The organism is Candidatus Marinarcus aquaticus, from assembly GCF_004116335.1.
Classification (GTDB): domain Bacteria; phylum Campylobacterota; class Campylobacteria; order Campylobacterales; family Arcobacteraceae; genus Marinarcus; species Marinarcus aquaticus.
In genome coordinates, this window is sequence record NZ_PDKN01000001.1 from 230,685 (window position 1) to 287,404 (window position 56,720).

Consider the following 56,720-nt stretch of genomic DNA (forward strand, 5'->3'; position numbering starts at 1 on the left):
TTTATCCTGGAGTAGAAGTGCATGCAAATGTCATTGATAATATTCTTACAGGCGATTTTTTACATAAGCCAGCTTGGATTGATGGGGTTAATATCTTGCATATGGTTATTTTAGTGTGTTTTATTTTTGCAGTCATCTTAAGTGTCAATATCTATGTTATCCCTGTAGTATTTGTAAGCTTCTTAGTGCTTGACACTTATATGTTGTATTATGTGCTGTTTAATGAAGGCATTATTTTAAATATCTTTTTCCCAATTGTGACCATCATTGTAACAGCAGCCGTTGCTATTTTGATTAACTACTTGTTTGAAATACGGCAAAGTAATCTGGTCAAATTGAAATTTGCTTCTAAAGTATCCGCAAAAGTTATGGAAGATTTGATTAAAAATGAGGATCAAACACTCAAAGGAGAATCCAAAGAAGTCACGGTATTTTTCTCTGATATTCGAGGGTTTACCAATATCTCTGAGTCCATGAGTGATGCAAAAGCTTTGATTGAATACCTCAATGAGTACATGGAACCCATGACTGAAATTATCATGAAAAATGAAGGTACCATAGATAAATTTATAGGCGATGCCATCATGGCATATTGGAATGCACCAAGTGATGTTAAAAATCATGCAGATAAAGCAGTGAAAGCCTCTTTGGAACAACTCTCTTATTTGAAATTGCTTAATGAACGACTGCAAAAAGAGAACAAGCCTTTGGTGGATATTGGTATTGGTTTAAATACAGGAAACGCAGTTGTGGGAGAGATGGGAAGCAGTGGACGAAGTGATTATACGGTTATTGGTGATCCCATTAACTTAGGAAGCAGACTTGAATCACTGTGTAAGTTTTATGGTTCTCGTTTAAATATCTCTAACTACACCAAATCGCTTTTGCAAGAGCAATATGTATTTAGGTTTTTAGATTTGGTCAAAGTTAAAGGAAAACTCAAACCCGTTGAGATTTGGCAGGTGATTGATTTTGGGGAAGCAAATGGTGCACTTAAAGAGGAGTTGGCTCTGTATGAAGAGGCCATTTTATTGTATCAAAATGAAAAGTTCAGTGAAGCATTAATGCTGTTTGAAAAACTCAATGTCTTAGAGAAAAAACAAAATGAGAAGATTTACGCAATTTACATTCAAAGGTGTAAAAGTTATATACAAACACCACCAGAAAAATTTGATGGTGTTTATGAACATACCACAAAAGGGTAGTTATCGGCTGGCTTTAAATACTCCCGTATAAGTTGCATTTCCAGTAAAGTAAAAAGTTCCACCTACAGATTTAGCATTGGGACCAAAGAATTTACCTGAACCATTTCCTCCTACTCCTGCTGTAGTAGGAGTAAAAGAGAAGCCAGAGGATGACAATGTCCCTGAAACATTGGTATAAAATGATCCTAGATTGAATCTCCCAGTGAGTGATTTACCACCAAAATCAATATTAAAATTAACGGTGCTATTATAAGTAATATTGATAATGTTATTAGAACTTGATTGACCTAATACATAACCAGAGTAATTGTAATTTGCATTGCTATTAATTAAAGATTCAATCTCTGAACTTGGCGTTTGTGCTCCTGCAAGCCAATAACCTGATAGAGTCATTTCTTCACTATTGTAAAGAGTTGTTGCATTCCACTCTCCCCATTGTACATAATCGTTTGTATCATAAACAGGCGTAGTAAAAAGGTGACCTACAATACCAGAGTCTTCTTTTGAAGTGTACGTACCATTTTTAAATGTATGAATGTTTCCATTATATAAAAATTGTCCGGTTGATGAGAGAGTTCCACTGTATGAACCATCTTTATCAAAATTTGCAGAAAGGTTATTAAGTGTTAAATTATAAGAACTATAATTACCATCACTTAAATTTGAAGTATTGTCATCAATCTTTCCCTTTGTATAACTACTAGTGTTAGACTCGAGCATATCTCCAATAAATACATATGCATCTTCTACGTCGTCATCTATATCCTCTTTATGAACTTCTCTTTTTGGTTCAGTAAAAGGGTCTTGTACGGGTTCATTATTTTCTGGTTCTGGAACAAGTCTAACGTCAAACTCATTGAGAGCACTCTCTTTTTCTTCCTCATTTAAAAACTTTGTATCTCTGTCGGTTTCTTGAATGGTCTTGGCATCAAACTCTTGAGCGACCATTGCTTCACCTTTTTTAATTACAACGTATTGACCTGCATTAATGGTGATGGTTTCACCTGTAATATTAGAAACAACGGTGATGGTTCCTTCAGTACAGAAAATCGTATCGCCTGAAATTTCCATATTACTTAATATCTGTGTTCCACGAATACCAATGGACGAAGATTTTGATTTAAGTCTGAATTTATCAGGGGCAATTTTTCCAATTTTTCCTGTGATGGTTCTAAAGGTACCTTTTAAAAGACCGAACTCTGCTTTGTACTCTTTTTTTTGTTCATCAAAGATGTAATCATTGACTGAAAATGTTGAGTTTTTACCAATGGTAATAATGGTTTCATCTTTAAAAATGAGTTGCAGTTTAGTGCCTTCTTGGGTTTGAACAATGTCATTTTTTTCTAAAAGAGAATTGAGTTTTAGCGTGATATTAGAATCTCCTCGTTTAATATGTGCTTCACCTTTAAGTGCAACCACTTGAGCAACTTGGGCAAAAAGCAAAGTTGATAAGGTTAAAAAAAGTAGAGCTATTTTTTTCATAATTTGAACCTCCATGTGTAGTTCATAAACACAGCATTTTTGTTATAATCATACGCTTCTTGGTTGGTGCTGTTGTTTGTTTTTGTGTAGTTGAGAGTAATGAAATCTTTTTTATTGATGATTTTGGTTACTCCAATACTATAAACATTGGTATTATCTTTTCGGTTGTTATCAAAAAAAACATCTTTATCATTGTAGCGGGTTTGTGTGTGTTGGTATTTCAAGTTTAAAAAAAGCGATGGTTCTATGTTGTATTGATATAAAAAGGTGTTACTTACAATATTTTTATTTAAATCGGTTCGTTCTCCAAACTCTCTGTCATCTTTTTCAAACTCTAAAATATATTCAAAATCTTTATATTTAACTGAACCACCCAATACTTTTTTTCGGTAAGCTTTCATTTTATCCACTTGCTCTTCGTAATGAAATTCGTTGTATGTTAAATAGGCAGATACAATGGTGTTTTTGTTAAGAAGCAGTCGGTATTTGGGTTCAATAGAGTAGACGGTGAAATCAACTCTGTCACCCGGATAGATTTTCTCTATTCCTACTTGTAGTGAGTATTCACTTTTATTTTTCACATCATTGTAATACAATGTTGGGGTGTACGCATAGTAGCTGAAGTTATAAAAATCGTTTTTGGTTTGATTTTTATAAAGCATCATTCCTGAGTGTTTAATGCTCCACGGAGAGTTTTTAGTAAGTGTTTGAATGTGACTGATTTGAAAAAAGGTTAAAAAAGCTGTACTTGATTGTGGTTCATCCCCATTGAGTTCCAGATTAAAAAAGCCCGGCAGATTGTACGAGTCATACTCAATACCATTGTTGATATTATCGTCATACATGTAACCAAAACCTAAAGCAATAAAGGTTGAATCGTTTTGTGCCCCATCAATTTTGGCTAAGTACATCTCAATATTTTTTCTTACATTCTCAGGAATAGGGTATTGAGCCACTTTTAAAAACTCTTTTTTCGCCTCTTCTTTAAATCCTAAAATAAATTGAACACGTGCATACTCTAACCGTGCACGGTGATATTCAGGAGCTACAATCAAGACTCTCTCAAATGCAGCAGTGGCTTCATCGTAAAGTTTGAGTTGAGTTGCACTCATGGCTAAGTAATAATTGACTTGAACATGGTCGCTGTATTCTAAAAAGAGCTTTTTAAAAGCGCTGTAAGAGCGGGTATAGTCTCCTATTTTATAGTGAGTTTGAGCCAGAATAAACTCATTGGAGGTTTCAACAGGGGTTGCTTTTTTAAGCTTCTCTTGTGCGAACAGTGTCCCCGTTAAGAGCAGCATTACAAAAATGATATGTTTCATGATAGGATGATCCAAATGTGATTTTTCTTTATTTTCCCTAAATAATAATAAAAATAAGTTAAAGTAATGTAAGTAATAATGAAAGATAGAGAAAAATAACTTTTATCGTAACGAAAACGTTACGATAAGTCTTTGAGTGTAGCGATATTCGCTGCGAGTTTATTTTGTACTTCGAGATATTCTAATTCATTGATTGAATCTGCAACCACACCTGCACCTGCTTGAAAAATAACTTCATCTTGTTTGAGCATGGTGGTACGAATCGTGATAGCACTGTCCATGTTGCCATCAAAGCCAAAGTAAGCAATACTTCCTGAGTAGAAGTTACGTTTAATGCCTTCAAATTGAGCAATGAGTTGCATGGCTCTGATTTTTGGAGCCCCTGTCATGGTTCCAGCTGTAAAAGTTGCAGCAAATAAGTCAAACATATCATACTTTTCATCGATGATGGCTTCAACATCTGAAACAATGTGCATGACATGAGAGTATTTTTCTATGTGCATTAAATCAGTTACTTTAACGCTTCCTGCTTTTGCAACTCTTCCCACATCATTTCGCCCCAAGTCAATGAGCATGATATGTTCAGCTTTCTCTTTAGGGTCACTTAAAAGTTCCTCTTCCATCTCTAAATCTTTATCGATGGTTTTTCCTCTTTTTCTTGTACCTGCAATGGGTCGAAGTAAAATGTGTCCATCGACTAACCGTACCATGACTTCTGGTGAACTTCCTGCAATTGAGAAATTTTCAAACTCTAAAAAGAAGAGATAGGGACTTGGATTTTTACTTCTTAATGCTCTGTAAAAACTGAAGTGATCAACAACGGCTTTTTGAGTAAATCGGTTGGACATTAAAATTTGGAACACATCTCCACTTTTAATCATCTCTTTTGATTTCTCCACCATTGAGAAAAATTCTTCTTTGGTGTAGTTGAATTTTCCTTCATCTATGAGCGTTGCTTTTTTAAGTGGCAAATACTCATACGGTGTGTGAAGTGCTTTTTCAACATTTTCAAGTTCATCTTTAAAGCTTTCAACAGAAGTAACCATCACAAGCTTGGATGTTTTATGTGAAAACCCTAAAACCATTTTAGGTCGAATGAGGTCCAAATCAGGAATATTTAAATCATCTTGCAGTGTGTCCATATAAGGTTTAAGTGATGGTTCAAACTCTTTTCCTATATCATAGCCTACGTTTCCAATGAACCCATCAATGAGACCAATGCCCAATTCTTGTGATTTTTGTTTGAAAAAAGCTTGATCAAAATTTTTATAATACTTTTGTAAAAACTTTAAAGGGTTAGCATCGACTTCTTCGATTTCTTCGATTTCATTTTTAAAAAATGTTTTTTCACCTTCATGCCATACTCGTTCTCTGGCACCAATAATGATGTACGAATAGTTTCCATCACTTGAATTGATTGTACTTTCAAATAAAAAGGTGATTTCACTCTTATAGAGTTTTTTCACCTTTTCATAAATAGAGACAGGCGTAAATTGATCTAAAAAAAGCTCTTTTGAATACAGTGTCATCTCATACCTTACAGCTGTAAAATATAAGCATTGGGTGCATCAAAACTCTTTTTAATAGCATTAAGTTGTTTTGTTGCTTCATTTCGGCTGTTATATGGTCCAATCAGAAGTTTTAAAAGACTTTTTCCATTAACTGTAACAGGATGAAGCATGTAGCTGTATCCTTTACTTGTAATGTTATCAAGATATTTTTGAGTTGGTTTTTTAGAGAAAGCTCCAATTTGAACAAAAATACCTTTGGCAGCTGTTGTTTTTACAGGGGCTGATTTGGGGGTTGCTTTTGCAACTGGTTTAGGTGTTTCTTGTTTAACGACGGGTTTTGGCTCAACAGGTTTTGGTGTTGGTTTTTCAACAATGGGTTCCTCTACAACAGGCTCTTCTTGTACAGGTATATCAAGAGGATTCTCTTTAACTTCGGGATTCTGTGTTACAGCTTCAGAAGTTGGTTCTTCTTCTATTTGACTGTTTTCATTGACCTTTTTGAGTTTATCCGTTAAGATTTTTTGATACTCTTGCTGGATTTTTTGGTCATTAAGCAATTTTTCTTGTGCAATTTTGGTTTGGTCTTCAAATTGAGCTTCGTCATTGTTTGAAGAGAGCAACTTGATTAATACTAAAATGATCACAAAAAGAAGCACCAAAGCAATACCTAAAATAATATATTTCTTTTTATTGTCTTTGGGGCCATTGGGGTTAGAACCATTAAGTAAAATATCACCCAGCTCTTGGTCTTGAGGGGGTTCATTGTATTGAGAATAAGGGTTTGCACCAGATGCTTGTCTCATGCTTTCACTTTGATTGAGTTTCTCTCGTAAATTCTCTTCTTCTTGTTTTGCCTGAAGGTTTTTTAAAAATTCATCGCCTTTAATTTCCATGCCAAATCCCTTGTGTTTTGATAAACAACCTAAAGAGGTTGTTTAATTAATATGTTGATTGTGTATATACGACAAAGTTTCCTGCTAATGCTTCTAACTCTTTTTTAACTGATTCTTGAAGTTGAGTATTCTCAATATCATCCAATACATCACAAATTTTATTTGCAATGATTTCAAACTCCGCTTCTTTCATACCTCGTGCAGTCAATGCTGGTGAACCGATACGGATACCAGAAGTTACAAATGGACTTCTTGTTTCACCAGGTACTGTGTTTTTATTTACAGTAATACCCGCATTCCCAAGTGCTGCATCTGCATCCTTTCCTGAGAATGGTTTATTTAAAAATGACACAAGCACTAAGTGGTTATCTGTGCCATCTGATACTAAATCATACCCTCGTTTGACTAAAACTTCACCAAGAACTTTTGCGTTTGCTTTAACTTGTTTTGCATACTCTTTCCATGCGGGTTTTAAGATTTCACCAAATGCCACGGCTTTGGCTGCAATCACATGTACCAATGGTCCACCTTGTAATCCTGGAAAAATGGCAGAGTTGATTTTTTTTGCAATCTCTTCATCATTGCACATAATCATACCACCTCGTGGTCCTCTTAATGTTTTATGTGTTGTAGTTGTAACCACATCTGCGTATGGGAATGGACTCATGTGCTCACCAGCAGCTACTAAACCAGCAATGTGGGCAATGTCTGCAAACAAAATTGCTCCTACTTCATCTGCAATTTCTCTGAATTTTTTAAAGTCAATCTCTCTTGCGTAAGCCGAAGCTCCACATACGATGATTTTAGGTTGAGTGATTTTAGCAATGTCCATTACTCGTTCATAGTTGATTCGACCATCAAGTTCCACTCCATAATAGAATGCATGGTAGTTTTTCCCTGAAAAAGATGGTTTAGAACCGTGAGTTAAGTGTCCACCGTGAGAAAGATCCATACCTAAGATTTTATCACCTGCTTGAAGTAATGCAGCGTATACTGCACCGTTTGCTTGACTTCCTGAGTGTGGTTGAACGTTTGCATAGTTGCACCCAAAGATTTCACACGCTCTGTCAATTGCAAGTTGCTCAACTTGGTCTGCAAACTCACATCCACCATAATATCTTTTATATGGGTAACCTTCAGCATATTTGTTTGTAAAAACTGAACCCATTGCTTCCATAACTGCTGGGCTTGTGAAGTTTTCACTTGCAATCATCTCTAAGTGGTTTGTTTGTCTCTCTAACTCTTTTTCAATAATTGAGAAAACTTCGTTATCTGCTTCTTTTAAATTTGCATTTGATAAAAAACTCATTGTGTTTGTCCTTTTAAATATATTATTCTTCGTCGCTGTGTAAATCGATTTCACTTTGTACTGGTTTCATAGCAGGGAAAAGCAGTACATCTCGAATAGAGTGTTCATTGGTTAACATCATAACCAATCGGTCAATACCAATACCTTGTCCAGCTGTTGGTGCCATACCATAACTTAAGGCATTAACAAAATCTTCATCCATTTCGTGCGCTTCATCGTCACCCGCATCTTTTGCCGCAATTTGTGCTTCAAAACGTTCAAGTTGGTCAAGTGGGTCATTTAACTCACTGAATGCATTGGCAATCTCTTTTCCTGCAATGAATAACTCAAATCGATCCGTTAAGTGTGGTTTTTCATCACTTCGTCGAGCCAGTGGAGAGATGTCAACCGGGTACTCTGTGATAAACGTGGGATTAATCAGTTTGGCTTCAACAAACTCATCAAACAATTCGCCTTGAAGTTGTCCCAATGTCATGTTTTCATTGGCTTCAAGATTGTTCTGTTTTAAGAACTCTAAAATCTTTGTTTTATCTTCAGTAATTGCTTCAGGTACCCCTCCAATTTTTGATAAAGATTCAATCAATGGAATCTCTGTAAACTCTTCAAAGTTAATTCGGTGTTCGCCATAAGGTAAAACAGTTGGTAAGTTTAAGTGTTCAAACAAGTAATCAAAATACTCTTTTGTGATTTTGATTAAATCTTTATACGTTTTATACGCCCAATAAAACTCAATAGAGGTAAACTCAGGATTATGTGTGGCATCCATCCCTTCATTTCTGAAGTTTCTGTTGATTTCAAATACCGCTTCAAATCCACCTACAATAAGTCTTTTTAAATATAACTCCGGTGCAATTCTCAAAAATCGGTCAATGCCTAAAGCGTTGTGGTGCGTTACAAATGGTTTTGCATTTGCTCCACCTGCAATGGGGTGCATCATGGGTGTTTCAACTTCCAAGAACCCTTTGTCTTCAAAGAATCGACGTGTTAAAGAGATAACCCTACTTCGAATATGAAATGTTTTTCGTACGCCACTGTTCATGATAAGGTCTAAATATCGTTGTCGATATCGCAGCTCTTTGTCTTGAATACCGTGGTACTTTTCTGGCAGTGGAGAGATGGCTTTGGTTAAAATTTTGATGGAGTGTACGTGCAGTGAAAGCTCTCCTTTATTGGTAACAAAAGGGTACCCTTCTACTTCAACAATATCTCCTACTTCAAAATTCTTTTTAAAGATGTCGTTGTAAAAACCTTCAGGAAGATTGTCTCGTGCTACATAGATTTGTAACAGTCCACTCTCATCTTCGATTTTTAAAAAACTTGCTTTTCCCATGAGTCTGAAAAACTTAATTCGTCCTGCTACGATGTAGTTTCTTTTTTCGTCTCGTTTCTCTTCTAAATTTGCAACGTCCGCATTGACATTTAAAAATTTTGCAATGGTTGTATTACGACTGCTTCGGTTACAGTATGGGTTTACCCCTGATTCTCTTAATTTGTTTGCTTTTTCTATTCTTTGTTGTATGTATTTATTTTCAAACAATCTGCTTTTCCTTTACTCTTTGGTTTCTACTTTTGTTTTATTTTGTGTTTGAGGCGTCACTTCTGTTGATTTTTGAGTTTCAGTTTTTGTTTCAGTCATCATTTCTGAAGCTTTTTTTTGAACCTCTTCTTTGACCTCTTGTACTTTTTTCTCAATCTCTTCTTTTGTGATGTCGTTTACGGTCTCTTTGGTTTTATCCACTGCTGAATCAACCCCTTTTTTAATGTCTTGTGTAATGCCTTGTTCATCAAGCTTGATAATAAATGCACCACCTGCAACTAAGATAGGGTAGGTCATGGTATCTGAAAGAGAAGCATCGAGTTTCTCTTTGATGGCTTGAATTTGTGAAAGTGCATAGATGATGATTGAGAAAATTAAAAAGACTTTGAACGCCCCAAATAAAAATCCTAGGATTTTATCAAATATACCTAAACCACTGAGTGAGAAAATTTTTGTAATAATCATGCCCACAACATAAGCAACCAACCAAAAAATAAGCAATCCAACGATAAAGCCCATGAGTTCAATCGATGAAGCGCTCTCTAACGCAAGCACTGGAGCAATCATCTCTCCCACAGTTGTGGCAAGTCTTGATGCTACAAATATCCCCCCAACGATACCAATGAGGCCAAAAACCTCTTTAATAAATCCTCTGAAGAGTCCTTTGAGTCCTAATAAAAGGGTGATTACAATAACCACGATGTCAAATGTAGAGATATCTTGCATTTTTTTCCTTATGAGTTCACCAAGCTGATATGGCAATGATATTTTATGCGGATTATATCAAATTAATTTAAAATAAAAGTTTAAAAACCCAAGATAAAAAATTACAATGGAAAATCAATGATAAAAAGTGCTCCTCGATGTTCTTTATTTTCTAAAATAAAGTCGTGGTTAGTGACCGACAGTTCACATTTCATGTGTTTGGTTAAAATCTCTTGAGTCATAAAAAGACCAATACCTGTACCTTGGCTTTGATGTTTGGTTGTAAAGTAAGGATCAAAAATATTGTCAAGTATTGTTTCGTCAATACCTCCTGCATTGTCATAGATTTTGACTTGACGAGTATTGATTTCAATAAATAAATGGCGAGGCTGTTCGGATTTACTTAATGCATCAATGCTGTTTTGAATGATATTAAACAGTGCTTGTTTGAGTTCATTGAGATATGAATTGATTTGAAAATTATCATTTTGTGTAAAATGCAGTTCAATACTTTGCGCTTTTAATGTGTCTTTAATAAGAGAAACAGTGGTTTGTAATGCATCAACGATATAAAAACTTTGTGTGACTCTGTCTTGTTGGAAAAAGTCTTTAAACTCTTCAATGGTGTGAGAGAGGTACTCTGTGTATTTTAAAATATGCGTACAGTTGTCGGTCAAGCTTTTTTTATCTAAGAGTTCAAATTCATTTTGCAGTTGAATGCCGCTTGCAGCAGTTGAAATAGCACTTAAGGGTTGTCTCCATTGGTGTGCAATGTTTTTGAGCATCTCCCCCATGGCCGCCATTTTATTTTGTTGAAACAACATTCTGTCTTTTTGTTGGTTCTTTTGTATCTCATTTTGAATGCGCACTTCCAGTGTCTCATTTAACTCTTTAAGCTCTTTTGTTTTGTCGTTGACAAGTGTTTCAAGGTTTTCATTGAGCTCTTTGAGTTGTTGTTGACGAAAAATTTCTTGCGTAATATCTGTGAGTGTCACAATGATGTAGGGCTTTTCATCCATCTTAAACTGGTTAAGCTTGACATGAAGTGTAAAATGATGAATGTGATTGTTTTTTTTCATTGCAGCTTTAAATCTTTTATGAGGGTGATTTAAGATATGTTCAGCCCAATTTAAACCATCATAATCTTTGTCAATAATGTAATTCTCTTTGTTCATATTTAAAAAGAAATCACAAACACAATCATGCTCTTTTTTAAATGCCTCAAGGTCGTTATATTGAGAGAAAAACTCAAAAAGTTGTTGGTTTGCTTCTTGTAAATGAAGACCATCAGTGATGATAATGATATTATGCTGGGAGTCCAAGATTTGTTGATTTTTTTCTTTTTGCATCGAGACATTATCATAGAGCTGTTTAATTTCATTAAAATAGGCGTAATAACCAATAACCGTAAAGATAAAACCTAAAATAATCAACATAAACAGAACAAAAAAGGTGGCATTTTTCTTAAATGAAATAATTTCATTAATATCAATGCTGGAAGTATCCTTACATAAAATCAAATATCCAACATCAAGCCCCTGTTCATCTTTAATGGTCTGCGTTGTAATAAGTTTATTATTTAAAAGAAGATACTCGTCTAAAGCGAGAATGGACTCAACTCCTTTTTTTTGAATCATATTAATCAGGCTCTCTTTTGCTGTTAAATTTGCAATATAGTAGTGATCTAAAAATTTGTTTGTAAAAGGGTAAAGCAACTCTTTTTTATACTTTTTATGGGCTAACACAAGGGTGTCAATTTTTTGGGATTCTAACGTTTTTGCAATGGAGTTAAAGTGTGTGATGACTTCAAATACCCCTAAAAATGTATTTTCATGAAAAAGAGGCACCATGGTTTTAAAGGTCATGTCATATCGACCTACACTGATGGATGCTTGCGTTGTTTGATGTTTTAATATTTTTTGAACATCAAAACGGAAGGTGAGTTTATCGTCTCTTTTATCTGTCCAACTTCGATAAAAACTTCTGCCATCATCAGTGATGACTTGAAACCATACATTTTTAAATTTGGTTTGTTCTCTGAGTTCTTGTGAATAGGCTTGAAAATCAAGGAGAGAAACGTTATTTTGTAACAGAGCCTCTTTTATTTTTTCCTCTTTAGCTGCAGAAATCGCAAATGCCAATGTTGCATTTTTTTTATCTTCTATTAATGATTTTGTGTTTTTTTTCATATGGTGTGAAGTCGTTAAATATTTTTGTTCTAATAAATGTTTCTCTTCATTTTGAATATAAGAAAATGAGATTAATCCCAAAATTAACGCAACCAAAAAATAAACAGTAAGTAAAAGAATCTTATTGTGTAACATGTTTTTCCTAAGTTGTATTGATTAATTATAAAACAGTGTGATTGATAGTTTGATTAAATGTTCTTTTTTTGTGAAAGAGAGTTTACGCATTTTTAATCTTTTTTAGCTAAAATATCAACCATGATAGAAAGAGTAAAAACGAAACAAATTTTTGTTGGAAACGTTCCTATTGGTGGGGATGCTCCAATTTCAGTTCAATCAATGACCTACAGTAAAACCAGTGATGTCAAAGCAACCGTAGAACAAATACGTGCATTGCATTTTGCTGGAGCAGATATTGTGCGAGTAGCGGTCCCTGATATGGCAGCAGCTCAAGCACTTAAAAGCATTAAAGAACAAAGCTCCCTTCCTTTAGTTGCAGACATACATTTTAATTATAAATTAGCACTTATTGCAGCGCAAAGTGTGGATTGTATTCGAATCAATCCGGGAAATATTGGAGAAAAAAACCGAGTTAAAGAGATTGTTAAAGCGTGCCAAGAGCGTAATTTACCCATACGAATTGGGGTGAATTGTGGAAGCTTAGAAAAAGAGTTTGAGAACAGATATGGTCAAACACCAAAAGGTATGGTGGCCAGTGCGGAGTATAACATCAAATTTCTAGAAGATTTGGGATTTGATGATATTAAAGTATCACTCAAAGCCAGTGATGTACAACGTACAGTGGAAGCGTATCGAATGTTAAGACCTAAAAATCACTATCCCTTTCATTTAGGTGTCACTGAAGCTGGGACTCTGTTTCACTCCACGATTAAATCTTCCATTGCTTTGGGCTCACTTTTACTTGATGGTATTGGGGATACGATTCGAGTCTCCATTACAGGCGAGCTTGAAAAAGAGATTGAAGTGGGAAGAGCCATCTTAAAAGATGCCGGTTTAACCAAAGAGGGCTTAAACATCATCTCTTGTCCAACGTGTGGAAGAATTGAGGCAGACTTAGTTGATGCGGTGGCAAAAGTAGAAGAGAAAACCAAACACATAAAAACGCCATTAAACGTTTCAGTGATGGGGTGTGTGGTCAATGCCTTGGGTGAAGCAAAAAGTGCAGATGTGGCGATTGCTTATGGAAAAGGGAGTGGTTTGATTATTAAAAAAGGTGAAACCATTGCTAAGCTTAAAACCGAAGAGTTATTGGATCGTTTTTTAGAAGAGGTTGAAAAAGAAGTTCAAAAACAAGAAGAGGAAAAATAAGCAATGACTTATGAGTTTTGGAAGCAACACTCTCAAACCATACCGTATGATTTATTGATTAAGTTTGACGTACGTTTGTGTAATGTGATTGCGAAACTGGATGCATTCTTTCAAAAATTGCTCATAAAAGATTTAGAGAAGTCTCAAGTTCGATTTTTTCTTGCAGGGTCATGTATAAAAGCAGACACTTTTCGAGACATTGATTTGATATTTCCTCTGTTTGAAGACAAAGAAGCCATCAACGCTGCACTGGATCCAAACTATTTTGAATATGAAAATAACTCTTATACCTACACCTTTGAAAACGATATTATTCAACTGGTTTTCAGAGAAAAGTTTAAAGAAGCAAAACTCGATTTTTTAGTCGATGGATTTGATTTTGATTCCACAAAAATTGCTTTTGAGTGTGTGTTGGATACAAAAACAAAACAGGTGGAAATACTTGATTGTGATGTGAGAGAAGAGTTTATTGCGTATATTCGAACAAAAGTAAACAGTCTTTCAAAAGTGAGTGTCAACCCCTTTGTCTCTTTGCAAAGAGCCATTCACTTTTTAAAACGAGGGGATGATGTTCCTTATGCTGTTTTTTTAGAAATTTGTTCTAAAATTGCAGATATAAAAATTGAGCAAGGGGATAAAAACGAGAAGTTTTTTGACCGACTTCAAGGAAATGAAGAGAAACTCAAAGATATTAAAGAAGCGATTGTTTCATTTGTTGAACATAAAAAAGATGAGTTAGAAAAAGGAGAAGAGTGACTTTAAAAAGTTGCGATAAGTAATGGACAGTGTATACAGTATAAACATAGAACGTGCCGTTTTAAGTTCGGTGTTATTTAACCCCGAAGAGATTGAAGATATTTTAGGTATTATCAGTGCCAAAGATTTTTATCTTCCCGCTCATCAAAAGATATTTGCAGTTATGGAGCAGTTGCACCATGATGACATGCCTATAGATGAAGAGTTTATTCGAAAAAGAGTCAACTCAAAAGAGGTGGATGACTCTATTTTAATTGAGATTTTATCTGCAAATCCTATTACTAATACCATCGCTTATGTCAAAGAGATCAAAGATGCCAGCGTTAAAAGAGAGTTGGCCTCCTTAGCAACAAAGATTAAAAAAGTGGCCATTGAAGATGATATACCTGCAACACAAGCAGTGGATACCATTCAAAATGAGTTGTATAAAATCACCACAGACAGTGCATCCAGTGAGTTAAAAGATATTCAAACGATTAACAACGATACGCTTGATTATATCAAACGTATGAAAGAGATGGGAAATCAGTATTTAATTGGTGAGACCACGGGTTTTCACAACTTAGATAAACGAACCACAGGGTTCAATGAAGGAGATTTAGTTATTATCGCAGCACGTCCAGCGATGGGTAAAACGGCTCTTGTGTTAAATACAGCCCTTCGAAATGTTGAAGCAGGGAAAGGGGTGATTGTCTTCTCTTTAGAGATGCCAGCAGAGCAGTTGATGCTTCGTATGCTTGCAGCAAAAACTTCCATTCCATTACAAAATCTTCGTAAAGGGGATTTGGATGACCAACAATGGAGCACTTTGACCAAAGCATTTGATGATTTGAATAAAAAGAAACTCTTTGTGGATGATGGTGGAAGTGTCAACATCAATCAACTTCGAGCAAGAGTTCGAAAACTGGCACAAAATGAAGAGAATAATATCTCGATGATTGTCATTGACTATTTACAATTGATGCAAGGTACAGGTGGAAAAGACAGACACCTTGAGGTCTCAGAAATCAGCCGAGGGTTAAAAATGCTGGCAAGGGAGCTTAAAATTCCTGTCATTGCACTTTCACAGTTAAACAGGGGATTAGAGAATCGTCCAGATAAACGTCCAATGTTAAGTGACTTAAGAGAGTCCGGTGCTATTGAGCAAGATGCCGATATTATCATGTTCGTATATCGAGATGATGTTTATAAAGAGAGAGACGAAGCCAGAAAAGAGAAAGAGGCAAAAGATAAAGGGGAAGAGTATAAATCAACCTTTATTAATAAACCTGTTGAAGAGGCTGAAATCATCATAGGTAAACAAAGAAATGGACCCATTGGTACCGTTAAACTTGATTTCCATAAACAGCTTACGAAGTTTGTGGATAAAGAGCACAGTGGTGAAGCTCCAATTGAAGTGGTTTTTGAAAGTGTGGTTGATACACAAAAAGAGACCAATATTGAAGTACCAGAAATTTTATAAAAAGGAATATTTTGAATCAAAACAGCATTAAAAAATGTCTTTTTCCAGCAGCTGGGTATGGAACCCGATTTTTGCCTGCAACCAAAGCCATCCCAAAAGAGATGTTACCAGTACTTACAAAACCACTGCTGCAATATGGCGTAGAAGAGGCCATTGAAGCAGGACTTGATACCATGGCGATTGTTACAGGACGAGGGAAAAGAGCGATTGAGGACCACTTTGATATTTCGTATGAATTAGAGCATCAAATCAAAGGTTCAAGTAAAGAAAAAATGCTTGCAGACATTCGAAATGTAATTGACCATTGTACTTTTTCATACACTCGACAAATTGAGATGAAAGGTTTAGGACATGCTATTTTAACAGGACAAACACTTATTGGAAACCAACCGTTTGCAGTTATACTTGCTGATGATTTGTGTGATAATACGGGAGTTTCAAAAGGAGTATTGTCTCAAATGGTGAAATTGTATGAGAAACATCAATGTTGTATCGTTGCCATTGAAGAGGTACCTAAAGAGCAGACTAATAAATATGGTGTGATTGCGGGAGAAGAGATTGAAAACAATCTTTACAGAGTAAACGACATGATTGAAAAACCAGATCCTAAAGATGCTCCAAGTAACTTGGCCATCATCGGTCGATATATTTTAATCCCAGAAATTTTTGATGTATTGCAGACCACACAACCAGGTAAAGGTGGAGAAATCCAAATCACTGATGCCCTTTTAACTCTTGCAAAACAAGGGAAAGTGTTGGCTTACAAATTTGAAGGTCAACGATTTGATTGTGGAAGTGTGGAAGGTTTTGTAGAAGCCACCAACTATTTTTACAACAAAGAGAATTAATCACAATTTTGTTATAATTGACTTTTCTTTCAAGAAAGGTCGATTATGAAACGTAAACTTCAAGCATTCTCTCTTTTAGAAATCATTTTTGTCATTGTAATGATTGGTTTGATTGCCAGCATTGCTGTTCCCAAACTCTTTAATACCAAAACAGATGCACTGGTTAATACACTTAAGCAAGACATAGCAACAGTAACAAGCTCCATACAAAGTTATTATTTAGTCCACTCTAAAATTGATCAAATCAGTGATGCCGTTGAACTGAACAATGCAATATGGGAAATTGAATCTGAACAAATCAGTTATTATGAAGATGAAGAAGTATGTGTAACAGTGACTTTAGAGAAAGAGGCTTTAGAAGTGAACATTAACGAAGAAGTGGGTACAATTTGCCAAAAGTTATATGATAAAGGCGTACGTTCAACGCGATATGCTTTAAAATAAAAGGCAGAATACGGCATGAAAAATCAGAAGTTTTTTGATTCCCTTTGTTCAAAAGAGTCTATTTTACAAACCATCATTGATGAGAGTAAAGATATTGGTTACTACTCTTTACCTGAACAAGAAATCAACCACATTCAAAGTTTTGCAGATAAAAACAGTAAAAAAAATATTGTTGTCATAGGAATTGGTGGCAGTTCATTAGGTGCAGCAGCCGTCTATGACTTCTTGCGTTATAAAAAGAGTTTTGATAAAGAGCTTTTCTTTTGTGAAAGTACCGATCCGGTACTTTTAAACTCAACTTTCTCAAAAATAGATTTGAATGACTCTTTGTTTATTATTGTTTCAAAGTCGGGTTCAACCATTGAAACCATCTCAATTTTTAAATATATTCTTTCACTGGTGCCTTTAAACAAAGAGCAGTTTATTATTGTTTCAGATGACGGTTCATCTTTGCATCAATTGGCTATGAAAAACAGTTTGCCATTTTTTGAAATTCCTTCCAATGTGGGCGGACGATTTTCAGTTTTAAGCAGTGTCGGACTTTTGCCTTTAGCACTGATTGGTGTAGATATTAAAGCGTTGTTAAATGGAGCCAAGGCCATTAAAGAGAGCTTTTTTTCACAAGGACAAGCGTATGAAGACATTGTCTGTAAAGCCTCATTTTATGCTTCTAATATTGCAAAATATAACATTAACTGTCTCTTTTCTTACTCTGAGGCCTTTCGAAGTTTTAACGACTGGTACATTCAATTGTGGGGTGAGAGTTTGGGGAAACGACAGTTACACTCTTACTTAAACGTGGGGTTAACTCCTATTGGTTTGATTGGTCCTACTGATCAACACTCATTTTTGCAACTGATTGTAGAGGGAAAACGAGATAAATCAGTGACGTTTATAAAAGTAAAAGATTTTGACACACACATGAAAATTCCAGATATCACGATTGAGTTTTTAGAAAAACTCGATTTTATTAACGGTGTGGATTTCTCTGATTTGATTAATAAGCAAGCGGATTCTATCATTGAGTCTTTACGAAATAAACACGATATTCCTTTGGATATCATTGAAGTTGATAAAATCGATGAGTTTGCCATTGGTGAACTGTTTTACTATTTTGAACTTTTAACTTCAGTGGTTGCAAAAATGATTGATGTCAATGCGTATGACCAACCCGGAGTAGAAGAGGGTAAAAAGATTTTAAGAGGCTTTTTTAACTGATGCAAAAAGCCATTTTTATTGATCGTGATGGGGTGATTAATGTTGAAAAAAACTATTTGTATAAAATCGAAGATTTTGAGTTTATTGAGGGTGTATTTGAAGCATTAAAATCGTTTCAAACTTTAGGTTATAAACTTTTTATTATCACCAATCAATCTGGAATTGCACGTGGATATTACACTTTAGATGATTTTAATAGACTCACTGAGTGGATGTTACAACAATTTGAAAAAAAAGAAATTACTATTTCAGATGTGCAGTTGTGCCCTCATGGACCCCATGATGAGTGTAATTGCCGAAAACCAAAAACAGGTATGATTGATGCGATTTTAAAAAAACATGCAATTGATTTAACACAGTCATGGCTTATTGGAGATAAAACATCGGATATAGAGTGTGCTCAAAATGCAGGGATTGCACACACCATTCAAGTAAAAAGTGGGCATGAATTTGAAACCTCTTTGGCAGAATATGTATGTGACAGTATCAAGGAAGCAAAAGATATTATTCGTATCTGACGTGTAAAAAAGAGGCAAAACGAGGTTTTTTGTTTTTTGTTAACCCATAATACTTAAAGGTTACAATTGAACCTACTTTTGGTGGGTTTTTTCGTAAAGTTTTAGAAAAGCCACTGCCCAGTTTAAACACCACCCCATTTTTGAGTTCAACAATCAAACTTTTCATACGATTTGCTGCATAATCAATAGCCACAACGACACCTTCCATATCTTTATACTCTTTTACTTTTAATACATTTGCGCTGCGACCACTGAAGTAAGGAAGTTCGGGATTTTTTACAATCACACCTTCTCCTCCTTGTGCAATGATCTCTTTTAAGTAAAGTTGCAACTCTTCTTTGTTTTTACACAGTTTTTGTGGGATGATTTTGACATGAGGGTTTCTGTGTTCTAAAAACCACATTTGTGCTTTTTTCAGTCGGGTTATAAAGTCCCCTTTAGCATGTGGAACTTCAAAAATATTATAAGAGACTTTTTCCCATGCTTGACTGGGAAAATGATCCATAACAATGGATTGAAGTTCAGAAAAAGCGCCACGTTTAATCCAAAGTTCTCCATCAAGTTCAAAAGGGGGGAAATTGAGTGTAAACCCTTTGGGTACATGGATCGCATTGCCTTGGCGTGTAAGAAGCTCTTGACCATTCCAATAAGCACGTATTCCATCAAGTTTTTCACTCATGAGCCAGTTATCAATTTCTTGTGAGCCGTTATATGTTTTGGGTTTTTGAAGATCGAATGCAAAAAGTTGAAGTAATAGAAATAAAAAAGCAATAATAATTTTCATAGAGTCACCTAAATGTTTTATAAAAGTGATTTTATTGTACACTCATTATTATTAAACTTACCTAACAGAAATATAACCTAGAATTAGATAAAATCTAGTCAAATAGTAATAATGGAAAAGATATGAAATACAGTGATATAGATTTTAATGATAAAACGATTTTAATAACAGGTGGGGCTGGATTTATTGGTTCTAATTTGGCTTTTTATTTTCAAGAAAACTATCCAAATGCATTGGTGGTAATACTTGATTGTTTTAGAAGCGGTGAAACCTTAAGTAACGGAAACTTAAAAAGTTTTGGTCACTATAAAAATCTTTTAGGTTTTAAAGGGGTGGTCATCAGTGGCGATATCAATGATACAAAACTTTTAAAAAAGCTTGAAACGGAGTATAAGTTTGACTACATTTTTCATCAAGCAGCTATCAGTGATACCACTGTAAATGAACAAGACTTGATGATTAAAACCAATGTGAATGCATATGAAGATCTGCTTAAATTAGCCATTGCTCATCAAGCCAATATGGTCTACGCTTCATCCGCTGCAACCTATGGAGATGCTCCAAGTCCTCAAACTGTAGGGTGTGAAAACCCAGGTAACGTTTATGGTTTTTCAAAACTGATGATGGATAACATCTCTTATGAATACATTAAAGCAGGAGCTGAAATCTCAATTGTGGGACTGCGTTATTTCAATGTATATGGACCAAGAGAGTTCTTTAAAAATAAAACAGCCTCTACTGTAGTGCAATTTGGGCATCAAATACTTGCAGGAAAAACACCACGACTTTTTGAAGGCAGTGATAAGATTTTACGAGACTTTATCTATATTGAAGATGTTATTCAAGCCAATATTAAAGCGTGTGTACCAAAACAAAGTGGTGTTTATAATGTGGGAACAGGAAAAGCAAGAAGCTTCCAAGACATTGCAGATATTTTACAAAAAGAGTTGGGTACAAATTTGGGAACAGAGTATATCCCTAATCCATACATAGGACAATATCAGTTCCACACCGAAGCTAATATTGAATCGAGTATTGAGCAATTAGGTTATGTGCCACAGTTTGAGATGGAAGAGGGAATTAAAGCTTATATTCCTGAGATTAAACGACTTTTTGAAACCGAAGTAAAATAGTATGACAAATAAAGTGCCTAATATTTTAGTTATTGGTGATTTGATGATAGATCACTATTTGTGGGGAAATTGTGAACGTATTTCACCAGAAGCACCTGTACAAGTTGTGGATGTACAAAAAGAGACCACGGTGTTAGGTGGGGCTGGAAATGTGATTAATAACTTAGTCAGTCTGGGTGCCAATGTATGTGTGTACAGTGTAATTGGTCATGATGAAGTTGCAAAAGAGTTACGCACAAAGCTCGATGAAGTCGGTGCAAAGTCTCTTTTAATAGAAGAACCCAATCGACGCACCTCAAAAAAGAGTCGTATTATTGCCTCTCACTCACAAGTGGTACGGTTTGACAATGAGAGTAAAAATGACATTGCTCCAAGTTCACAAGCACTTCTTTTAAAAGAGTTAGAAGAGAATATTATCTCATTTGATATTGTATTGCTTTCAGATTATGGTAAAGGGGTGCTCACTAATGACTTAACCAAAGCCGTGATTAATTGTGCCAACAGACACGATAAAAAAGTGTTGGTTGACCCAAAAGGCAATGACTACAGTAAATATTTTGGCGCGTATTTTTTAACACCCAATAAAAAAGAGGCACAAGAGGCAACCAATATCACCATTAATGATGAACACTCTTTAAAAGATGCATTAGTCAAACTTCAAAAAGTAGCCAACTTAGGTGTATCAGTTATTACTTTAAGTGAAGATGGAATTGCCGTACTTAAAGAGGGTGAAGTTACGATTAAACCAACGGTTGCGCGAGAAGTGTATGATGTTACAGGTGCAGGTGATACGGTGTTGGCTTCTTTAGGATATGCCTTGTGTTTAAATAAAGATATTTATGACGCATTAGAGTTTGCAAACTTGGCTGCGGGAGTGGTGGTTGGGAAACTGGGAAGTGCAACCGTTTCATTGGATGAAATAGAGGAGTACAAATCAAGTTTGCATAAAAGCTCAATTGAACTGCACATTAAAACATTTGATGAAATAGAAAGACTCTCTTTGCGATTAAAAGCACAAAATAAGAAAGTGGTGTTTACCAATGGGTGTTTTGATATTTTACACAAAGGGCATGTGAGTTATCTCAATGTGGCAAAAAGTTTTGGAGATGTTTTAATCTTAGGATTAAACTCTGATGCGAGTGTGAAACGACTTAAAGGTGAAAGTCGACCTATTAACTGCGAAGGTGACCGAGCCTATATCTTAAGTGCTTTAGAGTGTGTTGATTATGTGGTCATCTTTGATGAAGACACCCCTTATGAACTCATTGCAAAAATACAACCAGATGTGTTAGTTAAAGGTGCAGATTATGAAGGCAAAGAGGTTGTTGGAAGCGATATTGCAAAAGAAACAAAACTTGTCGAGTTTGTGGATGGAAGAAGCACCACCAATACGATTAATAAAATCAATGGAGTAAATTGATGAACAAAACGATACAAAATGAATTTGAATCACATTTAGAGACAATTAAAACGGTGATACAAACCATGCAAGAACCATTGCAACAAGCATCACAACTTATTGTGGATACTTTAAAAAACGGAAATAAAATTTTATTATGTGGTAATGGTGGCAGTGCAGCAGATGCACAACATATTGCGGCAGAACTGACAGGACGATATAAAAGTGAACGACGGGGACTTCCTGGTATTGCCCTTACTACAGACACCAGTGCATTAACGGCTATTGGAAACGATTATGGATATGACAGAGTATTTGATCGACAGCTTGAAGCACTGGCAGTTAAAGGGGATTTACTCATTGGTATCAGCACCAGTGGAAACAGTGGAAATGTAATCAATGCCTTGAAATTGGCCAAAGAGATAGGGTGTAAAACTGTCGGTTTAAGTGGTCGAGATGGTGGAGCAATGAATGAAGTGTGTGATGTAAACTTGGTCGTGCCATCAAATAATACACCAAGAATTCAAGAGATGCATATTTTGTTTGGGCATACCATTTGCCAAATTATTGATGACAGTTTTGAGGGAGAGTAATGAGCATTGTATTAAGTGAGAGTGAAAAAAAGATTATAATAGATTCAATCAGAGATATTAAAGATTTTCCAAAACCGGGTATTGTGTTTAAAGATATTACAACACTGTTGAACAATAAAGAAGCATTTGCTCTTTTAATGAATCATTTAGAAGAACGATACAGAAGTTATGATTTAGATTATGTTGCGGGGATTGATTCTCGTGGATTTATTTTTGGAGCAGCACTTGCAGACAGATTGGGCATTGGTTTTGTTCCTGTTAGAAAAAAAGGGAAACTTCCTGGTACAACCATTTGTGAAAAATATGAGTTAGAGTATGGTTTTGATGAGGTAGAAATCCACATCGATGCGTTTAATAACAACCATGAAGCCAGAGTGCTTTTAATTGATGATCTCATTGCAACAGGTGGAACAGCTGTGGCTGCGTCAAAACTTGTTTGTGACACCAAATCAAAACTGGTTGAAGTCTGCTTTTTATTGAACTTAGAGTTTTTAAAAGGGAAGCAACGTGTTGAAGAGGTTGCTCCTGTTTATTCAATTTTAGATATTTAAGGAATTTTTGAATGCAAAATACAAACCAATATTATGTTCCTAAGCCAAGTCAGTTTGATCCCAAAGAGGGTCATTTTGGTATATTTGGAGGGCGATATGTTCCAGAAACATTGATGCCAGCACTTTTAGAGTTAGAAAAAGAGTATGAGAAATATCGATTTGATACTGCCTTTTGGAAAGAGGTGGATGAACTTTTAAAAGATTATGTGGGACGAGAAAACCCTCTGTATTTTGCAAAAAATATCAGTGAAGAAGTCGGTGCAAAAGTCTATTTAAAACGAGAAGATTTAAACCACACAGGCGCACATAAAGTAAATAATACCATTGCACAAGCGATGTTGGCAAAGAAAATGGGAAAAACCAAAGTCATTGCTGAAACAGGGGCAGGGCAACATGGTGTTGCTACTGCAACCGTAGCAGCACTTTTGGGCTTAGAGTGTACGGTGTTTATGGGTGCTAAAGATGTACAACGGCAAGAGTTGAATGTGTTTAGAATGAAGCTTCTGGGTGCCAAAGTAGTACCCGTTGAAAATGGAAGTAAAACACTCAAAGATGCCATGAACGAAGCGATACGATATTGGGTGACCAATGCAAGAGACACGTTTTACATCATCGGTACAGTTGCAGGTCCTCATCCATACCCTATGATGGTTCGAGATTTTCAAGCCATTATTGGATGGGAAGCAAGGCGACAATTCTTAACCAAAGAGAACCAACTTCCAGATTATGTGGTTGCGTGTATTGGTGGTGGAAGCAATGCCATTGGTATGTTTTCTCACTTTTTAGAAGATAAAGAGGTGACCTGTGTGGGAATTGAAGCAGGTGGGTTAGGGTTAGATACCAATAAACATGGATGTTCACTTGAAAAAGGAACCCCTGGTGTGTTGCATGGTCAAATGAGTTATTTGCTGCAAGATGAAGATGGACAAGTATTAGAAGCACACAGTATGAGTGCAGGGTTGGATTATCCAGGTATTGGACCTGAACACAGTTTTCATAAAGATAACAAAAACGTCCAGTATGACTCTATTACTGACCAAGAAGCCTTGGATGCTTTTGTGTGGATGAGTCAAAAAGAGGGAATTATTCCCGCTTTTGAGAGTGCCCATGCGGTGGCATATTTAAAAAAAGTACAAGAAAAATTCAAAGGTAAATCGGTCATTATTTGTCTTTCGGGTCGCGGTGATAAAGACATGGTTCAAGCCAAAGATTTACTTAAGTTTGATTGAGGTTAAGATATGAAAACAAAATTGCAAAAGAATTCAGGAAAAATCTTAACCGTTGTTGTGAGTGTGTTCATCATTTTTTTAGCCTACAACTTGTACCATGCACCAGTAGAAGGTCTTGAAGAAAAATTCATCTATTTACTTAAAACCTATGGCTATATTATTTTATTTGCTTGGAGCATGCTTGAAGGTGAAATGGGTCTTATCATGGCAGGTCTGCTTTCACACACAGGTGATATGAATATCTATATTGCTGTTTTTGTAGCAGGTTTAGGTGGGTTTGCTGGAGATCAAGTCTATTTTTATATTGGACGATTCAACAAAGCGTATGTCTATAAAAATTTTAAAGGGCAACGACGAAAATTTGCTTTGGCGCATTTGCTGCTTCAAAAATATGGTTGGCCCATTATTTTTGTTCAACGATACATGTATGGAATGAGAACGGTGATTCCTATTTCAATCGGTTTGACACGATATTCGGGGAAAACCTTTGCTTTTATTAATTTGATCAGTGCATGGTGTTGGGCGGCTATTACTATTGTGCCTGCATGGTATTTTGGTGAACAAATTTTAGATGTATTGCATTGGATTAAAGAGCATTGGTATTTGGCTCTGCCATTTGCCATTCTCATTGGAGGAGGTATTTTATACTACTTCAATAAAGTAACAAAAAAAAAGGAGAATATTTATAATGAAACTAACACTTTTTGATAAAAACAGTAAACAAAATGAATATGATATAGAGATTATTTTGGTATTAAATAAAGATTTAGAAGCAAAAAATATAAAAGACAGAGCACTTTTAAAAAATTTAAACTTTAAAGGTGGTGATGAAGAAGCCGTATTTTTACCTGAATCGCAACGAATCTATGTTGGATGTGAAGAGAATTCATATGAATGTATTGCCATTGCGATTGCAACAGCAGTGAAAAAGTTCCAAACAACACAGTTTAAAACTGCATGCGTGGAACTGCTTGAAGATGAGTCTGAATCTTTAAAAGCATTGGTGGAAGGAGCCATTTTAGGAGCTTATACTTTTAAAAAGTATAAATCTAAAAAAGAGAAAGAAGTAAAACAAGAGCTTGTACTGCTCGCATCAAAAGATTTAAAGAAATTAAGTGACATCTTTAATGAGTCTGTGATTATTGCAGAATCAGTGAATAAAACGCGAGATTTTGTCAATACAACTCCTGATGATTTTTATCCTAAAATCATGGCCAAAGAAGCCAAAAAAATTGCCAAAGAGAATGATCTAGAGATTGAAGTGTATGGACAAAAATATCTTCAAAAAAATAAAATGAATGCCATGTACAGTGTAGGACGTGCTTCAAGACATGAATCTAAACTCATTCACTTAAGTTATAAACCAAACAATCCAAAGAAAAAAATTGTGCTCATAGGTAAAGGTTTAACGTATGACAGTGGTGGTCTTTCACTTAAACCAAGTGATTTTATGGTGACCATGAAGAGTGATAAATCAGGTGGTTGCGCCGTATTAGGAATGCTTAATGCCATTGCCAAACTGAAATTGCCAATTGAAGTTCATGGTATTGTGGGTGCCGTTGAAAACATGATTGGTGGTGATGCGTATAAACCAGATGATGTATTAAAAGCACGCAATGGCAAAACCATTGAGATAAGAAATACCGATGCAGAAGGCCGACTGGTACTTGCTGATTGTCTGTGTTATGCACAAGATACCATCAAAGATATTGATTATATTTTTGATTATGCCACACTTACAGGAGCAAGTGTGGTTGGCGTAGGTGAGTACACGACTTCAATCATGGGAAATAATTCTAAACTGAAATATAAAGCAGTCAGCAGTGCACTTCAAGCAGGTGAATATGCAACAAGTCTGCCCTTTAACCGATTTTTGCGAAAAGCGATTAAATCAGAAATTGCTGATGTGTGCAATGTTGCTAATACACGATATGGTGGAGCCATCACTGCGGGGCTTTTTTTAGATAATTTTGTTTATGATGAAAACAAAGAGAAGTGGCTACACTTTGATATTGCTGGGCCTGCATTTGTTGAAAAAGCGTGGGGGTATAACCCACATGGTGCAAGTGGTGCAGGTATTCGAATGACCATTGAATTGCTTAAAGCATTATAAGATTGAACGAAGGCATCGCCTTTGTTCCTTATTTTTTAAGATTTTTGTAATCCTCTTCTAATTGCAGTACTTCTTTTAAATCTTTGATTTTAAGTTCTCTTTGTTTACTGATATTTTCAAGTTTTAGAATTTCTTGTTTGAGCACTTGTTTCTCTTTTTTTAATGTCTCTTTTTCATAATAGAGTTTGTCCATCTTTTTTGTTTGTTCATGTCGAAAAACAATATGTTTTTGTATCTCTTCTTGTTTTTGTTTAAGTAAATTTTCATATTTCTCTACAAAGTTTTGCATCTGCTGTTCGTAGTGATGAAGTTGACGATCTTTTTCTAATGCACGCCGTTTTTCTGTTTCAAATTTTTGAGGATAAGATGCTGTAAACTGTTGAGCTTCAGTAAGCAGTTTTTCAAGCTTTTCTATATGTGTTTTATACTCATACTCTTTTTTATTGAAATCTTGAATATTTTGGATCACTTTCTTTTTAAAATCTCTGTTTTTGATGTTTTCTTGGGTGGTTAAAAAAGAGATACTGATATATTCATCCTCTTTTGCTGACTCTTGTATTTTAAAAATGGTGCTGTTTAAATAAAATATCACTTTGTTTTTATCTACAAATTTAGTGTTTCCTTTCCATGTCTCTCCTGCAATGAGTTTTTCCCAGGTTTCATCGATATATTTTTGAGGGATATTGGGATGGATAATGTCGTTAAAATTGAGTGTTTCAGCCTCTTCAGGAGTACATTTTATGATATCTAACATACTTTTATTCATATAGGTGATGTTTCCATTTGCATACATTTTATAAATGATGGCAACGTTATCCACAGCATCCAAATATTTTTGGACCTCTTCTTGTTTTTGTTTGAGTCGTATTTCATAATATTTATGTTCACAAATACTTAAGAGTTTTTCAAGTAAAAGTTTGGTGTTAATGGGTTTTAAAATATAGTAGTTTGCATTTTGATTAATCGCTTCAATGATATGTTCAGACTCTGTTTTTGCAGTCATAAAAACAAAGGGTAACAAAGGGTTGATTTGTCGAAGTCGTTTTAAAAACTCAATGCCATCCATAACGGGCATATTAATATCTGAAATAATGATATCGATTTTTGATGCATGTGTATTGTAAAGTTCAAGAGCCTCTTCTCCATCAGAAGCTTCGTAGACCTCTTTGAACATTTTTCGTAAAAACGAACACATAATTTCTCTATCATTAATGGAGTCTTCAACGACTAGAAGAGTTAACTCTTTTAAAAATGCAACACTGAACATAATAGCAGCCTTTCAATAATTTCTTTAGTATATCAGTCTTTTTTTAAATAAATACTTTGACACTATTAAGCAAAATATATTTCTTACATGTTATACTCATATAACAATAAAAGGGAACAGTATGCTTGATGCTAAATTAATTATAGTTGAAGATGAAGAGACATTACTCAACCGATTGATGACTATTTTAAAACGTGAAATAAAAGAGGTTGAAGGCTTCAGTTCACCTAAAGCACTCTTGCAAAGTGAATCATATAAAAATGCACATTTTATTTTAACCGATATTAATATGCCCGAAATAAGTGGTGTTGAACTGCTTAAGCAGGTTAAAAAAGCCAATCAAAGTATCATCTGTATTATTGCTTCTGCGTTCAGTGATCCTCAATATTTTCAAGAAGCGATTGAAACAAAAGTGGATAAGTTTTTAATTAAACCCATTAACACTGAAGAGTTAATTGCAGAACTTAAAGAACGATTTGCTTTAAAACAAGAGCAAGATGAAAACAAACAGTTACTCGAAGAGTATAAAGCCATTATTGATGATAATAACTGTGTTTATAAACTCAGTTTGGATGGAACCATTACGTATATCAATGAGAAGTTTTTAACACTTTGTGGTTATACAAAAGAGGAAGTTTTAGGGCAACCTTATACTATAATTGGATCCAAAGAGAATCAAAGTGCGTATGAAAGTATTTGGAAAAATCTGTTAGAAAAAAAGAGTTGGAGTGGGGTTATTGCCCATGAGAAAAAAGACGGGAGCACCTTTTATACTCAAACCAATATCTACCCACTGTGGGATTATCAAGGCAAAATCAAAGAGGTGATTTCAATCAAAACCGATATCACAAAAATACGACAAATGCAATCTGAATTGGACACCAAAGAGCGATTGTCCTTAATGCAATCAAAAATGGCAACAATGGGAGAGATGTTGGCCAATATTGCGCATCAATGGAGACAACCTTTAAACACCATAACCATGTGTTCTACAAGTATTCAAGTGAGCAATGAAATGAATATGTTGCAAATAGATGATGAGTTTACACATATGATTAACAGTATTAATGATGCCGCTGAGTATATGAATCAAACCATCACTGATTTTCAAAACTATTTTAAACCCAATAAAAACAAAACTTGTTTTTATGTGGAAAATGTCTTTGAAAAAGCGTATAAGCTTTTGAGTGTTCAGATGACATCCAACACAATTCGTTTGATTAAAAACATTGAAAAAGTCCAATTGTGTTCATATGAGAATGAATTGTTACAAGTATTGGTCAATATATTAAAAAATGCATTGGATCAACTGCACCATATTAACATGCAACGTTACATTTTTGTGGATGTGTTTCAAGATAAAGAAGGATGTGTGTTGATTAAAATAAAAGACAATGCAGGTGGAATAGATAATACCATTATTGAGAAGATTTTTGATGCCTATTTTACGACCAAAGAGGCGGATAAAGGTACCGGATTGGGACTTCATATGTCCAAAGATATTGTGCAAAAACATCTGCATGGAGAGCTCAATGTTAAAAACATAGAGTTTGTGTATGAACATGATGCTTGTAAAGGGGCAGAGTTTACGCTTAAACTGAAATCCATTGAAGAAGAAAGTCCTTAGTTTTAGCTCTTTTTAGGGCAAGTTTGAGTATAATATTGTCCAATAATAAAAAATTATTTTTTAATAAATCGACTTAAAATAAAGGAAATAGATGGGATTAGGAGTAGGAATAGTTGGGCTTCCAAATGTGGGGAAATCAACGACATTTAATGCATTAACAAAGGCACAAAATGCTGAGGCTCAAAACTATCCATTTTGTACAATAGAACCAAATAAAGCAGTAGTACCCGTACCTGATAAACGATTAACAGAATTAGCAAAGATTGTTAATCCCGATAAAATTCAACACTCAACCATTGATTTTGTTGATATTGCTGGACTTGTACGAGGGGCAAGTAAAGGGGAAGGTTTAGGAAACCAATTTTTATCAAATATTCGAGAGGTAGAAGTCATTCTTCATATGGTACGATGTTTTGATGATGGTAATATTACACACGTAGAAGGCGATGTAAATCCACTTCGTGATATTGAGATTATTGAAACAGAGTTAATTTATGCTGATATCACACAAGTTGAGAAAAAAATAGAGCGATTGAAAAAACAAGCCAAAGCCTCCAAAGAGGCAGCTTCACAACTTGTGGTCGCTGAGGCGTTAATGAAACACTTAGAAGATTTACAACCGGTTAAAAACTTTGAAGACATTGAAAATGAACACTTTTTAGCCTTGGATAAAGAGTTGAGATTTTTATCCAACAAAGATGTTATTTATGGGGCCAATGTAGATGAAGATTCATTGGCTGAAGGTGGAAATGAATATGTCAATACGCTTAAAGCTCATGCACAAAGTGTGAACGCCGATGTCATTGTTTTGTGCGCAAAGATTGAGGAGGAATTGGTTGGTCTTGAAGAGGATGAAGCCAAGGAGTTCCTAACCGATTTAGGTGTTGAAGAGTCTGGTTTAGAGCAAATCATACAAAAAGCCTTTGATAAGCTGGGACTTCAATCATACTTCACTGCAGGTAAAGTAGAAGTGCGTGCTTGGACAATTAAAAAAGGGACAAAAGCTCCTCAAGCAGCTGCTGTCATTCACAATGATTTTGAAAAAGGGTTTATTAAAGCCGAAGTAATCTCTTATGAAGATTTTGTTGCATTGGGTGGAGAAAACAAATGCAAAGAGGCTGGAAAATTACGATTAGAAGGGAAAGATTACGTCGTTCAAGATGGCGATGTAATGCATTTTAGATTCAATGTATGATAAAAGTGTAGAAGTGGACCAATCAATTATTGATAAAATTGATTCTTTACCCCCTTTACCTAAAACGGTGATTGAAATAGAAGAGTTTCGACAAAAAAAGAGCAAAGAGCTGGATGACTTACTTGATATTATTAATAAAGACGCGTTGCTTGTTGCGACATTGTTGAAAGTCTCAAACTCTGCTATTTTCTGTTTCAAAAGTAAAATAGAAACAGTTCGCAAAGCGGTTAATCTTTTAGGCATAGAGTTTACCATCTCTATTGCCATGAGCAGTGCATTGCAAAATATTTTAAAAACAAACCTCTTCCCCTATGGTATTCACAGTAATGATTTCATGCGAGCTTCAAATCTCTCTTCACGTTTGGCACAACTGTGGCTCAAAGGTGAAGTAAGAAATGAGCTGGTATTGCCTGCTTTTTTACAAGAGACAGGGATGTTTATTCTTGCGGAAATCATTGATGAAAGAGGGCAAACAAATGATTTTGTAAAAGCATTACAAACAGGCGATCGAACAGAAGTTGAACTTCAATATACGGGGTTGACTTCAACCAAACTCACTTCACTTATTTTCCAAAAATGGAAACTGTGTAGTTATATGTCACATGTAATTGCGTGTGTGGATGACATAGCGCACTGTAATGTGGCCTATTTAAAATATACACAAACTTTGCATGTACTTAAAACCATCTGTGAAGTTACGGATCCTTTAAGTGAAGAGAACATTGAAAAAGGATTAATCAAAGCATCTGAATTTAACTTGGATGTGGACGCCTTAAAAAAAGCCATTGTAAAACTGCAAGATGATCTTCTTGAAGAAGATGACTAAAAAATAATTTTCTAAAACTTCGTTAAAATAGACAATTTTGTATACTTTTTATACAAAAATGTCTTTTTTTGCTTTTACTTTAAATGTATAATTGTCTTATATATTTTAAAGGCAAACAATCATGATGAACAATACTATAAACTATAAAGGTGTTGAACTTAAAGGCAACAATGCCAAATATCTTAAATATATGGATATGGTGGATGAGTACAGGGAGGAGTTGGTTTCACTCTCAAAAAGTTGGGACAACTTAGCACTGCTGAGCCACTTTGGAAACAGCAGCACCAATATCAATGAGACTAAAAATAACTTTTCTAAACTCACATCAACGCTTCTGAATCACTTAAGTTCTGAAGTATTGGATAAAACCATTCGAGAGATGAAATTTAAAGCTCAAATTTCCATTGATATTTTGATTCGAAACCTGTTTGAACGAACCGCTGATATTGGATTTTTATCAACCGATCAAGACATTAAAAACTTTTTAGTACACAATACGAATAAATACACGCAAGAGTACGTACAAGAAGTTGAAAAGATTAAAAACAGATTCAAAGAGTATACACAAAAATACAGTGTCTATTATGATATCGTGTTGATGGATACACATGGTAATATTTTGGTGCAACTTGATGAGAACAGTGACGTTGAAAAATCAAAAGATGAGATCATTAACTATGCATTAAATTGTAATGAAGAGTATATTGAGACCTTTAAATATCATGATTTTATCCCAAAAAGAAAAAAGAGCTTGGTCTATACTCTGCCTGTAAAATCAGATGATGAAAGCAATAAACCCCTTGGAGTACTCTCACTTTGTTTTCGATTTCAAGATGAAATGAAAGCGATTTTTGATAATTTAAAGAGTGAACGAAATAAAGAGTGTCTGACCATTTTAGATAAAGAAGGGGTGGTGATTGCAAGCAGTGATCATTACCATATTGCACTAGGCACAAAGCTGACCTATAATATCACACAAGAGTATCAAATCGTTTCACACGGTGGAAGAGATTACTTAGCGCGATCGTGTAAAACCAATGGTTATCAAGGTTATTATGGGCAACAATGGTATGGACATATTATGGTGCCTATGGATTATGCCTTTTTAGAAGATGAAGACAATTTAAACATCAATGCACACACCCTTTTGGCAATTTTACAAGAAGGGGATGGTTTCAGTGATGAGTTAAAAGAGATTCCTTTAAATGCCAACAAAATTCAAGTCAATCTCAATCGTTTGGTATGGAATGGCAACATCACAAAAAATGCAAGTGATAATAACAATAAAAACTTTTCAAGAGCACTGTTAAATGAAATCAGTGCAACGGGTGAAAAGACAAAACAAATTTTTGATTTATCCATTGCCAATTTGACCAAAACCATCATTTTAAACAACACATCATTGGTGGCATCATTGATGGTGGACATCATGGACAGAAACCTATATGAAAGAGCGAATGATTGCAGATGGTGGGCATTGACAAGTGAGTTTAAAACCATTCTCTCTTCACATGAAGGGGATGATGCCTCAAATCAAATACGACTCTCTGAAGTATTACAATACATCAACAGTTTGTATACGGTGTATACCAATTTGTTTGTATATGATGCCAATGGGGTGATTATGGCGGTATCCAATGAGAGTGAAAAAGAGCTTATTGGAAAACAATTAGACACGGATGTAGTTGCAAAAACCATGCACATACAAGACTCCAATGACTATTTTGTTTCACCATTTAATCGAACCAAACTTTATAACAGTGAACATACTTATATCTATTATGCTGCTATTAAAGATGAACAAAAATGTGTGGGTGGAATCGGTGTGGTGTTTGATTCAAAAGTGGAGTTTCAAGCGATGCTTGAAGAGTCCATTCCTGGCTTTGAGAAAAGTAAAAACAGTGAAGTATTTGGTGTTTATGCCAATAAAGATAAATCCATTATTGCAACCAGTAATCCCAATTTGAAAGTAGGAGATGCTTTAAAACTCAGTGATACTTTTTTTAACTTAAGCAATGGACAAACCCACAGTGAAATCATCGTGTATGATAATAAATATTATGCCGTGGGAGTAAAGTGTTCTCAAGGATATCGAGAGTATAAAACCAGCGACAGTTATGAAAATGATGTTTATGCACTCTTTTTTTCATACATCAGTTCAGGAAACTTAAACATTGAAAAAAGACGAGAAGTCTTTACTGAAGCTCCAGCTTTAAACAATGATAACACTGCAGAGTTAGCCACATTTTTTATTGGTGGGAAATGGTTGGGTGTGTATATTGAAGACGTCATTGAAGCGGTGAGTGTGGACAAATTGGATATTACACTAACAATGGACAACACGCACCACTTTAAAGGAACGGTGATCTATAACAATAAAGCCGTTGCTGTTATTGATATTCGAAATTATATTGATGAACAACCCAAACAAGACTATGAAGAGATTGTCATTATTAAAGATTATGATAATGATGAGAGTTATATTGGTATTTTAGTTAATTCTTTAGGAGACATTCCTGAAGTGAATCAAAGCCGTATTAAAACGATTGACAATAAAATTTTAGGAAATTGTACACTTATTACAAGTATTGTTACACCTTTAGAGAATGTCTCGTATAACAAGCTTTTGTCACTGCTTGATGTGAAAAAACTCAAAGAGCATTTGGTCGAGGAGTAGTCAAGACAAGAGAGGCCTTGTCTTGACATTATATGTGATACGTTGAGATAATGTAGCTTGAATTAACAGCTTTATCAAAATATCGAGCTTTGATTGACGTATAGTTTGGATGGTTAAAAAATGCCTCTTTTAACTTTTTTGTTTCAAAACGCAGTGTAAAAATCCGATTGATATTTTTATGAGCTGATTGGTTTTCAAGTTCGTCTTTTTCAACCCAAACATCATAAGAGAAACTGCCTTGGTGCTCTTGAAGCAGGCTTGATATCTCTTTTGTGTATTGTTCATACAGCTCTTTGTTGCACACATTCAGTGCAACCAACATTTCAAACATTATACTCCTTTTTCAATCTTATAATCCTTGCAATAATATGTTCCATAAATACTCCACCTCTTCATCTTCAAACTTTAGAAGAGATGCTTCATCAAACAGCTCTTTAATTTGATTAAACTCAAACGTTTTACTGTAAGAACATTTGGCATGTGTGGGAAGAAAACTTCGCACTAAGCTTATTTTATTGTGAATTTTTTGTTCACATAAAAGACATTCATACTCTTTGTGCAAACGACCTTCATGTTCGAGAAGTTGTATGTAACTCTCTATAATGGCACGTTTGGGATTTTGTTTTATCATTTTATGAACGGTATCATCCAGACTTTGAAAGTAAAAAGACTCCAACTCTTCTACCTCTTTTAGATGAGGATAAAAAAGTTTAATATAGCGTTGCCAACAGTAGAGTTTTTCTCGATCTAAAATCCATTCAAATCCCAACTGTATGACATCTTTAAGGCGTGGAATGGAACTTTTTAAATTGCTTTCAAGTTCAAAATCGATTTTATATCCTACATTGATAGTAGAGTGTCGAGCACCATAAAATCGATACGCAGTAAAGAGATTATTTTCTTCAAGAATCGTAACAATCAAGTCATCATCACGGACATTCTTGACATCAATAATATATCCTTGCATCTACTCTTTTAAACTCTTCATATCGATGATTTCATCGATGATTTCTTGAGCTTCTTCATCTTCTATTTCACCCGCTTGTAACTCATCAACGAGCTCTTGAAACTCTTGTTTCATCTCTTGCATGGCTTTGATCTCTTCTTTAAGTTCTGGGTCATCTTTTTTAGAAGCGACGATTTCAAAGAGTTCATCTAAATACTCTTCAATATCAGGTAAAACTTCATTGTGTAAAAGATTTAAAAGTTTTTCTTGTACAGGTATAGACATGGGTCTCCTTATATTTTGGGGATTATAACAAATTAATGCTACTTATTTGCTTCATCAAGATAAATTCGGTTTATTTTTTAAATAATTAACAAAATTATAGCTGTTTCATAATTATTGTTATGCTATCATTCTACAAAATACAGATATATATTAAGGGGTGTAAATGCCAGATTTTAAAAATGTTTCAATTAACAAAAGTGCTAATATCTTTTATGAAGGAAGAGTTACCAGTCGAAGTTTAGAGTTTGAAGATGGGAGTAGAAAAACACTGGGGATTATGTTACCGGGTGAGTATCAATTTAATACCGTTCATAAAGAGATTATGGAGATTAACTCAGGTGAATTAGAATACCGACTTCCTGCAGAAGATTGGAAGAAAATTACGGCACCGGGAGTCTTTGAAGTACCTGCAAACTCAAAGTTTGATATTAAAATTATCGCGATTGTTGATTACTGTTGTTCATTTATTAAATAAATACAAAACATACAACATAAAAAGGCAAGAGTTTTCTCTTGCCTTTTTTTATCTTTATTTTATACAAATATTTAAACGTTGGAATAACTAAATCTATGTCTAAGTTGTGTTGGATATTAAATTATTTAAGTGATGATAGGAACAGTGAATGTCAGACAAATTGTTGTTTATTTGAAATTTTTTTGAACTTCAAAGCCCTAAGAAGGGCTTTGTTTTAGTTAACTGCGACAGCCACAGGGTCTGATTCCCAAACCCCGTGCTTGGTACAGTATGCGTGAGCAACAAGATTTAATTTTCCTGTTGGTACAACGTTAAAAGTAACAGTTTGATGTCCTTTTTCGTTCCCTAAAGCACCTGCCATAAACTCTGCTTTAGCTAATAGTGTCTCCCCATTAAAAAGTGAAATACTTGAAATATAGTGATCGAAATCATCTGGATGAGAGTACTCATTTCCCATTTTTACTGTAACTGCAAAAGGTTCACCTTTTGTTGCGTTATCTTCACAGTGAATGAATGGTGAGTGTCTGTCAATATAATCTTTTTTTGCTTCTCTCTCAACCGTATCTATATCTACGTATTTATTAATCTTTGGCATGTTTTATCTCCTGAATTTTTAAATTATCACATTATACACTAACTTTTTTAAATTAAATAGGATAAAAATTATCCTAAATGAAAAGCTTAAGCAAAAAATCAGCAAAAAGTGATGAACTCACAGTATAACATATTAATTTTTAGAGGTGCCCTTTGGTTATATTGGGTATAATGGGCTTATGAATAAAGAGGACTATTTTATAAAACAATTTTCACACTCAAAATTTATTGGTGATGATGGTGCGATTGTCGGTTCGTATGTCTATAGTGCTGATGCATTTTTTGAAAACGTGCACTTTAAACGTGAATGGATGAGTCTCAAAGAGATTGCTCAAAAAGCAATGTTAGTCAATATCTCTGATGCCATTGCGATGAATGCAAAACCAAAGTATGCACTTTTAACCGTAGCCATACCCAAATCATACACGCATAAAGAGCTTGATGAATTGGCCCTTGGCTTTAAAAAAACAGCGCAAAAATTTGGTATAGAGATCATTGGAGGGGATACCATTTGTAATGAGAAACTTGATATTTCAGTCACTATTATTTCAAAAAGCAAACGACCCGTTTTAAGAAGTGGTATGAAAAAGGGTGATTTGCTTTGTTATACGGGTGAATTAGGTCAGTCTTTAAAGCATCTGAATGCGTTGCTTAAAGGTGAAAAGATTCCCAAAAAATCAAAGTTCATCAAACCCAAGCTCAATGCAAAGTTTTTTTATGAAATAGCTTCCTATGTCAGTGCAGGTATGGATATCTCTGATGGTCTTTTTTTTGAATTAGAACGCCTTTCAAAAGCCAACACACTGGGTTTTGAATTTTTCAGTTCCATTCCTAATGAAATAGGATGTTCAGGAGAAGAGTATGAACTGCTTTTTTCTTTTGCACCTCAGTATCAAAAAAAGATTGAAAAGATTGCACACAAACACAATATTAAATTAACCATCGTAGCCAAAGCTGTTAAAGGCAGTTACGAATGTAAATGTAAGGGACACCATTTTGAATAAACAGTACTATTTAAACCACTCTAAAATTGAGGTGGTTTTTAAACAAAGCAAAGATGATTTCGTGGTTACAGAAGTACCACTGTATGAGTTCAGTAATGAAGGTGAACATCTCATTATTAAGTTTCGGAAAAAAGATTTAACCACGTGGGATGCCCAACAAATCTTCTCAGAACAACTCGGATGCAAAGCACGAGATATTGGTTATGCGGGGTTAAAAGATAAAAATGCCATGACAATTCAGTACTTTTCTTTGCCAAAGTCATGTGAAGCCAACCTCGAAAAGTTTAACCATGAAAACATTAAAATCCTTGAAACAACCTATCATAACAATAAAATACGAATAGGGCATTTAAAAGGGAACAAGTTTTTCATTCGTCTAAAAAGAGTCAACTTGGTTGATGCCAGAAAGATTGAACAAGTGTTGCAAAACATTGTCAGTTTTGGGATTCCAAACTATTTTGGTTTCCAACGTTTTGGTGTTGAAGGGAACAACTATCAAAAAGGAGAAGCCATCATCAAAGGAGAACTCAAAGAGAAAAACAGAAAACTCAAACAGATGTATATCAATGCGTATCAAAGTTATTTGTTTAATACTTGGTTATCTAAGCGTATTGAAATCTCAAAACTGGTAGACGCTTTTGAACCCAAAGAGATTTGTGAAAAACTGGGACTTCCTTTAGAGATGGTCAAGCAGATGAAAAAACAACAACACCCTTTTAAACTCATCCAAGGGGATTTAATGAGTCACTACCCATATGGACGTATTTTTCATGTGGAAGATTTAGAGAGTGAAAGTGAGAAGTTCTTTGCACGTGATAGAGTCCCTACAGGAATACTTGCGGGTAAAAAAGTAAAAACCAGTGAAAACGAAGCGTATGAAGTGGAAAAAGAGTTTGATATTAAAATTCCAGAAGATGGTGCCAGACGTTTTGCTTGGATTTTTCCTGAAGAGATTGAAAGCAATTATAAAGAGGAAAAAAACTGGATGGAACTCTCTTTTTACCTGCCAAAGGGTTCATACGCTACAGAAGTGATCAGCGAGTTAATCCACCAATAAATGCCTCTTGTAATTATTTTATTAAGAGAAGTTAAGCTAAACTTAGTGCATTATTTTTTTAGGATGGGGTATGACTCAAGAAGAATTAGATGCAATGATGGAAAATGGTATTGAAGATGTAGTAGAAGATTCAACTTCTGCAACTCAGGATGAACACCACCGAGATATGGCAGAACAACTTGGCAGCGTGACCAAAGAGTCTGAAGTCAAAGCGACGGAGATATTTGATAAGTTAGAATCAATTCTTTGTGTGACTGAAACACTTAAAAATTCACAAGATGATTTGGAAGCACATCTGGAAAAGATCGATGCTATTGTCATGGATATCATGTCAACCATGCAGTATCAAGATATTCACCGACAAAAAATTGAGCGAGTGATTAATAATATGCGTTCAATTTCTAAATTGATGAATCAAACTCTGCATATTGTAGATGATGAAGAGATTGCTCCAAGTGCAAAACATATTGTGGGTGATAATACATCTGATTTAGTAACCGATGAGGAGCTTGAAGCATTGATTGCTTCAATGAATAATAAATAAGCAAAGGCAGAAGAGGAGTTTTACTCCTCTTCTGCCTCTTCGCTTTCTTCAATATCTTCTTGTTTTATGGGAGCTGAAAAGCTTTCATCAGAACAGGTTTCTGCTTTTACTTTATTGAGTAATCCAAAGATTTGTAACGATAAGATTTCAACCGCTTTTGCTTTTTCATTTAATTTCTCATTAGACTCTTTTTCGCTGTTGGCATTGACCAGTTCTTGAAGTTTTTTGGTTAATTCCGAATTAAGTTCTTTCAGCTCTTCAATCGTTTTTGAGTTGTAGTCATCATGTGAATGTGTATATTCCGCAATCCAACCCTCTAAGGCACTGTTTTTAGCAACTGCAAATTTCTCAAACGTACCAAACTGACTGTAAATACTCTCTTTGAGTTTTAAAATGTCGACTTTGAGTTTCGCTGTATCATAGACCAAATCAATATCACATACTTGCTCTCGTGCTTCTTCTAAGAAACTTGCACGTGATGCAGCAGTTACTAAAGAGTTTGACATTTCAGCAATTTGTTCAGACATATTAGAAATTTTGTCTGCAACAGTTGCATTCTCTTGTGTGGCTTTATCTAAAGCATTAACTGCATCATTGATTTGTACAATTCCACGCTCTTGTTCTTTACTTGCAGTGGCTACTTGCTCAATCATTTCAATGGTATTGTTAATATTTGCATTGAGTTCATCATATCCGTGAATCATTTTTGCTGAGATCTCTTTACCTGCTTGTGCTTTTGAACTTGCATTTTCAACAATTGCTTTAATCTCTTTAGCAGCTTCAGCACTTCGTGAAGCAAGGTTTCTTACCTCTTGTGCAACGACAGCAAAGCCTTTTCCTGCTTCACCTGCTGTTGCTGCTTCCACTGCAGCATTGAGTGAGAGGATATTGGTTTGAAACGCAATTTGGTCAATTACTTCAATCGCTTCATTAATAGAACTTACTTGTGTATTAATCTCTTCCATTGATTGTGCTGTTTCATTGGCAAGCGTTAATCCGCTTTTCGCTGAAGAAGTCACGTTTTGTGCTAATTGTGCCATTCTGGTTGAGGCTTCCGTGTTTCCTTGAATGTTTGAAGTAATTTGCTCCAATGCTGCAGCAGTCTCTTCTAAGGAAGCCGCTTGTTTATTGGATGACTTTGATAAGTCAGCTGAAGCAGTTGAGAGCACTTCTGTATTTTCTTTAAGTGAATCACCTGTGTTCATAATCATTGCTAAAATTTCAGAAGTATTGTTCCCTACGAGTTTGATACCCGAAGCAACGGAACCTAAGTCCCCATAAAGACCTTGGTCATTGATACGTGTATCAAAGTGTGATTCAGAGTATTGTCGTAGCGTTTCATTGATTTTATCCAAGGTGTTTTTCGTATTGGCAATCATATGGTTGAGTTTATTTTTCAAGTCTTCCACAAATGGATTGCTTGCTGTTGAGCTTACTTTATAGACAAAGAAACCATTTCCTGTTTTTTCTAAAACATCATTGGCTTCTTCAATGACTTTTTCATCTTGTTTAAGACCTTCTCTCACTTTATCCATATATTGGTTAAACAGTTGGGCCACATCTCCAATCTCATCTTCAGTTGTGATGTCCAGTTTGATATTGGCATCATTTGAAGTGATAAGATTTTGAAATCCTTCTTTTAATCCATTAATTGGATTGGTTGCTTTTTTGACGACAACTAAAATAAGAATAATAGTAATCCATCCAAGTATCGTTGAGATAGAGAGAATATAAATGGTCAGTTCATGAAGTTGGTCATCAGATTCATCTAAAGAGAATGTCAAGTCCATGACTCCAATAACATCACCAATACCTTGGTTGGCATGACACATTAAACACTCTTGGGTTGCCACCATTGGTTTGATCATTCGAAGGTTGTGTCCAGTGTTATCTGAGAATTCAAGCACTTGGGATTTTTTGGTATTAAAAGAGTTTAAAACCTCTTTGTCATCGGTCATGGCTTCGCCTGCAGAGTACATATCAATAAGAGGTTGACTCTTTGCTACAATCAAACGTTTTACGCCCTTAATCGATTGAGCTTCCTCTTCAGCTTTTTTAATCGCAGCTGGGTCACCCGTGTTCATTGCGTTTCTAAGACTTTGGAACATTGCAGTATTGAGCATCTCTAAACTCTCTTTGGTACTTACTATGGAGTCATCATGTACGGTTTTTGTTGTAAAGTAAACAACAGCTAAACTGTTGATGGTCATGAGAACCAATAAAGAAAAAATAATTTTGTTACTGATCTTCTTTTTCAGAAAGTTGAACATTTCGTGCCCTTATTATTTAAGTTGGTTTATTATATAATGAAAACTATTTAAAGTAAGTTAAAATAACAAAATTGTAAAAGAGATTTAAATAAATGATTGTTGGAATAGAAGGAACGATTGAAAAGAAGGAGCCTACAGGTGTACACCTCAATGTGAACGGATTGATTTATGAGGTTTTTGTCTCCTTAAATTGCAGTGCACAGATTACAAAAAATAATATTAAACTGTATACCACTCATATTATAAAAGAGGATTCTCAAACGCTATATGGTTTTTATGATTTGAATGAAAAAAAACTGTTTGATACAGTCATAAAAATTAATGGGGTAGGACCAAAAGTCGCATTGGCAATTTGTTCTACTTTTACCCCTTCGACTTTTGCTCAAATTGTATCAGCTAATGATGTGACAATGCTCAAGCGAGTTCCTGGGATTGGTCCGAAGCAAGCGAGTCGAATTTTGGTTGAACTCAGTGGTTTCATTATTGATGGCACAGATGAAAATGGCAGTTCAAATAGCAATACTCTTGAAGCTGCTTTAGCGTTAGAATCTTTAGGATTTAAAAAAGAATTGGTTGCAAAAGTACTTACTTCATGTACTGCAACAGACACAAGTGGCCTTGTCAAAGAGGCATTAAAAAAACTACAAAAATAATTATAGGAGACTTTATAGAATGAAAATAGCAATCTTTTTTGGTTGTTCAAGTTATGAACATGAGATATCAATTGTCTCATCTATTGCAATGAAGGACGTATTAAAGCATGAGTTGGTGTATATATTTTGTGACCAACACCGAGAGCTTTATGAGATTCCTTCATCAACCATAAAGTCAAAACTCTTCAGCTCAGGTGAGTATAAAAAGTGCGATAAAGTAACTTTACAAAAAGGTGGTTTTGCTAAAAAGAGCATGTTTGGACAAAAAGAGATTGCATATGATGTGGTATTGAACCTTACTCATGGTGGTGATGGTGAAGATGGTGTGTTAGCATCACTGTTTGAATTCTATGGTATTCCTTTCATTGGCCCAAGAGTAGAAGCGTGTTCTGTGAGTTCACACAAGTTCTTAACCAAAGGGTATGCACAAAGTGTGGATGTAAAAACGATTGATTACGCATTTTATACCAAAAACGATGAAATCAAAGTGGACAGTTTCCCTGTGATTGTAAAACCCGTTCGTTTAGGAAGTTCAATCGGGGTTTCCATTGTAAAGTCGCAAGAAGAGTTAGATTATGCACTGGATGTGGCATTTGAGTTTGATGATGCCATTATCATTGAACCATTTATAGCAAACATCAAAGAGTATAACCTTGCAGGATGTGTGATTAATGGAGAGTTTAACTTCTCAATCATTGAAGAGCCGCAAAAAGCAGAGTTCTTAGACTTTGATAAAAAATATCTAGATTTCTCTCGAACCAGTAAAGCCTTAGAAGCAGACATAGACGAAACACTTAAAGAAAAAATCAAAGAGGCATTTAAAAAGCTTTATAACACTCTGTTTATTGGTTCTTTGATTCGTTGTGATTTCTTCGTTGTGGATGGGGAAGTCTATATTAATGAGATCAACTCTATTCCTGGAAGCATGGCAAACTATCTGTTTGAAGACTTTAATACACTCTTTACTTCATTGGCACAAAACTTACCCAAGAAAAAAGCCATTACGATTAACTATGAGTATGTGAATAAAATCCAAGCAAGCAAGGGTAAGTAGTTGGCTCTTAAGCAAGTAACGTATGCTCATCACTCTTTTGATATTGCCTATGACTTAGTCAATCCAGCAGCATCTAAAACGATTGTCTTTTTACATGGTTGGGGAAGTAACAAAGAGATTATGAAACAAGGGTTTGCCAACACTCTGTCAGAGTTTAAACACATCTATGTGGACATGCCCGGTTTTGGAAAAAGCAGCAATGAGATGGTGCTTACCACACAAGAGTATGCCACAATCATGCAACTTTTTTTACAACAGTTGGGATATGAAACTTGCAGTGAGCTTACCATTGCAGGTCACTCTTTTGGTGGAAAAGTGGCCACACTTTTAGAACCTAAAAACTTAATACTTTTAAGCACAGCAGGTATCATTGAACCAAAACCTTTTAAAGTGCGTGTCAAAATCAAACTGGCGAAGTTTTTAAACCTTTTTGGTTTGGGAAAAATCACCAAAGCCTTTAGAAGCAGTGATGTCAACCAAATGAGCCAAAACATGTATGAAACCTTTAAAAATGTGGTGGATGAAGATTTCACTGCGATTTTTCAAGCATACCGTGGAAAAACATTTATCTTTTGGGGTGAAACAGACACCGCTACTTCTTTACAAAGTGGAGAAAAAATCCACAGCTTAATTAAAAATTCTGAGATGGTATCTTATAATGGTGACCACTATTTTTTTTTAAAATACAACAACGACATCGCAAAGAGACTGGAAAATGGAATACTTTAATATATTTACACACATTGTATTGATACTATGTTTAGGGTGGTACTTGATTACCAACTTACAATGGTACAACTATAAAATTGAACGGGTGATTTTAAAACACCATAAATATTACTGGCACATCAACTATTTTGTAGTGCCTATTTTTATGTACTATTTATTGGAGCCATTGTACTTTGCCATCTTCTTTTATGTGCTTTATTTAACTGCCTTTTTCTTATGGAACAGAAAGCTTGACCGACCATTGGTATTAACTTCACGTGTTAAACGCTTCTTAGCGATTTTGTTGTTTACAACGTTTGCCATAAATCTGTTGTGCATGTATGCAACTTCATGTGAAGGTGTAACCGTACTTATTCCTTTAGCGATTGCTTATGTTGTCTCACACTTTTTAGAAAAAATCTTTTTTATCAGTTTTAAACACAAAGCAAAACAAAAACTCAAACTCATTCCTAATCTAAAGATTATTGCAATTACCGCTTCATTTGGTAAAACATCGATTAAAAACTACATGCATCAAGTATTAAGTAAAAAGTACAAGACCTATAAAACCCCACGTAGCGTGAATACGATTGGTGGGATTGTGTTAGATGTGAACAATCACTTGCCCGATGATACGCAAATATATATTGCAGAAGCGGGTGCCAGAGAGCAAGGGGATATTGAAGAGATTACGATGTTCCTAGAACCTCAATACCCAGTGATTGGTTCAGTAGGTGAACAACATATTGAGTACTTTAAAACCTTGGATAATATTATTCATACGAAAATGGAAATCCTTAAAACCCCACGAATGGTTAAAGGGTTTGTGCATGAAACGGTGCCTATTTTAAAGTATGATACCATTGAGAAGTTTCCAAAAAATCTGAACATCACCATGTCCAACTTAGATGGTATTTGGTTTGATTTAGAGATCAATGGTATACAAGAGCACTTCCATGCACCTCTTCTTGGTAGTTTTAATGCCATAAACTTAAGTGCCGTTATTTTAGTGGCACTGGAATTGGGTATGAGCATTGATGAGATTAAAATTGCCTTGGATAAGATTGAACCTGTGGAACACCGACTGCAACTCATTAAAGCGGGTGGAAAAGTCATTGTGGATGACAGCTTTAATGGAAACCTTGACGGGATGCTGGAAGCTGTGAATATCTGCTCAACGTATGAAGGCAGAAGAGTCATAGTGACGCCAGGTTTGGTTGAATCAACCGATGAAGCCAATATCACTTTAGCCAAAACCATTAATGAACACTTTGATTTGGTGATGATCACGGGAAGTTTGAACGCTAAAATATTGGGCGATAATATTGACAACAGTAAAGTAATTGTGCTTAAAGACAAAGCAAAAATGGAAGCCATGTTAGCAGAAAAGACTCGAATAGGGGATTTAATCTTGTTTGCTAATGATGCACCTAATTTTATATGATGCAAAGCATCATATAAAATTAAATGAATAAGGAAAAGTGAATAATGAACAGTGATAATATTCTGGAAGTGAAAAGTTATGCTTTTGCCTTACGAATTGTAAAACTCTCTCGTTATTTACAAGATGAACAAAAAGAGACTATCCTTTCTAAGCAAATTCTTCGTAGTGGCACCGCTGTAGGAGCACTTATTAGTGAATCTGTCTATGCTCAAAGTAAACCTGATTTTATTTCAAAATTGCACATAGCTATAAAAGAAGCCAATGAAACACAATATTGGCTCAACCTTCTTAAAGACTCGGATTACATCACAGTTAAAATGTTTGAAAGTATAGAACCTGATATAATAGAACTATTAAAACTATTAACCACAAGCCTTAAAACTGCAAAGGAAAACAATGTTTAAGATTATTCATTATTCATTATTCACTGTTCATTATCCATTATTTTTTTCACAAGGAACAAAATAATGGAACACCTCTATGCACCTTGGCGATTTGAATACGTAACAGAAGAGAAAATCAAAGGGTGCGTATTTTGCCATATTTCAAAAAACTTAGAAGATGAAAAAATGCAAGTCATTTTCTCTGACGAGTTGTGTTATGTGGTGATGAATAAATACCCATACTCTCCAGGACACATCATGGTCGTACCACATTTTCATACCGATAAAATAGAGGAGTTAGAAGCTCAAGTCTGGCAACAGATGAGTTTGCGCGTACAACAAGGTGTGAAGCTTTTAAAAGAGGTGATGCCGTGTGAGGGTGTGAATATAGGTATGAACTTAGGAGAGATTGCAGGAGCTGGGATTGCTCAGCATGTGCATTATCATTTGGTACCACGTTGGAAAGGGGATACTAATTTTATTAGTACGATATCTCATATTCGTGTTTATCCGGTTGATTTTGATGAAATTTTCTCTAGACTTAAGGAATATGCTCCTAAATATTTTTTATAAATGTAGTATAATTTAAAATATCCATTTCTCTTCTTTCATAAAATGTGTTAAGTTCATGCATTTAACATTAAAATGTTCACAAATATTAGGAACCTTGGCACCATTTTCACTATATTTCTCTGTTGTAACTACACAGGCATTAAGGTATTTTGCTTTTGCTATTACAAATGGGTCTGCAACAGGCTTTCCTTCTAGAATTTCTTGTTTTCTAATTATGTGTTGAAAATGTTTGACTTGAAAAATTTCTAAAATGATATTATATTCCTCTATATCTGGTTGAAAGAATAAGTGTTTATTATTCTTAGACCAGTCTCCTAATGCATCAGTTGAATTACTAATTTCATTATAAACTTCTTTTACAGAAATAAGATTATCTTCTTCAATTAACTTATCGAACTTTTCCCATAAGGTAGGAAATATTTCTGGTTTATAATGTTTAAATAAGTCAATTAATGGACCACTGTCAAAAATATATAACATCATTAAATCTCTTTACCTAAATAGTATTGAATAAGCGGTTTGAAATATTTAGATTTAATATTAAATAAATTTGATGCTTGCTCTATTGATAGATTATTATTTAAGTAATTTTGAATAACTAAGTCTTTATATGTATTACTTAAATACGTATTTGCTTTATGATATGGTTTAGGTCCACCAGTTTGTTTTCTAATTTTTTTAAGTTCTAAATATTCGTGATTCCATTGTTGCCTTTTCTCTTCATAGTATTTAGTTGAAACGAGCTTTAGATTTAAATATTTTCTTAAAATAGCTTCTTTTGATACACTATAATTTTTAGCGAGATTATTAAAAGTATTATCATTTATTTTTAAGTTTTGAATATCTTTTTCGAAACTACTTGTTGGAATTAAAAATTCGCCTGCAAATTGATTACAATGTCTTTCAATTATCTCTTCAGGACCTTGAAAATAGTCGAAATAGTTTTTACTATCAATTCCACTAGTGTTAAATAGTAAATGAGCTAGTTCATGAAACAATGTAAATATTTGTCTAGATTTAGATTTAGAGTTATTTATATAGATAATTGGTATATTATCATCATATAAACAGAAGCCTGAGTAATTTTCATTTTTAAATGCTTCTTTAAAAACAAATATTCCAACTTCTTCAAGTTTATTTGTCCATGATTCTAATGCTTTAGTAGTGCTTTTCCAGTCTTTTTGTTCATTAATTGATATATCTAAAAAGTTTCTGAGACTTTCTACCATATCTAAAGTACTATCTTTGTGATTAAAGCTTAAGTTATTTAAAATAAAGCCTGTTGAAGGGTTAATGTTATTTGTTAAATCCTTAATATTTAGTTGATATGAAAAAGCTTTATCTATTAGAAGTTTAAATTTTGGTTCTAGTTCAAGGAATTCATATTCGGCAATTGTTCTAAATGATTTATTGATATTTACATGTGTCGGAGGTGCAGGAAAGAAAAAAACAGCTAAGGGCTTTTTATAAATTTCATATGCTAATCTTTCTAACTGTAAATAAGTAGGAGATGATTCTCCTTTTTCCCAACTTTGAATATCTTCGACTGACTTAGAAAACTTTTTGGCAATATCTTCCTCTGTATAGTTTATTCGTTCTCTTGCCCATTTTAGTATGGTTGGATTATATGGTATTGTATTATGCATAGATAAAGTATATAAAAACAAAGTCACAATTTTGTGTAGTTATTAGATTTAGTTTGTAAATAAATTATTTTTTTATAAATAAATAAAATAATTTACTTAAGCTCAACTATAAAGTATATCTAGATTTAAATAACCAAAACTTTCTAAAAAACTCTAAACATGCTATAATACAAATAACTCTAAAAAAAGGAGTTGTTATGATTCACAATGCACAATTTAAACAGTTTGAATTTGTAATACTATTTACCATAATACCACTTCTGTTTGTATTGCATATGATACCTCTTGGATTTCTTATGCCAATGCTTTGGCTGATGTCATTGTACGCAATGTTGGTACTTAAAGCCACTCACCATGACTTTTCATTTTTAGGGTTTAAGAAAAATCAGTTTATTTTCACACTGCTGCGTTTTATTCTATTAGGGGCAGTATTTACTTTTTTAAGCTATTTTTATCATCCTGAAGCCTTTTTTCATATGGTAAAAAATGAGATGCAACTTTTTATTTTATTACTTTTACTCTATCCATTGATATCCGTACTGCCACAAGAGTTACTCTATAGAGAATTCTTTTTCTCTCGTTATCACTGGAAACTTTCCGTGCAAAATCAAATCATGCTGAATGCTGTGATATTTTCTTGGGCACACAGTGCTTTTGATTCTATAATTGTATTTGCATTGACTCTTTTTGTGGGATTGCTTTTTGCACAGACCTATTTGAGAAATCGTTCTTTTATTTTGGTCTGCATTGAGCATACACTCTTTGGATATTTACTTTTTACTTCAGGTATGGGAGAACTTTTTTTTCAAAGCGGCAGTTTGGATCTGTTGCGTTCAATTACGGGTTAAGTTTCTGAAGTAGTTTTATTTTTTATTTAAAATAAATCTCTTTTTTGAGATACTGCGAAAACTGGACTTGATAAGGAGTCTGTATGAAACGAGATATTATTATAGTTGGTGGCGGTGCCGTTGGTTTAATGTGTGCGTATGCACTTGTTAAGCAAGGGCGTGATGTCACTGTTATTGATGAAGGAGATATTACCAACTCAACCTCTTTTGGAAATGCAGGTTTGCTCTCTGCCTTTGACAAATCTCCTTTAAGTTACCCCGGTGTAGTGGGTGAGACGCTCAAACTCATGCTTAAAGGAGAATCTCCTTTAACCTTTCATCCCACTTTGGATTTGAAAATCTATCGATGGCTTTTAAAGTTTGTACAGAGTGCGAGTGAAGAAAGAATGAAAAAAAGCATGGCTCTGTTTGAAAAGTATGGGCAACTTGCTTTGGATTTGTATACGCAAATGCAAACAGAAGATGGTATGGATTTGGACCTTCAAAAAAAAGGTCTTTTGATGGTCTATACACAAGAAGAGACTTTCAAACAAAAAGTCAAAAAAAGTCAAAATGAAGAGCGTTTTGAGATTTTAGATGTGGCACAAACCAAACACTATTTGCCGTGTGCGAATGATAGGATTCAAGGTTCGGTGCTTTTAAAGAAAAATGCACACATTGATCCCAGATGTGTTATGCTTGAAATGAAAGCTTTTTTAGAAAAATCAGGGGTGCACTTTATACTCAATGAGAAAATTGAGGATTTGATTTTTGAAAATGGTGACATACGATATGTTAAATCCAAAGAGCAGCTTTATGAAGCAAATACTGTGATACTCTCAACGGGGTATCAAATCAAGTTAGCACGAAAAGAGTTGATGCTCACTCCTGCAAAAGGTTACAGTATTACATTTGAAATGCCCGAAATATTGAAACCAAAAACCTCACTGCTGTTTGCAGATATGTTTATAGCCATGACGCCAAGACGAAATGATGTACGTATCACTTCTAAACTTGAAATAGGTTCAAACAACAAAGAAGTGGTTCAAAAACAGATCAACAGTATCAAAGAGAATTTCAAACGATACACACTTCCTTTTGAGATGAAAAACCCAGTAGAGTGGTGTGGCTTTAGACCTTTAACTCCTAATGATATGCCTCTTTTAGGACGAGATGAAAAATATAGAAATCTTATATACGCCAATGGCTTAGGGTGGTTGGGTATCACTTTTGCCCCTGCTATTGGCGAAATCATTGCCAATTTGATTACCAAAGAGCAAGCCAATGGTGACAGTGATGATATCATGGCATTTTCTGGATTCTTTCAATAATTTTACGTCTTCATTACCTTTGTTGCATTATAATCTTTGTTTAAAGGATATATGATGCGACACTGGTTACGACTTCTTTTTTTGTTCCCTATGTGTTTAAGTGCCAATGACTTTGCTCTCAAAGAGTTGTTTGAATTGCACGATGTCAAAGGAACGATTGTCATTGAATCACACAATTCAGGGAAACAATACATTCATAATAATATAAGAGCATACCAACCGATGTTGGCTGCATCGACTTTTAAAATACCGCATACTCTCATTGCTTTGAATGAAGGCATCATCAAAGATGAAAAGAGTCCTATCATTTGGGATGGTAAAAAACGCTCAATGACAGTATGGAATCAAAACCAAACGCTTAAAAGTGCATTTTCAGTTTCGTGTGTTTGGTGTTATCAACAATTTACTGAAAACATCTCTAAACAGAAGTATGAAAACTATTTACATCAACTGCACTATGGCAATGAACAAACAGGAGAAAATGTCAAAACATTTTGGCTTGATGGCACATTGCGAATCACGGCGTTTGAACAAGTAGCGTTTTTAAAAAAATTGTATGAAGAGAATCTGCCATTTAATAAGCAAGATATACTGACAGTGAAAACTATCATGCTCAATGAAGAGAGTGAAAACTATCAATTATATGCCAAAACAGGTTGGGCTACATCAGAGGGTTCATATGGATGGTTTGTGGGGTATTTAAAAACATCAAAGGATGTTTGGTTCTTTGCAACCAATATGGATATTCGAAAACAAAGTGAATTGAAACTGCGTAAGCAAATCACCATGGAAGCCTTCAGACTTCTTGGGGTGATATAAGATTACACTTGAGCCTTTTCGCTCTCTTGTAGAAGTTGCATGATGTTTTCGTGCACTTCTTGTGCTTGTTCATCACTGATTTTGTCCTCTTTAATGGCTAAGAGAATATTTTCAAGTTCGACTAAAAAAGACTCCATCTCTTTAATGGCACTCATGTCATCATCCGTGGCTTTGCCCTCTTGCAGAAGTTCATGCAACTCTTCGATGTAACTCTCTACTTCAGGAATCATGGTCTGGCTGATTACTTCGGTTAACTCTTCTTTAATGGTTGCCATAGGAAGCCTTTGTGTGGAATTGTATATAAAGTATTATAGGCTTCTTTTTATTAAAAAACAAAAGCAATATCAGTAATACTTATATGATACATCGTAACTTTAACCCCTTTAGAGTCTGTAACACTGTAGGTTAAGGTATATTTGTTGGGTTCTTCTATGCTTGGATTTTGTTCAACAAATGTTTTGTATCGTTCAACATCTACAACAGAGTAAATAAATTTCGCTTTGTTCATAAAGCTTTCGTTGTTGATATATAGGTCAAATATCTGTTTGTGCTCTACGGGGTCATATTTATTTACAAAGTTATCATCATACAGTTTTTGTGCAATCTCTTTTTTATCTGATTTATCAGTGTTATACATATAGTAGTCATCATATAAAATTGGAACCAATCCATCATCGATTAAAAAGTGGTTATAAGTTATGTAATCGTTCTCTTCATTGGCTTTGTGCGTGTACTCTATCAAAAAGTTTCCTTTGCTTGAAAATTAAAAGGTGAAATTGTAGCGTTTTAATCTTAATTGAATAAATGAACTTTTGCTTTCTACCTTAACATGAACTTAATAGTAGTCAAAAATAGATATAGTTTTCCTTTTTAAAAGGAAGAAAAATATATAAATTTTAGAGCAAAACCCCATAACTCTTGACATTTAATACAAAAAAGGTTATAATCCGCGACCATAAAAATGGTTAGAGTGCGTAAACACGTACATTTAACGAGTTCTTTAAAGGAAAAAAATGGAAAAAATTAGATTAAAGCTTAAAGCTTATGATCACAGAGTTTTAGACAGAAGTGTTGCTTCAATTGTTGAAGCTGTTAAAAGAACCGGTGCTGAGTTGAGAGGGCCAATCCCTTTACCAACAAAAATCAGAAGATATACGGTTATTAAAGGTCCTCACGTAAACAAAGATTCTCGAGAACAATTCGAAATCAGAGTTCACAACAGAATGATTGATATTATTTCTGCAACTCCTGAGACAGTTGACTCATTAATGAAGTTAGACTTAGCTCCAGAAGTAGACGTAGAAGTTAGATCAATGGGTCAAGAATAAGAAGAAAGGTAATATAGATGGAATTCATAGTTGAAAAAATCGGTATGAGCAGAACTGTTTCAGTTCCAAGTGTTCCTGTTACACTTTTAAAAGTTCTTGATACAAAAGTATGTGAGATCGCTGAAAACGGTAAAGCTTTCGTTGCTTATAGCAATGGAAAGAAATTCAATAAAACAATTGAAGGTCAACAAAAAAAGTTTAATTTAAGTAAAGAGTTTAATAGATTTGCAACTATCGCAGTAGCAAACTCTGAAGCTGGAGACTTAGATGTAGCTGGTTTAGCGGAAGCTAAAGTATTAAAATCTACGTTTAAAACTAAAGGTAGAGGTTTCCAAGGTGGAGTTAAAAGATGGAACTTCGCTGGTGGTAGAGCATCACATGGTCACAGAATGGGTAGAAGAGTAGGTTCTATCGGTAACTGCGAATGGCCAGGTCGAGTTATGCCAGGGAAAAAGATGCCAGGTCAATACGGAAATACTAACGTAACAGTTAAAAATGAAGTTGTTTCATTTGACGCTGAGACTGGAATTTTAGTTGTAAAAGGTTCAATCGCTGGACCAAACGGTGCATTAGGAAAAGTAAAGGTTGCTAAATGAGTAAAGCAGTAATTTTAAACGAAAAATTTGAAAGCAATGGTGAATTAGATTTACCAGCAAGTTATGAAGAGATCAACTCTCACAACTTATATTTATATGTTAAATCTTACCTTTCTGCATTAAGAGCTAACACTGCTAGAGTTAAAAACAGAAGTGAAGTTAGCGGTGGTGGTAGAAAACCAAAAGCACAAAAAGGTTCAGGTGGAGCAAGATGGGGTTCTAAAAGATCACCACTATTCGTTGGTGGGGGTCAAGTATTTGGACCTACAAAAAGAAACTACAACCAAAAAGTAAACAAAAAGCAAAAAGCGTTAGCATTATCTTATGCATTAAATGCTCAAGCAAACAATGGTTCACTTTTCGTAGTTGATTCAATCAAAATTGAATCTGGAAAAACTAAAGATGCAGTTGCAATTTTAAAATCAATCGACAAGAGAGACACATTAATTGTTGTTGACACAATTGATGAGAAAACTTACCTTGCGTTTAGAAATGTAAAAAATTGTTATATGATAGAAAAACAAGAAGTAAATGCTTACTTAATTTCTGCATATCATTCAGTACTTATTGAAAAATCAGTACTTGATGCATTAACAAAAGAGGCGTAAAAATGGCTGATATTACAGATATTAAAGCAATATTATATACAGAGAAAACAATCGAACTTCAAGAAAATGGAGTTATCGTGGTTCAAACGAGTCCAAAAATGACTAAAAACAGTTTGAAAGAAGTGTTTAAAGAGTATTTTGGGGTTACACCTTCAAAAGTTAACTCATTAAGACAAAATGGTAAAGTTAAACGATTCAGAGGACGACCAGGTAAACGACCTGACTTTAAAAAGTTTTATGTAACATTACCAGAGGGCGCTGAAATAGCGAACCTTTCAGCTTAAGGAGTATAGAAGATGGCAATTAAAAAATTTAGACCAATAACTCCTGCTAGAAGATTCATGTCTGTTATGGATACTTCTGATATTACTTCTAAACCAACAGTAAGAAGCTTACTTGTAAGAGTTAAAGCAAAAGCGGGTAGAAATAATAACGGTAGAATTACTTCTAGACACAAAGAAGCAGGTGCTAAAAAATTATATAGAATCATTGATTTTAAAAGAAACAAATTTGGTATTGAGGGAACTGTATCAACTATTGAGTACGACCCATACAGAAACTGTAGAATTTGTTTAGTTACTTATTTAGATGGTGATAAACGATATATCATCCAACCATCTGGATTAAAAGTTGGTGATAAAGTTCAAGCGGCTGAGTCTGGTTTAGATATTTTACCAGGTAACGCAATGAGACTTATGAGTATTCCTGTTGGTACTATGGTTCACAACATTGAACTTAAACCAGGTAAAGGTGCTCAAATGGCAAGATCTGCTGGTGCTTACGCTCAAATCATGGGAAGAGAAGACAAATATGTAATTATGAGACTTCCTTCAGGTGAAATGAGAAAAATTCTTGGTGTTTGTATGGCAACTATTGGTGTTGTAGGAAATGAAGATTTCACAAACATGGTAATTGGTAAAGCTGGTAGAACAAGACACATGGGTATCAGACCTCAAACTCGAGGTTCTGCGATGAACCCTATCGATCACCCACACGGTGGTGGTGAAGGTAAAACGAATTCAGGTCGACATCCTGTTACACCATGGGGTATGCCAACTAAAGGTTATAAAACTAGAAAGAAAAAAGCTAGTGATAAATTAATCATCTCAAGAAGAAAGAAGTAAGGGTTTAAAAGATGGCAAGATCAATTAAAAAAGGTCCATTCGTAGACAAACACCTAATGAAAAAAGTTCTTAAAGCTGTTGAAGCTAATGACAGAAAACCAATCAAAACATGGTCAAGAAGATCAATGGTTTTACCAGATATGATCGGTTTAACTTTCAACGTGCACAACGGAAGAAACTTTATTCCTGTAAACATTACAGAAAATCATGTTGGGTACAAATTAGGTGAATTCGCACCAACAAGAACATTTAAAGGGCACAAAGGTTCTGTGCAAAGAAAGGCGTAGTGATGGGTAAAGCTATATTAAGATTTATCAGACTTTCTCCAACTAAAGCAAGATTAATTGCAAGAGAAGTACAAGGTATGAATGCTGAATATGCAATCGCATCTTTAGAGTTCACTCCAAATAAAGCGGCTGGAATTATTTCAAAAGTAATCGCTTCAGCTGTAGCAAATGCTGGTTTAGAACCAGAAGAAGCTGTAATTACAAGTGCAAGAGTAGATAAAGGACCAGTTCTTAAAAGATTTACTCCAAGAGCAAGAGGAAGTGCTTCTCCGAAACACAAACCAACTGCACACATTATGATTGAAGTAGCTGCTGCTGAAAAAGGAGACAAGTAATGGGTCAAAAAGTTAATCCAATAGGTTTAAGATTAGGTATCAATAGAAACTGGGAATCACGATGGTTTCCTTCATTCAACAAGATGCCAGCAAACGTTGCAGAAGATGACAAAATTAGAAAGTTCATTAAAAAAGAGCTTTACTATGCAGGAATTGCTCAAACTATCGTTGAGAGAACTGCTAAAAAAGTTAGAATCACTATCGTTGCTGCTAGACCTGGTATCATCATTGGTAAAAAAGGTGCAGACGTTGAGAAGTTAAAAAACAACTTAACTAACTTAGTTGGTAAAGAAGTTGCTGTTAACATCAAAGAAGAGAGAAAGCCACAACTTTCTGGTCAATTATCTGCAGAAAACGTTGCTCAACAACTTGAAAGACGGGTTGCATTCAGACGAGCAATGAAACGAGTTATGCAAAACGCTCTTAAATCTGGAGCAAAAGGTATTAAAGTTTCTGTATCTGGACGACTTGGTGGAGCTGAAATGGCGAGAACTGAGTGGTACTTAGAAGGTAGAGTTCCTTTACATACTTTAAGAGCAAGAATCGATTATGGTTTTGCTGAAGCGCATACTACATATGGTTGTATTGGTATTAAAGTTTGGATTTTCAAAGGTGAAGTACTTGCAAAAGGTATCCCTGCTGAAAAAGCTGAAACTGCAAAACCAAAAAGAAGACCTACAAAGAAAAGAGGTAAATAATCATGTTAATGCCTAAAAGAATGAAATACAGAAAGTACCAAAAAGGTAGAAATAGAGGTTATGCTACAAGCGGTAACTCTTTAGCTTACGGTGATTTTGGTATCAAAGCAGTTGAGCATGGACGAATTGACTCAAGACAAATCGAAGCAGCCAGAATTGCAATGACAAGAAAGGTAAAAAGACAAGCGAAAGTTTGGATTATGGTATTCCCTGACAAACCACTTACTGCTAAACCTCTTGAAACAAGAATGGGTAAAGGTAAAGGTGCTATTGACAAATGGGTTATGAATATCAAGCCAGGTCGAGTTTGTTTTGAAATCGCTGGTGTTGGTGAAGAGTTATCAAGAGATGCTTTAACTTTAGCGATGCACAAACTTCCATTTAAAACTAAAATTGTAACAAAAGATAGTGAAAATGAAATATATTGATATTAAAGATAAAAGTTTACAAGAGTTAAACGAGTTGTTAAAAGAGAAAAAGGTGCTGCTTTTTGAATTAAAAGCGAAGCTAAAAACTATGCAGTTAACGAATACATCTGAATTAAAAGTAGCGAAAAAAGATATCGCTCGAATTCAAACAGCTATTACTGCAGTAAAAGCTAACTAAGGATCTATGGTATGAATACGCATAAAAGAGAGATTCAAGGTGTAGTGGTAAGAAAATCTGGAGATAAAACAGCGTCTGTATTAGTTACACGACAAGTTTTACACCCAAAATACCACAAGACTGTTAAGAGATTTAAAAAATATTTAGTTCACGACGAAAGAAATGAATTAAACGAAGGTGACACTGTAATTGCTGTTGAGTGCAGACCACTTTCTAAAACTAAATCTTTTAGATTAAAGACAATTGTAGCTACAGGAGTTAAATAATGATTCAAAGTTTTACACGATTAAACGTAGCTGACAACACTGGTGCTAAAGAGATCATGTGTATCAAAGTACTTGGTGGGTCTAAAAGAAGATATGCATCTGTTGGTGATGTTATTGTTGCTTCAGTTAAAAAAGCGATT

The 56,720-nt window shown here is 34.7% G+C and carries 63 protein-coding genes (2 of these 63 cut by a window edge); 44 read left to right on the plus strand and 19 right to left on the minus strand.

The annotated features are described in order from the left end of the window. Positions 1-1,205 carry the 3' portion of a CHASE2 domain-containing protein gene (locus CRV04_RS01140; protein WP_128994780.1) on the plus strand. 967 nt of this gene lie to the left of the window's left edge, so 1,205 of the gene's 2,172 nt are visible here — the last part of the coding sequence; its start codon lies beyond the left edge, outside the window; its stop codon occupies positions 1,203-1,205. Here the strand turns inward: CRV04_RS01140 and CRV04_RS01145 are convergent, their stop codons facing one another. The 8 genes from CRV04_RS01145 to CRV04_RS01180 form a co-directional block, all read right to left on the minus strand. Further along, positions 1,206-2,687, minus strand: a complete 1,482-nt coding sequence (locus tag CRV04_RS01145) for a FecR family protein (protein ID WP_164969089.1) — start codon at positions 2,685-2,687, stop codon at positions 1,206-1,208. Then, positions 2,684-4,009: a CDC27 family protein gene (locus CRV04_RS01150; protein ID WP_128994782.1), complete on the minus strand. Its 1,326-nt coding sequence runs from the start codon at positions 4,007-4,009 to the stop codon at positions 2,684-2,686. Before CRV04_RS01150 ends, CRV04_RS01145 begins: the two co-directional genes overlap by 4 nt. Before the next feature lie 119 nt (positions 4,010-4,128). After that, entirely contained in the window at positions 4,129-5,538 is a 1,410-nt protein-coding gene (locus CRV04_RS01155; RefSeq protein WP_128994783.1) for an anthranilate synthase component I family protein, read from the minus strand. Positions 5,539-5,546: 8 nt separating this feature from the next. Then, positions 5,547-6,413, minus strand: coding sequence for an SPOR domain-containing protein (locus tag CRV04_RS01160; protein ID WP_128994784.1), 867 nt, complete (start codon positions 6,411-6,413; stop codon positions 5,547-5,549). A 46-nt stretch (positions 6,414-6,459) separates the two neighbouring features. After that, positions 6,460-7,722, minus strand: a complete 1,263-nt coding sequence (locus CRV04_RS01165; protein ID WP_128994785.1) for a serine hydroxymethyltransferase — start codon at positions 7,720-7,722, stop codon at positions 6,460-6,462. A gap of 22 nt (positions 7,723-7,744) precedes the next feature. Then, on the minus strand, positions 7,745-9,259 hold the full coding sequence (lysS, locus tag CRV04_RS01170) for a lysine--tRNA ligase (RefSeq protein ID WP_128994786.1): 1,515 nt from the start codon (positions 9,257-9,259) through the stop codon (positions 7,745-7,747). A 12-nt stretch (positions 9,260-9,271) separates the two neighbouring features. Further along, positions 9,272-9,985 (minus strand): CvpA family protein, encoded by a 714-nt coding sequence (locus CRV04_RS01175; RefSeq protein ID WP_128994787.1) that lies wholly within the window; start codon positions 9,983-9,985, stop codon positions 9,272-9,274. A gap of 101 nt (positions 9,986-10,086) precedes the next feature. After that, complete coding sequence (locus tag CRV04_RS01180; RefSeq protein ID WP_128994788.1) at positions 10,087-12,288, minus strand: ATP-binding protein; 2,202 nt, start codon at positions 12,286-12,288, stop codon at positions 10,087-10,089. Positions 12,289-12,408: 120 nt separating this feature from the next. On the opposite strand from CRV04_RS01180, the gene ispG reads away from it, so the two are divergent. From ispG to gmhB, 7 genes are read left to right on the plus strand one after another with little or no spacing between them, the layout of a single operon-like run. Continuing rightward, positions 12,409-13,479 (plus strand): flavodoxin-dependent (E)-4-hydroxy-3-methylbut-2-enyl-diphosphate synthase, encoded by a 1,071-nt coding sequence (gene ispG, locus CRV04_RS01185; RefSeq protein WP_128994789.1) that lies wholly within the window; start codon positions 12,409-12,411, stop codon positions 13,477-13,479. Positions 13,480-13,482: 3 nt separating this feature from the next. Continuing rightward, entirely contained in the window at positions 13,483-14,235 is a 753-nt protein-coding gene (locus tag CRV04_RS01190) for a Gabija anti-defense Gad2 family protein (RefSeq protein WP_128994790.1), read from the plus strand. Positions 14,236-14,257: 22 nt separating this feature from the next. Continuing rightward, positions 14,258-15,697, plus strand: a complete 1,440-nt coding sequence (locus CRV04_RS01195; RefSeq protein ID WP_128994791.1) for a replicative DNA helicase — start codon at positions 14,258-14,260, stop codon at positions 15,695-15,697. An 8-nt stretch (positions 15,698-15,705) separates the two neighbouring features. Continuing rightward, positions 15,706-16,545, plus strand: a complete 840-nt coding sequence (galU, locus tag CRV04_RS01200) for a UTP--glucose-1-phosphate uridylyltransferase GalU (RefSeq protein ID WP_128994792.1) — start codon at positions 15,706-15,708, stop codon at positions 16,543-16,545. Between the two features lie 45 nt (positions 16,546-16,590). Further along, positions 16,591-16,989, plus strand: coding sequence for a type II secretion system GspH family protein (locus CRV04_RS01205; RefSeq protein WP_128994793.1), 399 nt, complete (start codon positions 16,591-16,593; stop codon positions 16,987-16,989). A 15-nt stretch (positions 16,990-17,004) separates the two neighbouring features. Further along, positions 17,005-18,207 (plus strand): glucose-6-phosphate isomerase, encoded by a 1,203-nt coding sequence (locus CRV04_RS01210; RefSeq protein ID WP_128994794.1) that lies wholly within the window; start codon positions 17,005-17,007, stop codon positions 18,205-18,207. Further along, positions 18,207-18,725 (plus strand): D-glycero-beta-D-manno-heptose 1,7-bisphosphate 7-phosphatase, encoded by a 519-nt coding sequence (gmhB, locus tag CRV04_RS01215; protein ID WP_228126428.1) that lies wholly within the window; start codon positions 18,207-18,209, stop codon positions 18,723-18,725. Before CRV04_RS01210 ends, gmhB begins: the two co-directional genes overlap by 1 nt. Here the strand turns inward: gmhB and CRV04_RS01220 are convergent. Next, positions 18,712-19,509 (minus strand): DNA ligase, encoded by a 798-nt coding sequence (locus tag CRV04_RS01220; protein ID WP_128994796.1) that lies wholly within the window; start codon positions 19,507-19,509, stop codon positions 18,712-18,714. The genes gmhB and CRV04_RS01220 overlap by 14 nt on opposite strands. A 122-nt stretch (positions 19,510-19,631) precedes the next feature. Between CRV04_RS01220 and rfaD the strand changes: the two genes are divergently transcribed. Genes rfaD through CRV04_RS01255 form a run of 7 tightly spaced genes read left to right on the plus strand, consistent with a single transcriptional unit; the run spans position 19,632 to position 26,527 of the window. Next, the gene (rfaD, locus tag CRV04_RS01225; protein ID WP_128994797.1) at positions 19,632-20,642 is read left to right on the plus strand and encodes an ADP-glyceromanno-heptose 6-epimerase; all 1,011 of its coding nucleotides are present in this window, start codon (positions 19,632-19,634) and stop codon (positions 20,640-20,642) included. 1 nt (position 20,643) lies between these two features. After that, a complete protein-coding gene (rfaE1, locus tag CRV04_RS01230; protein WP_128994798.1) occupies positions 20,644-22,062 on the plus strand; it encodes a D-glycero-beta-D-manno-heptose-7-phosphate kinase in 1,419 nt (472 codons plus the stop codon). Further along, on the plus strand, positions 22,062-22,634 hold the full coding sequence (gmhA, locus tag CRV04_RS01235; RefSeq protein ID WP_128994799.1) for a D-sedoheptulose 7-phosphate isomerase: 573 nt from the start codon (positions 22,062-22,064) through the stop codon (positions 22,632-22,634). Before rfaE1 ends, gmhA begins: the two co-directional genes overlap by 1 nt. Continuing rightward, positions 22,634-23,185 (plus strand): adenine phosphoribosyltransferase, encoded by a 552-nt coding sequence (locus CRV04_RS01240; protein ID WP_128994800.1) that lies wholly within the window; start codon positions 22,634-22,636, stop codon positions 23,183-23,185. Before gmhA ends, CRV04_RS01240 begins: the two co-directional genes overlap by 1 nt. A gap of 11 nt (positions 23,186-23,196) precedes the next feature. Continuing rightward, positions 23,197-24,414: a tryptophan synthase subunit beta gene (trpB, locus tag CRV04_RS01245; RefSeq protein ID WP_128994801.1), complete on the plus strand. Its 1,218-nt coding sequence runs from the start codon at positions 23,197-23,199 to the stop codon at positions 24,412-24,414. A gap of 9 nt (positions 24,415-24,423) precedes the next feature. Beyond that, positions 24,424-25,122, plus strand: coding sequence for a DedA family protein (locus CRV04_RS01250; protein WP_128994802.1), 699 nt, complete (start codon positions 24,424-24,426; stop codon positions 25,120-25,122). Beyond that, positions 25,103-26,527, plus strand: a complete 1,425-nt coding sequence (locus CRV04_RS01255) for a leucyl aminopeptidase (RefSeq protein ID WP_128994803.1) — start codon at positions 25,103-25,105, stop codon at positions 26,525-26,527. Before CRV04_RS01250 ends, CRV04_RS01255 begins: the two co-directional genes overlap by 20 nt. 28 nt (positions 26,528-26,555) lie before the next feature. Here the strand turns inward: CRV04_RS01255 and CRV04_RS01260 are convergent, their stop codons facing one another. Next, a complete protein-coding gene (locus CRV04_RS01260; protein ID WP_128994804.1) occupies positions 26,556-27,794 on the minus strand; it encodes a response regulator in 1,239 nt (412 codons plus the stop codon). A gap of 121 nt (positions 27,795-27,915) precedes the next feature. Here CRV04_RS01260 and CRV04_RS01265 point away from each other — a divergent pair, with 121 nt between their 5' ends. The 4 genes from CRV04_RS01265 to CRV04_RS01280 all read left to right on the plus strand — a co-directional run bounded on the left by CRV04_RS01265 (position 27,916) and on the right by CRV04_RS01280 (position 34,119). Further along, positions 27,916-29,421, plus strand: a complete 1,506-nt coding sequence (locus tag CRV04_RS01265) for a response regulator (RefSeq protein ID WP_128994805.1) — start codon at positions 27,916-27,918, stop codon at positions 29,419-29,421. 91 nt (positions 29,422-29,512) lie between these two features. Then, on the plus strand, positions 29,513-30,616 hold the full coding sequence (gene ychF, locus CRV04_RS01270; RefSeq protein ID WP_128994806.1) for a redox-regulated ATPase YchF: 1,104 nt from the start codon (positions 29,513-29,515) through the stop codon (positions 30,614-30,616). Next, a complete protein-coding gene (locus CRV04_RS01275) occupies positions 30,609-31,442 on the plus strand; it encodes an HDOD domain-containing protein (protein WP_128994807.1) in 834 nt (277 codons plus the stop codon). The genes ychF and CRV04_RS01275 overlap by 8 nt, the downstream gene beginning before the upstream one ends. 124 nt (positions 31,443-31,566) lie before the next feature. Then, complete coding sequence (locus CRV04_RS01280) at positions 31,567-34,119, plus strand: chemotaxis protein CheW (RefSeq protein WP_164969090.1); 2,553 nt, start codon at positions 31,567-31,569, stop codon at positions 34,117-34,119. A gap of 28 nt (positions 34,120-34,147) precedes the next feature. Here the strand turns inward: CRV04_RS01280 and CRV04_RS01285 are convergent, their stop codons facing one another. The 3 genes from CRV04_RS01285 to CRV04_RS01295 are packed head-to-tail and all read right to left on the minus strand — an operon-like array spanning position 34,148 to position 35,350. Continuing rightward, positions 34,148-34,450 carry a DUF1330 domain-containing protein gene (locus CRV04_RS01285; RefSeq protein ID WP_128994809.1) on the minus strand — a complete coding sequence of 101 codons (303 nt, stop codon included), beginning with the start codon at positions 34,448-34,450 and terminating at the stop codon, positions 34,148-34,150. An 18-nt stretch (positions 34,451-34,468) separates the two neighbouring features. Continuing rightward, positions 34,469-35,086, minus strand: a complete 618-nt coding sequence (recO, locus tag CRV04_RS01290) for a recombination protein RecO (RefSeq protein WP_128994810.1) — start codon at positions 35,084-35,086, stop codon at positions 34,469-34,471. Then, on the minus strand, positions 35,087-35,350 hold the full coding sequence (locus CRV04_RS01295) for a hypothetical protein (RefSeq protein ID WP_228126429.1): 264 nt from the start codon (positions 35,348-35,350) through the stop codon (positions 35,087-35,089). It lies immediately after the preceding gene. A gap of 163 nt (positions 35,351-35,513) precedes the next feature. Between CRV04_RS01295 and ppnP the strand changes: the two genes are divergently transcribed. Next, a complete protein-coding gene (gene ppnP, locus CRV04_RS01300) occupies positions 35,514-35,825 on the plus strand; it encodes a pyrimidine/purine nucleoside phosphorylase (RefSeq protein WP_128994811.1) in 312 nt (103 codons plus the stop codon). A gap of 214 nt (positions 35,826-36,039) precedes the next feature. Here the strand turns inward: ppnP and CRV04_RS01305 are convergent, their stop codons facing one another. Next, entirely contained in the window at positions 36,040-36,420 is a 381-nt protein-coding gene (locus CRV04_RS01305; protein ID WP_128994812.1) for a class II SORL domain-containing protein, read from the minus strand. Between the two features lie 178 nt (positions 36,421-36,598). Between CRV04_RS01305 and CRV04_RS01310 the strand changes: the two genes are divergently transcribed. The 3 genes from CRV04_RS01310 (at position 36,599) to CRV04_RS01320 (ending at position 39,024) form a co-directional block, all read left to right on the plus strand. Next, positions 36,599-37,423, plus strand: a complete 825-nt coding sequence (locus tag CRV04_RS01310) for a thiamine-phosphate kinase (protein ID WP_128994813.1) — start codon at positions 36,599-36,601, stop codon at positions 37,421-37,423. After that, positions 37,416-38,480 carry a tRNA pseudouridine(13) synthase TruD gene (gene truD / locus CRV04_RS01315; RefSeq protein ID WP_128994814.1) on the plus strand — a complete coding sequence of 355 codons (1,065 nt, stop codon included), beginning with the start codon at positions 37,416-37,418 and terminating at the stop codon, positions 38,478-38,480. Before CRV04_RS01310 ends, truD begins: the two co-directional genes overlap by 8 nt. 70 nt (positions 38,481-38,550) lie before the next feature. Next, positions 38,551-39,024 (plus strand): hypothetical protein, encoded by a 474-nt coding sequence (locus tag CRV04_RS01320; RefSeq protein ID WP_128994815.1) that lies wholly within the window; start codon positions 38,551-38,553, stop codon positions 39,022-39,024. A 20-nt stretch (positions 39,025-39,044) separates the two neighbouring features. Here CRV04_RS01320 and CRV04_RS01325 read toward each other — a convergent pair whose 3' ends face one another. Continuing rightward, positions 39,045-41,294 carry a methyl-accepting chemotaxis protein gene (locus CRV04_RS01325; protein ID WP_128994816.1) on the minus strand — a complete coding sequence of 750 codons (2,250 nt, stop codon included), beginning with the start codon at positions 41,292-41,294 and terminating at the stop codon, positions 39,045-39,047. Positions 41,295-41,386: 92 nt separating this feature from the next. On the opposite strand from CRV04_RS01325, the gene ruvA reads away from it, so the two are divergent. From ruvA to CRV04_RS01355, 6 genes are all read left to right on the plus strand, one after another. Continuing rightward, complete coding sequence (gene ruvA / locus CRV04_RS01330; RefSeq protein WP_128994817.1) at positions 41,387-41,947, plus strand: Holliday junction branch migration protein RuvA; 561 nt, start codon at positions 41,387-41,389, stop codon at positions 41,945-41,947. A 19-nt stretch (positions 41,948-41,966) separates the two neighbouring features. Continuing rightward, positions 41,967-43,001, plus strand: coding sequence for a D-alanine--D-alanine ligase (locus CRV04_RS01335; protein ID WP_128994818.1), 1,035 nt, complete (start codon positions 41,967-41,969; stop codon positions 42,999-43,001). Further along, positions 43,002-43,730 (plus strand): alpha/beta fold hydrolase, encoded by a 729-nt coding sequence (locus CRV04_RS01340; protein ID WP_128994819.1) that lies wholly within the window; start codon positions 43,002-43,004, stop codon positions 43,728-43,730. Beyond that, positions 43,717-45,153, plus strand: a complete 1,437-nt coding sequence (locus tag CRV04_RS01345) for a Mur ligase family protein (protein WP_128994820.1) — start codon at positions 43,717-43,719, stop codon at positions 45,151-45,153. Before CRV04_RS01340 ends, CRV04_RS01345 begins: the two co-directional genes overlap by 14 nt. A gap of 44 nt (positions 45,154-45,197) precedes the next feature. Continuing rightward, positions 45,198-45,557 carry a four helix bundle protein gene (locus CRV04_RS01350; protein ID WP_128994821.1) on the plus strand — a complete coding sequence of 120 codons (360 nt, stop codon included), beginning with the start codon at positions 45,198-45,200 and terminating at the stop codon, positions 45,555-45,557. Positions 45,558-45,620: 63 nt separating this feature from the next. Next, complete coding sequence (locus CRV04_RS01355; RefSeq protein WP_128994822.1) at positions 45,621-46,109, plus strand: HIT family protein; 489 nt, start codon at positions 45,621-45,623, stop codon at positions 46,107-46,109. A 12-nt stretch (positions 46,110-46,121) separates the two neighbouring features. Here the strand turns inward: CRV04_RS01355 and CRV04_RS01360 are convergent, their stop codons facing one another. Then, on the minus strand, positions 46,122-46,592 hold the full coding sequence (locus CRV04_RS01360) for a PIN domain-containing protein (protein WP_128994823.1): 471 nt from the start codon (positions 46,590-46,592) through the stop codon (positions 46,122-46,124). Next, positions 46,592-47,755, minus strand: coding sequence for an XRE family transcriptional regulator (locus CRV04_RS01365; protein WP_128994824.1), 1,164 nt, complete (start codon positions 47,753-47,755; stop codon positions 46,592-46,594). The genes CRV04_RS01360 and CRV04_RS01365 overlap by 1 nt, the downstream gene beginning before the upstream one ends. A gap of 197 nt (positions 47,756-47,952) precedes the next feature. On the opposite strand from CRV04_RS01365, the gene CRV04_RS01370 reads away from it, so the two are divergent. The 3 genes from CRV04_RS01370 (at position 47,953) to blaOXA (ending at position 50,732) form a co-directional block, all read left to right on the plus strand. After that, entirely contained in the window at positions 47,953-48,603 is a 651-nt protein-coding gene (locus CRV04_RS01370) for a CPBP family glutamic-type intramembrane protease (RefSeq protein ID WP_128994825.1), read from the plus strand. 83 nt (positions 48,604-48,686) lie between these two features. After that, positions 48,687-49,913: an NAD(P)/FAD-dependent oxidoreductase gene (locus CRV04_RS01375; protein WP_128994826.1), complete on the plus strand. Its 1,227-nt coding sequence runs from the start codon at positions 48,687-48,689 to the stop codon at positions 49,911-49,913. Between the two features lie 54 nt (positions 49,914-49,967). Beyond that, positions 49,968-50,732 carry a class D beta-lactamase gene (gene blaOXA / locus CRV04_RS01380; protein ID WP_128994827.1) on the plus strand — a complete coding sequence of 255 codons (765 nt, stop codon included), beginning with the start codon at positions 49,968-49,970 and terminating at the stop codon, positions 50,730-50,732. A 2-nt stretch (positions 50,733-50,734) separates the two neighbouring features. Here blaOXA and CRV04_RS01385 read toward each other — a convergent pair whose 3' ends face one another. Continuing rightward, complete coding sequence (locus tag CRV04_RS01385; RefSeq protein ID WP_128994828.1) at positions 50,735-51,007, minus strand: hypothetical protein; 273 nt, start codon at positions 51,005-51,007, stop codon at positions 50,735-50,737. Between the two features lie 50 nt (positions 51,008-51,057). Continuing rightward, complete coding sequence (locus CRV04_RS01390) at positions 51,058-51,474, minus strand: hypothetical protein (RefSeq protein ID WP_128994829.1); 417 nt, start codon at positions 51,472-51,474, stop codon at positions 51,058-51,060. A 271-nt stretch (positions 51,475-51,745) separates the two neighbouring features. Between CRV04_RS01390 and rpsJ the strand changes: the two genes are divergently transcribed. The 12 genes in view from rpsJ to rplN are tightly spaced (at most 17 nt apart) and all read left to right on the plus strand, a layout consistent with a single transcriptional unit that may run on beyond the window. Then, complete coding sequence (gene rpsJ, locus CRV04_RS01395; RefSeq protein WP_128994830.1) at positions 51,746-52,060, plus strand: 30S ribosomal protein S10; 315 nt, start codon at positions 51,746-51,748, stop codon at positions 52,058-52,060. A gap of 17 nt (positions 52,061-52,077) precedes the next feature. Then, a complete protein-coding gene (gene rplC / locus CRV04_RS01400) occupies positions 52,078-52,656 on the plus strand; it encodes a 50S ribosomal protein L3 (RefSeq protein ID WP_128994831.1) in 579 nt (192 codons plus the stop codon). Next, positions 52,653-53,264, plus strand: a complete 612-nt coding sequence (gene rplD / locus CRV04_RS01405; RefSeq protein ID WP_128994832.1) for a 50S ribosomal protein L4 — start codon at positions 52,653-52,655, stop codon at positions 53,262-53,264. Before rplC ends, rplD begins: the two co-directional genes overlap by 4 nt. 2 nt (positions 53,265-53,266) lie before the next feature. Further along, positions 53,267-53,548 (plus strand): 50S ribosomal protein L23, encoded by a 282-nt coding sequence (locus tag CRV04_RS01410; RefSeq protein WP_128994833.1) that lies wholly within the window; start codon positions 53,267-53,269, stop codon positions 53,546-53,548. Between the two features lie 12 nt (positions 53,549-53,560). After that, entirely contained in the window at positions 53,561-54,388 is an 828-nt protein-coding gene (gene rplB, locus CRV04_RS01415) for a 50S ribosomal protein L2 (RefSeq protein ID WP_128994834.1), read from the plus strand. Positions 54,389-54,399: 11 nt separating this feature from the next. Then, positions 54,400-54,675 carry a 30S ribosomal protein S19 gene (gene rpsS / locus CRV04_RS01420; RefSeq protein ID WP_128994835.1) on the plus strand — a complete coding sequence of 92 codons (276 nt, stop codon included), beginning with the start codon at positions 54,400-54,402 and terminating at the stop codon, positions 54,673-54,675. 2 nt (positions 54,676-54,677) lie between these two features. Continuing rightward, a complete protein-coding gene (rplV, locus tag CRV04_RS01425; protein ID WP_128994836.1) occupies positions 54,678-55,010 on the plus strand; it encodes a 50S ribosomal protein L22 in 333 nt (110 codons plus the stop codon). Beyond that, complete coding sequence (gene rpsC / locus CRV04_RS01430; protein WP_128994837.1) at positions 55,010-55,708, plus strand: 30S ribosomal protein S3; 699 nt, start codon at positions 55,010-55,012, stop codon at positions 55,706-55,708. The genes rplV and rpsC overlap by 1 nt, the downstream gene beginning before the upstream one ends. A 2-nt stretch (positions 55,709-55,710) precedes the next feature. Then, entirely contained in the window at positions 55,711-56,136 is a 426-nt protein-coding gene (gene rplP / locus CRV04_RS01435) for a 50S ribosomal protein L16 (RefSeq protein WP_128994838.1), read from the plus strand. Further along, complete coding sequence (rpmC, locus tag CRV04_RS01440) at positions 56,123-56,314, plus strand: 50S ribosomal protein L29 (RefSeq protein ID WP_128995084.1); 192 nt, start codon at positions 56,123-56,125, stop codon at positions 56,312-56,314. Before rplP ends, rpmC begins: the two co-directional genes overlap by 14 nt. A gap of 11 nt (positions 56,315-56,325) precedes the next feature. After that, on the plus strand, positions 56,326-56,580 hold the full coding sequence (rpsQ, locus tag CRV04_RS01445) for a 30S ribosomal protein S17 (protein WP_128994839.1): 255 nt from the start codon (positions 56,326-56,328) through the stop codon (positions 56,578-56,580). Next, positions 56,580-56,720: the 5' end (the start) of a 50S ribosomal protein L14 gene (gene rplN / locus CRV04_RS01450; RefSeq protein ID WP_128994840.1), read on the plus strand. The gene runs 228 nt beyond the window's last position; only the first 141 of its 369 coding nucleotides appear in the window; the start codon lies at positions 56,580-56,582; the stop codon falls past the right edge of the window. Before rpsQ ends, rplN begins: the two co-directional genes overlap by 1 nt.

Excerpts from the sequence above, each read along its gene's own strand:
- CRV04_RS01365 (WP_128994824.1), bottom strand. The coding sequence starts at position 47,755 with ATGCATAATACAATACCATATAATCCAACCATACTAAAATGGGCAAGA.
- CRV04_RS01155 (WP_128994783.1), bottom strand. The coding sequence starts at position 5,538 with ATGACACTGTATTCAAAAGAGCTTTTTTTAGATCAATTTACGCCTGTC.
- rfaD (WP_128994797.1), top strand. The coding sequence starts at position 19,632 with ATGAAATACAGTGATATAGATTTTAATGATAAAACGATTTTAATAACA.
- CRV04_RS01205 (WP_128994793.1), top strand. The coding sequence starts at position 16,591 with ATGAAACGTAAACTTCAAGCATTCTCTCTTTTAGAAATCATTTTTGTC.
- CRV04_RS01210 (WP_128994794.1), top strand. The coding sequence starts at position 17,005 with ATGAAAAATCAGAAGTTTTTTGATTCCCTTTGTTCAAAAGAGTCTATT.
- CRV04_RS01160 (WP_128994784.1), bottom strand. The coding sequence starts at position 6,413 with ATGGAAATTAAAGGCGATGAATTTTTAAAAAACCTTCAGGCAAAACAA.
- rpsQ (WP_128994839.1), top strand. The coding sequence starts at position 56,326 with ATGAATACGCATAAAAGAGAGATTCAAGGTGTAGTGGTAAGAAAATCT.
- CRV04_RS01255 (WP_128994803.1), top strand. The coding sequence starts at position 25,103 with ATGAAACTAACACTTTTTGATAAAAACAGTAAACAAAATGAATATGAT.
- gmhB (WP_228126428.1), top strand. The coding sequence starts at position 18,207 with ATGCAAAAAGCCATTTTTATTGATCGTGATGGGGTGATTAATGTTGAA.
- rpsJ (WP_128994830.1), top strand. The coding sequence starts at position 51,746 with ATGGAAAAAATTAGATTAAAGCTTAAAGCTTATGATCACAGAGTTTTA.
- CRV04_RS01305 (WP_128994812.1), bottom strand. The coding sequence starts at position 36,420 with ATGCCAAAGATTAATAAATACGTAGATATAGATACGGTTGAGAGAGAA.
- CRV04_RS01375 (WP_128994826.1), top strand. The coding sequence starts at position 48,687 with ATGAAACGAGATATTATTATAGTTGGTGGCGGTGCCGTTGGTTTAATG.
- rfaE1 (WP_128994798.1), top strand. The coding sequence starts at position 20,644 with ATGACAAATAAAGTGCCTAATATTTTAGTTATTGGTGATTTGATGATA.
- recO (WP_128994810.1), bottom strand. The coding sequence starts at position 35,086 with ATGCAAGGATATATTATTGATGTCAAGAATGTCCGTGATGATGACTTG.
- CRV04_RS01195 (WP_128994791.1), top strand. The coding sequence starts at position 14,258 with ATGGACAGTGTATACAGTATAAACATAGAACGTGCCGTTTTAAGTTCG.
- rpmC (WP_128995084.1), top strand. The coding sequence starts at position 56,123 with ATGAAATATATTGATATTAAAGATAAAAGTTTACAAGAGTTAAACGAG.
- trpB (WP_128994801.1), top strand. The coding sequence starts at position 23,197 with ATGCAAAATACAAACCAATATTATGTTCCTAAGCCAAGTCAGTTTGAT.
- CRV04_RS01360 (WP_128994823.1), bottom strand. The coding sequence starts at position 46,592 with ATGATGTTATATATTTTTGACAGTGGTCCATTAATTGACTTATTTAAA.
- CRV04_RS01410 (WP_128994833.1), top strand. The coding sequence starts at position 53,267 with ATGGCTGATATTACAGATATTAAAGCAATATTATATACAGAGAAAACA.
- rplD (WP_128994832.1), top strand. The coding sequence starts at position 52,653 with ATGAGTAAAGCAGTAATTTTAAACGAAAAATTTGAAAGCAATGGTGAA.
- ruvA (WP_128994817.1), top strand. The coding sequence starts at position 41,387 with ATGATTGTTGGAATAGAAGGAACGATTGAAAAGAAGGAGCCTACAGGT.
- rpsC (WP_128994837.1), top strand. The coding sequence starts at position 55,010 with ATGGGTCAAAAAGTTAATCCAATAGGTTTAAGATTAGGTATCAATAGA.
- ispG (WP_128994789.1), top strand. The coding sequence starts at position 12,409 with ATGATAGAAAGAGTAAAAACGAAACAAATTTTTGTTGGAAACGTTCCT.
- CRV04_RS01345 (WP_128994820.1), top strand. The coding sequence starts at position 43,717 with ATGGAATACTTTAATATATTTACACACATTGTATTGATACTATGTTTA.
- CRV04_RS01355 (WP_128994822.1), top strand. The coding sequence starts at position 45,621 with ATGGAACACCTCTATGCACCTTGGCGATTTGAATACGTAACAGAAGAG.
- CRV04_RS01325 (WP_128994816.1), bottom strand. The coding sequence starts at position 41,294 with ATGTTCAACTTTCTGAAAAAGAAGATCAGTAACAAAATTATTTTTTCT.
- CRV04_RS01190 (WP_128994790.1), top strand. The coding sequence starts at position 13,483 with ATGACTTATGAGTTTTGGAAGCAACACTCTCAAACCATACCGTATGAT.
- rplC (WP_128994831.1), top strand. The coding sequence starts at position 52,078 with ATGGAATTCATAGTTGAAAAAATCGGTATGAGCAGAACTGTTTCAGTT.
- CRV04_RS01385 (WP_128994828.1), bottom strand. The coding sequence starts at position 51,007 with ATGGCAACCATTAAAGAAGAGTTAACCGAAGTAATCAGCCAGACCATG.
- CRV04_RS01320 (WP_128994815.1), top strand. The coding sequence starts at position 38,551 with ATGACTCAAGAAGAATTAGATGCAATGATGGAAAATGGTATTGAAGAT.
- CRV04_RS01145 (WP_164969089.1), bottom strand. The coding sequence starts at position 2,687 with ATGAAAAAAATAGCTCTACTTTTTTTAACCTTATCAACTTTGCTTTTT.
- CRV04_RS01285 (WP_128994809.1), bottom strand. The coding sequence starts at position 34,450 with ATGTTTGAAATGTTGGTTGCACTGAATGTGTGCAACAAAGAGCTGTAT.
- rplP (WP_128994838.1), top strand. The coding sequence starts at position 55,711 with ATGTTAATGCCTAAAAGAATGAAATACAGAAAGTACCAAAAAGGTAGA.
- rplB (WP_128994834.1), top strand. The coding sequence starts at position 53,561 with ATGGCAATTAAAAAATTTAGACCAATAACTCCTGCTAGAAGATTCATG.
- CRV04_RS01280 (WP_164969090.1), top strand. The coding sequence starts at position 31,567 with ATGAACAATACTATAAACTATAAAGGTGTTGAACTTAAAGGCAACAAT.
- rpsS (WP_128994835.1), top strand. The coding sequence starts at position 54,400 with ATGGCAAGATCAATTAAAAAAGGTCCATTCGTAGACAAACACCTAATG.
- blaOXA (WP_128994827.1), top strand. The coding sequence starts at position 49,968 with ATGCGACACTGGTTACGACTTCTTTTTTTGTTCCCTATGTGTTTAAGT.
- CRV04_RS01295 (WP_228126429.1), bottom strand. The coding sequence starts at position 35,350 with ATGTCTATACCTGTACAAGAAAAACTTTTAAATCTTTTACACAATGAA.
- gmhA (WP_128994799.1), top strand. The coding sequence starts at position 22,062 with ATGAACAAAACGATACAAAATGAATTTGAATCACATTTAGAGACAATT.
- CRV04_RS01220 (WP_128994796.1), bottom strand. The coding sequence starts at position 19,509 with ATGAAAATTATTATTGCTTTTTTATTTCTATTACTTCAACTTTTTGCA.
- CRV04_RS01350 (WP_128994821.1), top strand. The coding sequence starts at position 45,198 with ATGAACAGTGATAATATTCTGGAAGTGAAAAGTTATGCTTTTGCCTTA.
- CRV04_RS01180 (WP_128994788.1), bottom strand. The coding sequence starts at position 12,288 with ATGTTACACAATAAGATTCTTTTACTTACTGTTTATTTTTTGGTTGCG.
- ppnP (WP_128994811.1), top strand. The coding sequence starts at position 35,514 with ATGCCAGATTTTAAAAATGTTTCAATTAACAAAAGTGCTAATATCTTT.
- CRV04_RS01335 (WP_128994818.1), top strand. The coding sequence starts at position 41,967 with ATGAAAATAGCAATCTTTTTTGGTTGTTCAAGTTATGAACATGAGATA.
- CRV04_RS01265 (WP_128994805.1), top strand. The coding sequence starts at position 27,916 with ATGCTTGATGCTAAATTAATTATAGTTGAAGATGAAGAGACATTACTC.
- CRV04_RS01370 (WP_128994825.1), top strand. The coding sequence starts at position 47,953 with ATGATTCACAATGCACAATTTAAACAGTTTGAATTTGTAATACTATTT.
- CRV04_RS01310 (WP_128994813.1), top strand. The coding sequence starts at position 36,599 with ATGAATAAAGAGGACTATTTTATAAAACAATTTTCACACTCAAAATTT.
- CRV04_RS01150 (WP_128994782.1), bottom strand. The coding sequence starts at position 4,009 with ATGAAACATATCATTTTTGTAATGCTGCTCTTAACGGGGACACTGTTC.
- CRV04_RS01175 (WP_128994787.1), bottom strand. The coding sequence starts at position 9,985 with ATGCAAGATATCTCTACATTTGACATCGTGGTTATTGTAATCACCCTT.
- CRV04_RS01275 (WP_128994807.1), top strand. The coding sequence starts at position 30,609 with ATGTATGATAAAAGTGTAGAAGTGGACCAATCAATTATTGATAAAATT.
- CRV04_RS01165 (WP_128994785.1), bottom strand. The coding sequence starts at position 7,722 with ATGAGTTTTTTATCAAATGCAAATTTAAAAGAAGCAGATAACGAAGTT.
- CRV04_RS01250 (WP_128994802.1), top strand. The coding sequence starts at position 24,424 with ATGAAAACAAAATTGCAAAAGAATTCAGGAAAAATCTTAACCGTTGTT.
- ychF (WP_128994806.1), top strand. The coding sequence starts at position 29,513 with ATGGGATTAGGAGTAGGAATAGTTGGGCTTCCAAATGTGGGGAAATCA.
- CRV04_RS01260 (WP_128994804.1), bottom strand. The coding sequence starts at position 27,794 with ATGTTCAGTGTTGCATTTTTAAAAGAGTTAACTCTTCTAGTCGTTGAA.
- rplV (WP_128994836.1), top strand. The coding sequence starts at position 54,678 with ATGGGTAAAGCTATATTAAGATTTATCAGACTTTCTCCAACTAAAGCA.
- CRV04_RS01240 (WP_128994800.1), top strand. The coding sequence starts at position 22,634 with ATGAGCATTGTATTAAGTGAGAGTGAAAAAAAGATTATAATAGATTCA.